Origin of the sequence: Pseudomonas sp. (assembly GCF_035497915.1) — a bacterium.
Taxonomy (GTDB): Bacteria; Pseudomonadota; Gammaproteobacteria; order Pseudomonadales; family Pseudomonadaceae; genus Serpens.
Window position 1 is genome coordinate 1 of record NZ_DATJCS010000034.1, and the last position, 46,744, is coordinate 46,744.

General features: G+C 66.9%; 41 protein-coding genes, 1 tRNA gene and 1 riboswitch. Of the genes, 22 read left to right on the forward strand and 20 right to left on the reverse strand.

Features of this window, described 5'->3' with window-relative positions; translation table 11 throughout:
• From mutL to VL129_RS09935, 4 genes are all read right to left on the reverse strand, one after another.
• The coding region (gene mutL / locus VL129_RS09920; RefSeq protein ID WP_325412605.1) for a DNA mismatch repair endonuclease MutL at positions 1 to 1,006 on the reverse strand (1,006 nt) is incomplete at its 3' end.
• The gene (locus VL129_RS09925) at positions 1,003 to 2,394 is read right to left on the reverse strand and encodes an N-acetylmuramoyl-L-alanine amidase (RefSeq protein ID WP_414705186.1); all 1,392 of its coding nucleotides are present in this window, start codon (positions 2,392 to 2,394) and stop codon (positions 1,003 to 1,005) included. The genes mutL and VL129_RS09925, both read right to left, overlap by 4 nt.
• A gap of 20 nt (positions 2,395 to 2,414) precedes the next feature.
• Positions 2,415 to 2,882: a tRNA (adenosine(37)-N6)-threonylcarbamoyltransferase complex ATPase subunit type 1 TsaE gene (tsaE, locus tag VL129_RS09930; protein WP_325412607.1), complete on the reverse strand. Its 468-nt coding sequence runs from the start codon at positions 2,880 to 2,882 to the stop codon at positions 2,415 to 2,417.
• Positions 2,870 to 4,369 (reverse strand): NAD(P)H-hydrate dehydratase, encoded by a 1,500-nt coding sequence (locus VL129_RS09935; RefSeq protein WP_325412609.1) that lies wholly within the window; start codon positions 4,367 to 4,369, stop codon positions 2,870 to 2,872. The genes tsaE and VL129_RS09935 overlap by 13 nt, the downstream gene beginning before the upstream one ends.
• 57 nt (positions 4,370 to 4,426) lie before the next feature.
• Between VL129_RS09935 and queG the strand changes: the two genes are divergently transcribed.
• Positions 4,427 to 5,497, forward strand: coding sequence for a tRNA epoxyqueuosine(34) reductase QueG (queG, locus tag VL129_RS09940; RefSeq protein WP_325412611.1), 1,071 nt, complete (start codon positions 4,427 to 4,429; stop codon positions 5,495 to 5,497).
• Between the two features lie 105 nt (positions 5,498 to 5,602).
• Here the strand turns inward: queG and orn are convergent, their stop codons facing one another.
• Complete coding sequence (orn, locus tag VL129_RS09945) at positions 5,603 to 6,145, reverse strand: oligoribonuclease (RefSeq protein ID WP_325412613.1); 543 nt, start codon at positions 6,143 to 6,145, stop codon at positions 5,603 to 5,605.
• A gap of 159 nt (positions 6,146 to 6,304) precedes the next feature.
• On the opposite strand from orn, the gene rsgA reads away from it, so the two are divergent.
• Positions 6,305 to 7,324, forward strand: a complete 1,020-nt coding sequence (rsgA, locus tag VL129_RS09950; RefSeq protein WP_325412615.1) for a small ribosomal subunit biogenesis GTPase RsgA — start codon at positions 6,305 to 6,307, stop codon at positions 7,322 to 7,324.
• A 135-nt stretch (positions 7,325 to 7,459) separates the two neighbouring features.
• On the opposite strand, the gene motB is transcribed toward rsgA, so the two are convergent.
• Together motB and motA are read right to left on the reverse strand one after the other, a co-directional pair.
• Positions 7,460 to 8,443, reverse strand: a complete 984-nt coding sequence (gene motB / locus VL129_RS09955) for a flagellar motor protein MotB (RefSeq protein ID WP_325412617.1) — start codon at positions 8,441 to 8,443, stop codon at positions 7,460 to 7,462.
• 9 nt (positions 8,444 to 8,452) lie between these two features.
• On the reverse strand, positions 8,453 to 9,304 hold the full coding sequence (gene motA / locus VL129_RS09960) for a flagellar motor stator protein MotA (protein ID WP_325412619.1): 852 nt from the start codon (positions 9,302 to 9,304) through the stop codon (positions 8,453 to 8,455).
• Between the two features lie 105 nt (positions 9,305 to 9,409).
• Here motA and VL129_RS09965 point away from each other — a divergent pair, with 105 nt between their 5' ends.
• The 5 genes from VL129_RS09965 (at position 9,410) to VL129_RS09985 (ending at position 16,351) form a co-directional block, all read left to right on the forward strand.
• Positions 9,410 to 10,969, forward strand: coding sequence for an HDOD domain-containing protein (locus tag VL129_RS09965; protein ID WP_325412620.1), 1,560 nt, complete (start codon positions 9,410 to 9,412; stop codon positions 10,967 to 10,969).
• Positions 10,970 to 11,043: 74 nt separating this feature from the next.
• On the forward strand, positions 11,044 to 11,862 hold the full coding sequence (locus VL129_RS09970; RefSeq protein WP_325412622.1) for a rhodanese-like domain-containing protein: 819 nt from the start codon (positions 11,044 to 11,046) through the stop codon (positions 11,860 to 11,862).
• 22 nt (positions 11,863 to 11,884) lie between these two features.
• Positions 11,885 to 12,760, forward strand: a complete 876-nt coding sequence (gene asd, locus VL129_RS09975; RefSeq protein WP_325412624.1) for an archaetidylserine decarboxylase — start codon at positions 11,885 to 11,887, stop codon at positions 12,758 to 12,760.
• 344 nt (positions 12,761 to 13,104) lie between these two features.
• Positions 13,105 to 15,189 (forward strand): EAL domain-containing response regulator, encoded by a 2,085-nt coding sequence (locus VL129_RS09980; protein WP_325412626.1) that lies wholly within the window; start codon positions 13,105 to 13,107, stop codon positions 15,187 to 15,189.
• A gap of 88 nt (positions 15,190 to 15,277) precedes the next feature.
• On the forward strand, positions 15,278 to 16,351 hold the full coding sequence (locus VL129_RS09985; protein WP_325412628.1) for an NAD(P)-dependent alcohol dehydrogenase: 1,074 nt from the start codon (positions 15,278 to 15,280) through the stop codon (positions 16,349 to 16,351).
• A 278-nt stretch (positions 16,352 to 16,629) separates the two neighbouring features.
• On the opposite strand, the gene VL129_RS09990 is transcribed toward VL129_RS09985, so the two are convergent.
• On the reverse strand, positions 16,630 to 17,598 hold the full coding sequence (locus VL129_RS09990; RefSeq protein ID WP_325412630.1) for a polyprenyl synthetase family protein: 969 nt from the start codon (positions 17,596 to 17,598) through the stop codon (positions 16,630 to 16,632).
• 242 nt (positions 17,599 to 17,840) lie between these two features.
• Here VL129_RS09990 and rplU point away from each other — a divergent pair, with 242 nt between their 5' ends.
• The 5 genes from rplU to VL129_RS10015 all read left to right on the forward strand — a co-directional run bounded on the left by rplU (position 17,841) and on the right by VL129_RS10015 (position 21,458).
• Complete coding sequence (gene rplU, locus VL129_RS09995) at positions 17,841 to 18,152, forward strand: 50S ribosomal protein L21 (RefSeq protein ID WP_325412632.1); 312 nt, start codon at positions 17,841 to 17,843, stop codon at positions 18,150 to 18,152.
• Positions 18,153 to 18,174: 22 nt separating this feature from the next.
• The gene (rpmA, locus tag VL129_RS10000) at positions 18,175 to 18,432 is read left to right on the forward strand and encodes a 50S ribosomal protein L27 (protein WP_027589020.1); all 258 of its coding nucleotides are present in this window, start codon (positions 18,175 to 18,177) and stop codon (positions 18,430 to 18,432) included.
• A gap of 156 nt (positions 18,433 to 18,588) precedes the next feature.
• Positions 18,589 to 19,809 carry an Obg family GTPase CgtA gene (cgtA, locus tag VL129_RS10005; RefSeq protein WP_325412635.1) on the forward strand — a complete coding sequence of 407 codons (1,221 nt, stop codon included), beginning with the start codon at positions 18,589 to 18,591 and terminating at the stop codon, positions 19,807 to 19,809.
• A gap of 75 nt (positions 19,810 to 19,884) precedes the next feature.
• Positions 19,885 to 21,003: a glutamate 5-kinase gene (gene proB, locus VL129_RS10010; RefSeq protein ID WP_325412637.1), complete on the forward strand. Its 1,119-nt coding sequence runs from the start codon at positions 19,885 to 19,887 to the stop codon at positions 21,001 to 21,003.
• Positions 21,004 to 21,014: 11 nt separating this feature from the next.
• Positions 21,015 to 21,458: a CreA family protein gene (locus VL129_RS10015; protein ID WP_325412639.1), complete on the forward strand. Its 444-nt coding sequence runs from the start codon at positions 21,015 to 21,017 to the stop codon at positions 21,456 to 21,458.
• A gap of 171 nt (positions 21,459 to 21,629) precedes the next feature.
• Here the strand turns inward: VL129_RS10015 and rpsT are convergent, their stop codons facing one another.
• A complete protein-coding gene (gene rpsT, locus VL129_RS10020; protein WP_027589024.1) occupies positions 21,630 to 21,896 on the reverse strand; it encodes a 30S ribosomal protein S20 in 267 nt (88 codons plus the stop codon).
• A 199-nt stretch (positions 21,897 to 22,095) separates the two neighbouring features.
• Between rpsT and murJ the strand changes: the two genes are divergently transcribed.
• From murJ to ispH, 6 genes are all read left to right on the forward strand, one after another.
• Positions 22,096 to 23,637: a murein biosynthesis integral membrane protein MurJ gene (gene murJ, locus VL129_RS10025; RefSeq protein WP_325412641.1), complete on the forward strand. Its 1,542-nt coding sequence runs from the start codon at positions 22,096 to 22,098 to the stop codon at positions 23,635 to 23,637.
• 75 nt (positions 23,638 to 23,712) lie between these two features.
• Positions 23,713 to 24,651: a bifunctional riboflavin kinase/FAD synthetase gene (gene ribF / locus VL129_RS10030; protein ID WP_325412643.1), complete on the forward strand. Its 939-nt coding sequence runs from the start codon at positions 23,713 to 23,715 to the stop codon at positions 24,649 to 24,651.
• A 15-nt stretch (positions 24,652 to 24,666) separates the two neighbouring features.
• A complete protein-coding gene (ileS, locus tag VL129_RS10035) occupies positions 24,667 to 27,498 on the forward strand; it encodes an isoleucine--tRNA ligase (RefSeq protein ID WP_325412645.1) in 2,832 nt (943 codons plus the stop codon).
• Positions 27,499 to 27,522: 24 nt separating this feature from the next.
• Positions 27,523 to 28,020: a signal peptidase II gene (lspA, locus tag VL129_RS10040; RefSeq protein WP_325412647.1), complete on the forward strand. Its 498-nt coding sequence runs from the start codon at positions 27,523 to 27,525 to the stop codon at positions 28,018 to 28,020.
• On the forward strand, positions 28,017 to 28,454 hold the full coding sequence (locus tag VL129_RS10045; protein ID WP_325412649.1) for an FKBP-type peptidyl-prolyl cis-trans isomerase: 438 nt from the start codon (positions 28,017 to 28,019) through the stop codon (positions 28,452 to 28,454). Before lspA ends, VL129_RS10045 begins: the two co-directional genes overlap by 4 nt.
• 153 nt (positions 28,455 to 28,607) lie before the next feature.
• Entirely contained in the window at positions 28,608 to 29,552 is a 945-nt protein-coding gene (gene ispH / locus VL129_RS10050; RefSeq protein ID WP_325412651.1) for a 4-hydroxy-3-methylbut-2-enyl diphosphate reductase, read from the forward strand.
• A gap of 128 nt (positions 29,553 to 29,680) precedes the next feature.
• Here the strand turns inward: ispH and VL129_RS10055 are convergent, their stop codons facing one another.
• The 8 genes from VL129_RS10055 to VL129_RS10090 form a co-directional block, all read right to left on the reverse strand.
• A complete protein-coding gene (locus tag VL129_RS10055) occupies positions 29,681 to 30,133 on the reverse strand; it encodes a type IV pilin protein (protein WP_325412653.1) in 453 nt (150 codons plus the stop codon).
• Positions 30,133 to 34,137 (reverse strand): PilC/PilY family type IV pilus protein, encoded by a 4,005-nt coding sequence (locus VL129_RS10060; protein ID WP_325412655.1) that lies wholly within the window; start codon positions 34,135 to 34,137, stop codon positions 30,133 to 30,135. Before VL129_RS10060 ends, VL129_RS10055 begins: the two co-directional genes overlap by 1 nt.
• 13 nt (positions 34,138 to 34,150) lie before the next feature.
• Entirely contained in the window at positions 34,151 to 34,486 is a 336-nt protein-coding gene (locus VL129_RS10065) for a hypothetical protein (protein WP_325412657.1), read from the reverse strand.
• Between the two features lie 7 nt (positions 34,487 to 34,493).
• Positions 34,494 to 35,006, reverse strand: coding sequence for a pilus assembly PilX family protein (locus VL129_RS10070; protein ID WP_325412659.1), 513 nt, complete (start codon positions 35,004 to 35,006; stop codon positions 34,494 to 34,496).
• Between the two features lie 7 nt (positions 35,007 to 35,013).
• Positions 35,014 to 35,784, reverse strand: coding sequence for a PilW family protein (locus VL129_RS10075; RefSeq protein ID WP_325412661.1), 771 nt, complete (start codon positions 35,782 to 35,784; stop codon positions 35,014 to 35,016).
• Positions 35,781 to 36,359 carry a type IV pilus modification protein PilV gene (gene pilV / locus VL129_RS10080; protein ID WP_325412663.1) on the reverse strand — a complete coding sequence of 193 codons (579 nt, stop codon included), beginning with the start codon at positions 36,357 to 36,359 and terminating at the stop codon, positions 35,781 to 35,783. The genes VL129_RS10075 and pilV overlap by 4 nt, the downstream gene beginning before the upstream one ends.
• A 17-nt stretch (positions 36,360 to 36,376) precedes the next feature.
• The gene (locus tag VL129_RS10085; protein ID WP_325412665.1) at positions 36,377 to 36,898 is read right to left on the reverse strand and encodes a GspH/FimT family pseudopilin; all 522 of its coding nucleotides are present in this window, start codon (positions 36,896 to 36,898) and stop codon (positions 36,377 to 36,379) included.
• 165 nt (positions 36,899 to 37,063) lie between these two features.
• Positions 37,064 to 37,591, reverse strand: a complete 528-nt coding sequence (locus tag VL129_RS10090; protein ID WP_325412667.1) for a GspH/FimT family pseudopilin — start codon at positions 37,589 to 37,591, stop codon at positions 37,064 to 37,066.
• Positions 37,592 to 37,708: 117 nt separating this feature from the next.
• On the opposite strand from VL129_RS10090, the gene thiO reads away from it, so the two are divergent.
• Complete coding sequence (gene thiO / locus VL129_RS10095; RefSeq protein WP_325412669.1) at positions 37,709 to 38,803, forward strand: glycine oxidase ThiO; 1,095 nt, start codon at positions 37,709 to 37,711, stop codon at positions 38,801 to 38,803.
• A gap of 89 nt (positions 38,804 to 38,892) precedes the next feature.
• On the opposite strand, the gene serB is transcribed toward thiO, so the two are convergent.
• Complete coding sequence (gene serB, locus VL129_RS10100) at positions 38,893 to 40,107, reverse strand: phosphoserine phosphatase SerB (protein ID WP_325412671.1); 1,215 nt, start codon at positions 40,105 to 40,107, stop codon at positions 38,893 to 38,895.
• A 205-nt stretch (positions 40,108 to 40,312) separates the two neighbouring features.
• On the opposite strand from serB, the gene VL129_RS10105 reads away from it, so the two are divergent.
• Entirely contained in the window at positions 40,313 to 41,788 is a 1,476-nt protein-coding gene (locus VL129_RS10105) for a histidine kinase (protein WP_325412673.1), read from the forward strand.
• Positions 41,789 to 42,004: 216 nt separating this feature from the next.
• On the opposite strand, the gene VL129_RS10110 is transcribed toward VL129_RS10105, so the two are convergent.
• Positions 42,005 to 43,435 carry a TolC family outer membrane protein gene (locus VL129_RS10110; RefSeq protein WP_325412675.1) on the reverse strand — a complete coding sequence of 477 codons (1,431 nt, stop codon included), beginning with the start codon at positions 43,433 to 43,435 and terminating at the stop codon, positions 42,005 to 42,007.
• A 114-nt stretch (positions 43,436 to 43,549) separates the two neighbouring features.
• A riboswitch (TPP riboswitch) is annotated at positions 43,550 to 43,656 on the forward strand.
• A gap of 94 nt (positions 43,657 to 43,750) precedes the next feature.
• On the opposite strand from VL129_RS10110, the gene thiC reads away from it, so the two are divergent.
• Positions 43,751 to 45,631, forward strand: coding sequence for a phosphomethylpyrimidine synthase ThiC (gene thiC, locus VL129_RS10115; RefSeq protein ID WP_325412677.1), 1,881 nt, complete (start codon positions 43,751 to 43,753; stop codon positions 45,629 to 45,631).
• A gap of 164 nt (positions 45,632 to 45,795) precedes the next feature.
• Positions 45,796 to 45,870: transfer RNA gene (locus VL129_RS10120), tRNA-Thr, on the forward strand.
• A gap of 192 nt (positions 45,871 to 46,062) precedes the next feature.
• Here the strand turns inward: VL129_RS10120 and VL129_RS10125 are convergent.
• The coding region (locus VL129_RS10125; RefSeq protein ID WP_325412680.1) for a peptidylprolyl isomerase at positions 46,063 to 46,744 on the reverse strand (682 nt) is incomplete at its 5' end.

The following is a 46,744-nucleotide window of genomic DNA, read 5'->3' on the forward strand; positions in this document are numbered from 1 at the left end:
CCTCGCCCAGGGCACGGTGCAGGGTGCCGTAGAGGAAGTCGTGAATCGTGCGACTGTCGCGAAAGCGCACCTCGTGCTTGGTCGGGTGCACGTTGACATCGACCGTCGCCGGATCGAGTTCCAGGAACAGCACGAACGTCGGGTGCCGACCGTTGTAGAGCACGTCGCGATAGGCCTGGCGCACCGCGTGGGCGACCAGCTTGTCGCGCACCATGCGGCCGTTGACATAGAAGTACTGCAGGTCGGCCTGGCTGCGCGAGAAGGTCGGCAGCCCGACCCAGCCCCACAGGCGCAGACCGTTACGCTCGATCTCCACCGGCAGCGCCTGCTCCAGGAAGGCCGGCCCGCAGACCGCCGCCACCCGTCGCGCACGGGTCTGCGCATCGGGCGCCTCGTGCAGCGCCAGCACGCTCTTGCCGTTGTGGCGCAGGTGGAACGCCACGTCGAAACGCGCCAGCGCCAGGCGCTTGATGACTTCCTGCAGATGCTCGAATTCGGTCTTCTCGGTACGCAGGAACTTGCGCCGGGCCGGGGTGTTGAAGAACAGGTCGCGCACTTCCACGGTGGTACCGACCGGATGGGCCGCCGGCTGCACGCGCGATTCCATGTCGCGGCCTTCGGTTTCCACCTGCCAGGCTTCACCCGCCTCGGCGGTGCGCGAGGTCAGGGTCAGACGGGAAACCGAGCTGATCGAAGCCAGCGCTTCGCCGCGAAAGCCCAGGCTGACAACCGCCTCCAGATCGTCCAGCTCGCGGATCTTGCTGGTGGCATGGCGGGCCAGGGCCAGCGGCAGGTCGTCGGCCGGAATGCCGCCGCCGTCGTCACGCACGCGCAACAGCTTGATGCCGCCCTGCTCGACGTCCACATCGATACGCCGGGCGCCGGCGTCCAGGCAGTTCTCCAGCAGTTCCTTGATCACCGAGGCCGGCCGTTCGACCACCTCGCCGGCAGCGATCTGGTTGGCCAGCCGCGGACTGAGCAGCTGGATGCGCCGCGCTTCACTCATGGCTGCACCGCCAGGCTGGTACCAGGAATGCGCAGGGATTGGCCGATGCGGATCATGTCGTTGTTCAGGTTGTTGGCCCGACGCAGGCTCGCCAGGCTGATCTGGTAGCGCTGGGCGATCTGCAGCAGGTTCTCGCCGGCGCTGACCTTGTGGGTGCGGGCGATCGGCGCGGCCTCGGCGATCAGCTTGGCGTCGCGCTCCCAGGCCAGCAGCGTGCCCGGCGGCGGGCTGGTGTGGAAGAACTGGCGGATGCCCTGCTGGATCGAGCGGGCCAGCGCCTGCTGGTGCGCGGCCTTCTGCAGCTTGCCGGCCTCGCCGGGGTTGGTGATGAAGCCGGTCTCCACCAGGATCGAGGGGATGTCCGGGGACTTGAGCACCATGAAGCCCGCCTGTTCCACCCGACTCTTGTGCAGCGGGGTGATACGGCCCATCTGGGTCAGCACCTTCTGGCCGACATCCAGGCTGGAAGACAGCGAAGCGGTCATCGACAGGTCGAGCAGCACACCGGCCAGCATGGGGTTCTTGTCGTCGAGGCTGACGCCGCCGTCACCGCCGATCAGGTCGGAACGGTTTTCCGTGTCGGCCAGCCAGCGCGCGGTTTCCGAGGTCGCGCCCCGGTCGGACAGGGCGAACACCGAGGCGCCGGACGCCGAGGTGCGCGGCGCCGCATCGGCATGCACGGAAACGAACAGGTCGGCGCCCATCTTGCGGGCGATCTCGGTGCGCTTGCGCAACGGGATGAAATAGTCGCCGGTGCGCACCAGCTGGGCCTTGAAGCCCTTCTCGGCGTTGATCTGGCGCTGCAGCTCGCGGGCGATGGCCAGCACCACGTCCTTCTCGCGCACCCCGCGCGGCCCCAGCGCGCCGGGATCTTCCCCGCCATGGCCGGCGTCGATGGCAATCAGCACGTCACGCTTGGCGCTCGGCGACGGCGCCACGCGAACCGGCGGCACCGCGGCGGCGGTGGCCGCCACGTTGGGCGCATCCGGCGCGGCACCCTCGTCATACAGGTCAACCACCAGGCGATGGCCGTACTGCTGGTTGGGCGGCAGGCTGAAGCTGCGCGGCGTCACCCGCGCAGAAAGATCGATGACGATGCGCAGCTCCGTGGGCGTACGCAGCGCTGAGCGCAGGCCCTTGATCGGGGTGTTTTCCACGGACAGCTGTTCCAGCGCGGCCTTCATCTGGCCGGCCGGAATGTCGATCACCAGGCGGTCCGGCGCGCTGAGCGTGAACACGCTGTGCTCGACCGGCCCGGCGAGGTCGAAGACCAGGCGGGTGTTGTCCGGCGCGCGCCACAGGCGCACACCCTGCACCTCGGCGGCCATGGCCTGCGCCGTCATCCCGAGGAGCATCGCAATCCCGACGAACGCAGCGGCGACTCGCATAAGTTTTTCCATCCGCTTGCTCATTCCGGCAGCGCCAGCGCCTGACACCAGGCCTCGCCGCGCGGGCTGCGCGGACTCAGCCGCAGCGCGCGACCAGCTTCATGGGAGGTAATGGTAATGTCCAGGTCCGCCCTTGGCAAAACGCCGGCGCCGCGCTGCGGCCATTCCACCAGACACAGGGCATCGCCGGCGAAGTAGTCGCGAATGCCGAGGAACTCCAGCTCCTCGGGGTCGACCAGCCGGTACAGGTCGAAGTGATAGATGCGCGCCATGCCCAGCTCGTAGGGCTCGACCAGGGTAAAGGTCGGGCTCTTGACCGCCCCCGCATGACCGAAGCCACGCACGATGCCGCGCGACAGCGTGGTCTTGCCGGCGCCCAGGTCGCCATGCAGGTAGATCACGCCCCGCCCTTCGCTGACGGTCGCCAGGCGCGCACCCAGCGCCAACATGGCCGCTTCGTCGTCGGCGTACAGGGTCAGTTCAGACATGGGGCATGCTCCTCCAGCAATTCTCGTATGACAGCAATCAGGTCACTGGCCACCAGCCCGCGTCCGCCGGCACCCAGCCGCACACCGGCCCGGGCATGCAGCCACACGCCCAGGCAGGCGGCCTCGAAGGCCTCCAGTCCCTGGGCGCGCAGCGCGCCCAGCAGCCCGGCCAGTACATCGCCGAGCCCGGCGCTGGCCATGGCCGGATGTCCCTGGTCGCAGAGCATCAGCCGACCGTCCGGCGCGGCGACCAGGCTGCCGGCGCCCTTGAGCACCACCACGGCGCCATAGCGCCGGGCCAGATCCAGCGCCGCGCCGCGGCGATCGGCCTGCACCTCCCGCGTGTCGATGCCCAGCAAGCGCGCCGCCTCGCCGGGGTGCGGCGTCAGCAACGCGCCGGCCGGCAGGCGCACGGTGCCGGCAGCCAGCAGATTCAGCGCATCGGCGTCCCACACCTGCGGTTTGCCGCAGGCCGCCACGGCGGACAACAGGCTGCGCGCCCAGGCGCCCTGCCCCAGCCCCGGGCCAACCACCAGATGACTGGCGCGCGCCAGCAGCGGCAGCAACTGGTTGGCCGAGGACAGGCCGGCGGCCATGATTTCCGGGCAACGCGCCAGGGCGGCGGCGGTATTTTCCGGGCGGGTCGCCAGCGAAACCAGGCCCGCGCCGCCGCGCAAGGCCATTTGTGCCGCGAGCAGGCCGGCGCCGCCGGTGCCGCGTTCACCACCGACCACCAGCACATGACCGAAGTGGCCCTTGTGAGCGGTGGGTCGGCGCGGCGCCAGGCGCGGCACCACCTGCCCAGCGAGACGCTGCGCCAGCCACGGCGTGGCCGCAACCAATGTCGCATCCGCCTGCAGATCATCAAAAATCAGCTCGCCGACCACATCCGCCCCGACACCGCTGAACAACCCGAACTTCAGACCGATAAAGGTCACCGTCAGTTGCGCGCGCACCACGCAGCCCAGCACCCGACCGCTGTCGGCGCACAGGCCCGAGGGAATATCCACGGCGAGGATCGGCAGGCCGCTGGCGTTCATGGCGGCGATGGCGGCGGCGTAGGGCTCGCGCACCTCGCCCTGCAGGCCGGTGCCCAACAGCGCATCGACCAGCACGCCGGTCAGCGCCGCGCCGGCGCGCCAGGGTTCGACCGGCACGCCGCTCTGCCGGGCCTCGGCGCAGGCCTGCGCGGCATCGCCCTGCAGCTGCGCGGGATCGCCGACCGCCAGCACGTGCACCGACCACCCGGCGCGCATGGCCAGCGTCGCCAGGAGATAACCATCGCCGGCGTTGTTGCCGCGTCCGGCCAGCACGGTCAGCTGCCGCGCGTCCGGCCAGCGCTGGCGCAGGGCGCGCCAGGCGGCATGGGCGGCGCGCTGCATCAGCTCGAAACCGGGCGTGCCGGCGGCGATCAGCCGGGCGTCGAGGTCACGCACCTGGGCCGCGGAATACAGGGCGGTGGGCAGTTCGTCGCAAGAGCGTGCCATGGGTCACTCCAATGTCTGGCAGAATTATACGCATCTTCATCAGCCCGCCGTCCCGCCATGCCCGCCACCCTTCCCGACCCCGCGCAACTGGCGCAGTCCATCAAGGACTGGGGCCGCGAGCTGGGTTTCCAGCAGGTGGGCATCGCCGACGTCGAGCTGGACGAGCACGAACGGCGCCTGCACGAATGGCTGGCCGCCGGCTATCAGGGCGAAATGGACTACATGGCCGCCCACGGCCACAAGCGCTCGCGGCCAGCCGAACTGGTGGAAGGCACCCTGCGGGTGATTTCCGTGCGCATGGATTACCTGCCCGGCGACACCGAGATGACCCGGCGCCTGGCCGATCCCGAACAGGCCTACGTGTCGCGCTACGCGCTGGGCCGCGACTATCACAAGCTGGTGCGCAAGCGTCTGCAACAGCTGGCCGAGCGCATTCAGGCGGTGGTCGGTCCGTTCGGCCATCGCGCCTTTGTCGACAGCGCGCCGGTGCTGGAAAAGGCGTTGGCCCAGCAGGCGGGACTCGGCTGGATCGGCAAGAACACCCTGCTGCTCAACCGCAAGGCCGGCAGCTGGTTCTTCCTCGGCGAGCTGTTCGTCGACCTGCCGCTGCCGATGGACGAACCCGTCACGCGCGACCACTGCGGCTCCTGCCGGGCCTGCCTGGATATCTGCCCGACCGGCGCGTTCGCCGGAGAACGGTTGCTGGATGCGCGACGCTGCATCTCCTACCTGACCATCGAGCTCAAGGGCGCGATTCCGCCGGAGTTGCGCCCGCTGATCGGCAACCGGGTGTTCGGCTGCGACGACTGCCAGCTGGTCTGCCCGTGGAACCGCTTCGCGCGGCCCACCGGGGAAAGCGATTTCCTGCCGCGTCACGGCCTGGACAGCAGCCAGCTGGCCGCGCTGTTTCGCTGGAGCGAGGAGGAATTCCTGCAGCGCACCGAAGGCTCGCCGCTGCGCCGCGCCGGCTATCAGCGCTGGCTGCGCAACCTGGCGGTGGGGCTGGGCAATGCGCCGAGCACCATCGCGGTGATCGAGGCGCTGGAGCTGCGTCGCGACGACCCGTCCGAACTGGTGCGCGAGCATGTCGCCTGGGCGCTGGAGCGGCACGGACGGGGCCAGGAATAGCTGGCGGCAGGGAAGTGCCGGCCACCCCACGGCGCTGAGAGCCGGAACCGCCGTAGGGTGGACAACGCTTTTCCTTGTCCACCCTCGCCACGGCACGGTATTCCATCACGCCTTGATGAAATGCTCGCGGTAGTGGCGCAGTTCGGCGATGGATTCGCGGATGTCGTCCAGCGCCAGGTGGCTGCCCTTCTTCTGGAAGCTCTCCTTCACCGCCGGCGCCCACAGGTCGGCGAGGATCTTCAGGGTGGAAACGTCCAGGTTGCGGTAGTGGAAATAGGCTTCCAGGGTCGGCATGTAGCGATAGAGGAAGCGGCGGTCCTGGCAGATGCTGTTGCCGCAGATCGGCGAGGCGCCCTTGGGTACCCATTCCTCCAGGAAGGCCAGGGTCAGCGCTTCGGCTTCGGCAACTTCGATGCGGCTCTGGCGCACCCGCTCGGTCAGCCCGGACTGGCCGTGCTGGCGGGTGTTCCACTCGTCCATGCCGGCGAGAATCGCGTCGCTCTGGTGGATGGCGATCACCGGCCCTTCGGCCAGCACGTTGAGCTGGCTGTCGGTGACGATGGTGGCCATTTCGATGATCTGGTCCTTGTCCGGATCCAGACCGGTCATTTCCAGGTCGATCCAGATCAGGTTCTGGGCGTTCAGCATGGCAGGGCTCCTTGGGTCGGGGCGGCGCAGTCTAGTGGTCCGACCGGCCGAGTCAAATACTCCGCTTCCTGGCGGCGCTTTGCCAGAACGAATCGTCGCACCCCGGGCGTCACGGTACGCCGTGATAGAATGCCCGCCCTCCCCCGACCAGGCTCCAGCATGTCCAAACGCCAACTCTCCCGCCGGCAAAACTGGCGCATCGGCAAGATCCAGGAAGAGCGCGCCGCCCGCGCCGCCAAGCGCGAGGAGCGCATGCTTGACGAGCTGGAAGGCGGCGACCTGGGTCCGGAACAGCATGGCCTGGTGATCGCCCATTTCGGCGTGCAGGTGGATGTCGAGGACGGCGACGGACAGATCTGCCGCTGCCATCTGCGCGCCAACCTGCCCACGCTGGTCACCGGCGACCGGGTCGTCTGGCGTGCCGGCAATCAGGGCCAGGGGGTGATCGTCGCGCAGCTGCCCCGCGCCAGCGAACTGTGCCGGCCGGACACGCGCGGCCAGCTCAAGCCGGTGGCCGCCAACGTCGACCAGATCGTCATCGTCTTCGCGCCGCTGCCGCAGCCACATGCCAACCTGATCGACCGCTACCTGATCGCCGCCGAGCACGCCAGCATCCGCCCGCTGCTGCTGCTCAACAAGGCCGACCTGCTCGACGAGGATAACGCGGCGTTCATCGACAGCCTGCTCGCCACCTACCGTCAGCTCGGCTATCCGCTGCTGGAAGTTTCCGCCCACGACGGCGCCGGCATGGCTGAATTGCGCGCGGCGCTGGATAACCGCATCAGCGTGTTCGTCGGCCAGTCGGGGGTGGGCAAGTCGTCGCTGGTCAACAGCCTGCTGCCGGGGGTCGATCTGCGGGTCGGCGCGCTCTCGGAGCTGACCGGCAAGGGCACGCACACCACCACCACGGCACGGCTGTTCCATTTCCCGGAGGGCGGTGACCTGATCGATTCGCCCGGCATCCGCGAGTTCGGCCTGGGCCATGTCAGCCGCGACGATGTGGAAGCCGGCTTCATCGAGTTTCGCGAACTGCTCGGCCGCTGCCGCTTCCGCGATTGTCGCCACGACCGGGAGCCGGGCTGTGCCCTGCTCCTGGCTCTCGAAGAAGGCCGCATCCAGCCGCAGCGGCTGGCCAGCTACCGGCACATCATCGCCAGCCTGCCGGAACGCGAGTATTGAGCAATCGGGTGACGTAGGGTGGTCAACGCCTGCGTTGGCCACCACGCGCCGGCTCAGGGGCAGGCCGCATCGACACACGGCACAGAACCGCAACCCCGTCGGCCGGCGTGAAGCCGGCCCCACAGGTGCGCGGCCTTATTGCCGCTTCAGCTCATCCATCTTCAGCGGACCGTCGCGGAACAGGTCCATGCGCTGCTTCACCTCCTCGGCCGGCACCGGCGGCGGTGGCGCCTCCTGCGGCGGAGGCAGGCGGCCGCCCGAGCCGTCCGGTTCGCCTTCCATCGCCTGCTGCGCCTTGCGGGTCAGCACCACGATATCGATGCGACGGTTGGCCGGGTTATACGGCTCGGCGCGGTTGTACAGCGCCGAAGAGGCGTAACCGACCACCTGGGCGACGTTCTCTTCCGGATAGCCACCGGCCACCAGCGCGCGGCGGGCGGCGTTGGCGCGCTTGGTGGACAGTTCCCAGTTGCCTTCGAAACCGCGCGCCGCCGAGTACTGGCGAGCGTCGGTGTGACCGCTGAGGGTGATCTTGTTGGGCACGGTGATCAGGGTGTCGCCCAGGGCCAGCAGGATGTCCTCGAAGTACTGCTCCATGCGGTCGCTGCCCAGCGCGAACATGGGGCGATTCTCGGAATCCATGATCTGGATGCGCAGGCCGTCGCGGGTGCTTTCGATCAGGATCTGATCCTTGAAGCGCTGCAGTTCGGGGCTTTCCTCGATGACGTTCTGCAGCTCCAGGCGCAGCATTTCCAGACGCTCGAAATCCAGCTCGGCGGACAGGTTGCTGATCTCGTCGACGTCCACCGGATTGCTCAGCCCCTCGGTGAGCGGGCCGTTCAGCTCGACGTTCTGGGTGCGATCCGGCGCCGGGTGCGGCGAGCCGCCCAGGTCGATGACGTGCTGGCTGGTCGAACCGCTGAAGCCGATCGGATCCTTGAAGTAGCCGGCAATGATCGCCCGCTGCAGCGGCGTGGACACCGACATCAGCCAGAGCACCAGGAAGAACGCCATCATGGCGGTCATGAAGTCGGCCAGGGCGATCTTCCAGGAGCCACCGTGATGGCCGCTGTCATAGCGCTTGATGCGCTTGATGATGATGGGCTGGTTGTTTTCCATCGCCTGTCATCAGCTCCCGCGCATGGCCTGTTCCAGCTCCTGGAAGCTGGGACGATGCCCCGGCAGCAACACCTTGCGCCCGAACTCCACCGCCAGGGTCGGCGGCAGGCCGGAGGCGGAGGCGATCAGGCTGGCCTTGATCGCCTCGTAGACGTTCAGTTCCTCGCGGGCATCCTGCTCCAGGCACACCGCCAACGGGCCGATGAAGCCGTAGGCGGCGAGAATGCCGAGGAAGGTACCCACCAGCGCCGCGGCCACGCTTTCACCGATGCGCGCCTGCTCGGCTTCGCCGAGCAGGGCCATGGTCATCACGATACCCAGCACCGCGGCGACGATACCGAAGCCCGGCAACGCATCGGCCACCTTGCTCACCGAGTGGCCGGGGTGATGCAGCTCTTCCTTGAGGCTGGCCAGCTCCATTTCGAAGAGGTTTTCCAGCTCGTGGGCGGCCATGTTGCCGCTGGTCATGATGCGCAGGTAGTCGCAGATATACGCCACCATGCGCTCGTCGTTCAGCACGCTGGGGTACTTGGCGAAGATGGGACTTTCGTGGGGTTCCTCGATGTCGCCCTCGATGGCCATCATGCCTTCGCGACGACTCTTGGTGAGGATGTCGTAGACCAGCCGCAGCACTTCCAGGTAATAGGCCCGGTTGTAGCGCGAGCTGAACATGCGCAGCGATTTCTTGATGATGCGCCACGAGTTGTGGCCACGGTTCGACTGGATGAACGCACCCAGCGCCGCACCGCCGATGATGATCAGCTCGAACGGATGGATCAGCGCCATGATCTTGCCGCCCGCAAGCGCGAAGCCGCCCAGCACGCTACTGAATACGACGAGAATACCGATGATTTTTGCCATGACTGAAGACTACGAATCCTGGAGGAAGCGGACGACCGGTTATGCCCTAGTGGTTATCGGCGCCCTTCAGGCAAACTGAAGGCGAATTTTTCAGGGATGCGCCAAATGCCCATGCCAGACAGCTCCGCACCGCCCCGCAGCCTCGATGCCTGGCTGGAACGCCTGGATGGCGCCCAACTGCCCGTGTCCGCCCGCCAGCGCGAGCAGTTGCGCCGCGAACTGCAGCGCGCTGACCGCCCGCTGCACACCATTGCCCAGCGCCTGCAGACCTGCCCGGCGCTGACCCTGGCGCTGCTGCGCGAAGCCAACCGCCACGGAACCGGGCCGCTGGGCGGCACCACCGAGCATCTGGAAAGCGCCCTGGTGCGCCTGGGGGTGAACCGCGCCGAGGCGATCCTGCTGGGGCTACCGGAGCGCTCCGCCAGCACCTTGCCACCTGCGCTGATCCAGTTATTGCAGATCAGCCAGCACGCCCAGCATCAGGCCGCCGGCCTGTTCGCCAGCCGCATGGCGCGCCTGGAGGGCGAGATTCTCTGCGCCAGCCAGCTGTTCCTGGCGCCCCTCTGGGCGCTGACCCAGGCCTTTCCCGATCTGCTGCAGCGTTGGGAGGCCCGCGTGCTCGGCGAGCACCAGCCGGCCCGCGCGGTGGAACAGGATCTGTTCGGCGTGCCGCTGGTCGAGCTGGGCCTGGCGCTGGCCCGGCGCTGGCGGCTGCCCGAGGCGGTGATCCTCGGTTACCAGGCGCTGTGCCGCGAGCGCGACACGCTGATCCAGTGCCTGCGCCTGGCGCGGCGCCCCGGCGCGAATCCCCTGCAGCACCTGCAGGACGACAATCCCGAGCTGCTGCGCTGGCTGACCCGTCCGACCCTCAGCGCGCTGCTGGCCAACGCCTTGGCGCTGGCCGCCCAGCATGCCTGGGACGATGCACGCAGCCTGCGCTGGCAGCGCCTGACCGCGCTGTACCTGGACCTGCCGCTGGAGCGCCTGCAGACGCGCGTCCACTGCCTGGCGGTGGACAGCGCCCGCCTGCTGCCGGCCGGCCCGGCCTGGCACCCGGCCCTGGCGCTGCTCTGGCCGACCGGCAGCCGCAGACCGCCCGCCGCCGAGCCGCCCTCGCTGCTCTCCAGCTTCTTCCGCCCGGAGGAATGGCGACACCTGTGCGAGCGTTTCAGCCAGCAGCCAAGCGCGTTCCTCAACCTGCCGCACCTGCTGGCCAGCGCCGCACAGGTGCTGGAACTGTGCGGACTGCAACGCTTCGCCCTGCTGTTCAGCGATCGTCAGGGCCAGTTGATCGCCCTGCATCAGCACGGCCTGCCGCCCCGCACGCCGCGCCTGCAGGCCGACCCGGGGCGCTGGCCGCTGCTGCCGCAACTGGTTGCCCAGTCGGTGCTGGTGCATGTCTCGCCGCAGCGCAACGCCGGGCTGTGCCGCAAGCTGTCACCGGACATCCGCGAGCAGTTCGATGAGCGGCACATGATCATGCGCGGCTTCGACCTGGGCGGGCGCAACAGCCTGGTGCTGTTCGGCGACCAGCACGGCATGCCGTTCTCGGATCGCCAGCTGGAGCTGCTGGAGAAGACCGCACGGGTCATCGAACGCGGCACGCTGACCTTCGGCCGGCGCGCCATGCAGGCCAGCGTGGCGGACAGCCCGTCCCCCTCCTGACTATCGGCGGCGGGCCCACTACCCTGCGCACGGCTTTTCGCTACAATCGCCCGCCCTTTCCCTGGAGAGCCGCCGTGAGCGACGTCTTTTCCGAACTGCCGCTGGTGATCGAAGCCACGGATCTGCTGCCGCGCCTCTCGGCGCCCGAGCTGATTCTCGTCGACCTGACCAGCAGCGGCCGCTATGCCGAAGGACATATTCCCGGCGCCCGCTATGTCGACCCCAAGCGCACCCAGCTGGGTCAACCGCCGGCACCCGGCCTGCTGCCGTCCCGCGAGCATCTGGAGGCGCTGTTCGGCGAACTGGGGCATCGCGCCAACGCCGTCTATGTGGTGTACGACGACGAAGGCGGTGGCTGGGCCGGGCGCTTCATCTGGCTGCTGGATGTCATCGGTCACCGGCGCTACCACTACCTGAACGGCGGCCTGCATGCCTGGCTGGCGGCCGACCTGCCGCTCAGCCATGACGTCCCGCCGCGCGCCGGCGGCCCCGTGCAGTTGCGCCTCGACGAGGCGCCCATTGCCAGCCGCGACTACCTGCAGAGTCGCCTGGGCGCCGACGACCTGGTGATCTGGGACGCCCGTTCGCCGGCCGAGTACCGGGGCGAGAAGGTACTGGCCGCCAAGGGCGGGCACATCCCCGGAGCAATCAATTACGAATGGACCGCCGGGATGGACGGCGCGCGTGCCCTGCGTATCCGTGCGAACATCGCCGAACAGCTGCAGGCCCTGGGCATCACGCCCGACAAGGAAATCATCACCCACTGCCAGACCCATCACCGCTCGGGCTTCACCTATCTGGTGGCCAAGGCGCTCGGCTACCCGCGCGTCAAGGGCTATGCCGGCTCCTGGTCGGAATGGGGCAACCATCCCGACACACCTGTAGAAAATTAAGGTTCAAACCCAAGGAAACCCCATGTCCTTCAAAGACCGCCTGTTCATCCTCAGTCAGTACCTGACGCCCCATCATCTGCTGTCGCGCCTGGCTGGCTGCGTCGCGGAATGCCGGGTGCGCTGGTTCAAGAACGCCTTCATCCGCCGCTTCGCCGAGCACTTCCAGGTGGACATGAGCCAGGCCCAGGTCGAGGACCTGAGTGCCTACGAACACTTCAACGCCTTCTTCACCCGTGCTCTGAAGGACGGCGCGCGTCCGCTGGACCCCACGCCCGGCGCGATCCTCTGCCCGGCTGACGGCACCGTCAGCCAGCTCGGCGCGATCACCGACGGGCGCATCTTCCAGGCCAAGGGCCACAGCTTCAGCGCCCTGGAACTGCTGGGCGGCGACGCCGAGCGCGCCGCGCCGTTCATGGGCGGCCAGTTCGCCACCGTGTACCTGTCGCCGCGCGACTATCACCGCGTGCACATGCCGCTGGGCGGCACCCTGCGCGAGATGGTCTACGTGCCCGGCCGCCTGTTCTCGGTGAACCAGACCACCGCCGAAAACGTGCCCGAGCTGTTCGCCCGCAACGAGCGGGTGGTCTGCCTGTTCGACACCGAGCACGGCCCGATGGCCGTGGTGCTGGTCGGCGCGATGATCGTCGCCAGTATCGAGACCGTGTGGGCCGGGCTGGTCACGCCGCCCAAGCGCGCGCTGAAGACCTTCCGCTACGACGAGGCCGCCCGCGCGCCGATCGCGCTGGAGAAGGGCGCGGAAATGGGCCGCTTCAAGCTCGGCTCCACCGCCATCGTGCTGTTCGGACCCGGCCAGGTGGATTGGGACGAGCAACTCGCCGCCCTCAGCCCGGTGGTCATGGGCCAGCGCCTGGGCATGGCGCGCAGCAGCGCCGAGTAACCCGGCGCGGCCGGGTTGATCCCGGCCCGCCCGGCACCACAAGCACCCCGCCTCCGTCCGGCCGGCGTAAAGCCGGCCCCACAAAAAGCCCTCCAGCCCCGACGCAACCTGTAGGGCCGGGTTTATCCCGGCCGACATTGCCCAAACCTGGCACCGCTGCCCGCCCCACCTTCGTCCGGCCAGCGTAAAGCCGGCCCCACAAAAAAGCCCTCCGCCCCGCCCGCCTCACCCCAAGCGACCCACGTCACAGCTTCGGCCGGGCGTTTTGACGCGCCGCGCGCCGCGCCGCAAGATTCCGGGCACACCTTCCAGCGTTATTCGCCCGCTCGGGCTGCGTCCCCGCCATGACCATCGACAAGAAAACCGTTCGCCTGCTGCTGCTCGAAGACTCGCAAAATGAGGCCGAGCGCCTGGTCAGCCTGTTCCGTAACGCCGGTCGCGCGACCCGCGTGCAGCGCCTGACCTCGGCCGAGGATCTGCAAGGCGCCCTGCAACAGACCTGGGACCTGCTGATCTGCGCGCCCAGCAGCCAGCTGCTGCCGCCCGAGGAGGTGATCCTCGCCATTCGCCGCCAGGCCAAGGACCTGCCGATCATCCAGCTGGTGCCCGCCGGCATGCCGACCCGCGACATCAGCGACGCGATTGTCGAGGCCATGAGCCTGGGCGCCCAGGATGCCCTGCCGCAGGGCGAGGACGAGCGCCTGATGCGCATCGCCCAGCGCGAGCTGGCCAACCTGGAAGAGCGCCGCGCCCGCCGCGCCGCCGAAGTGGCGCTGCACGAGGCGGAGAAGCGCTGCCAGTTGCTGCTCGACAGCTCGGTGGACGCCATCGCCTACGTGCACGACGGCATGCACATCTACGCCAACCGCGCCTATCTGGAACTGTTCGGCTACGCCGATGCCGACGAACTGGAAGGCATGCCGATGATCGACCTGATCGGCACCGGCGATCAGGGCGCCTTCAAGGAATTCCTCAAGGGCTACCAGAGCGGCAACGGGCGCAGCGAGCTGAACTGCGGCGGGGTACGCGAGGATGGCGAAGGTTTCCGCGCCCGCATGCATTTTTCCCCGGCCACCTACGACGGCGAGCCCTGCATCCAGGTGGTGATCCGTCGCGATGCGGACAACACCGAGCTGGAGGAGCGGCTGCGCGAGGCGAGCACCCTCGACCCGCTCACCGGTCTGTACAACCGTCCGCATTTCCTGGAGCTGATGGACGCCGCTGCCGAGCGTGCGGTGAATGCCGGCCAGCCCTCCGCGCTCGCCTACCTGCAACTCAATCACTATGCCCAGCTGCTCGCCGAGCTTGGCGTCAGCGACATCGGCCTGCTGCTGACCGAGCTGGCTCGCTGGCTGCCCGGCCAACTGCCCGCCGAGGCGCGCCTGGCGCGCTTCAGCGATGACGTGTTCACCATCCTGCACCCCGGCCAGACCCCGGAGCAGTTGCAGGCGCCGCTGGAGACGCTGCTCAAGCGTCTGGAAGGCCAGTTGTTCGACATCCAGGGCCGCAGCGTGCAGGTCAGCCTGGCCATCGGCCTCGCCGGGCTCAGCGAGAAGACCGCCCGCGCCCAGGACGTCATCGACCGCGCCCACCGCTGCGCCGACAGCCTGGAGGGTCGCGCCGGCCTCAAGCGACACGATCCAACCGAGGAACTGGCTGCCGAAGCCAGTCGCGGCAACCTGGAAGCCATGGTGCGCCAGGCGCTGGAAACCAACGGTTTCCGACTGCTGTTCCAGCCGATCATCAGCCTGCGCGGCGACACCCAGGAACATTACGAAGCGCTGCTGCGGCTGGTCTCGCCCCAGGGCGCCGAGTTGTCGCCGACGGAATTTCTGGACGCCGCCCGCCAGGCCGGGCTGGCCGTGAAGATCGATCGCTGGGTGCTGCTCGCCGCCATCAAGCAGCTGGTCGAGCACCTGGGCCAGGGGCACAGCACCCGCCTGTTCATTCACCTGACGGACGCCAGCCTGCAGGACACCGGCCTGCTGCCCTGGCTGACCACGGTGCTCAAGGCCGCGCGCCTGCCCGCCGACAGCCTGGTGCTGCAGCTGCGCGAAACCGATGCCGTCAGTTACCTCAAGCAGGCCAAGGCGCTCGCCGAAGGGCTGCACGCGCTGCACTGCAAGGTTGCGCTGGTACAGTTCGGCTGCACGCTCAATCCGCTCAATACCCTGCGCCACCTGGATGCCGATTACGTCAGGCTGGACGCCTCCTTCACGCGGGAACTGGGCCAGCCGGAACAACTGGAAGGCATCAAGACGCTGCTGGCCAGCCTGCACGCTCAGAACCGGCTGAGCATCATGCCCGCCGTGGAGACCGCCAGCGCGCTGTCCAGCCTGTGGCAGGCCGGCGTGAACTACATCCAGGGCCACTACCTGCAGAGCCCGACCACCGCCATGAACTACGACTTCGCCGCCGGCGAGGAGTGACCACCCGGCGCGCGACAAGTCGCCACCGCGACCGGCGCCACGCCGAGGGCTAGAGTGTCCTGACACTCTTCCCACATAGGAGCGTGACATGGCCATGATGAAAGCCGCCGTGTTCGTCGAACCCGGCCGCATCGAACTGCAGGACAAGCCCATCCCCGAGGTGGGGCCCAATGACGCGCTGCTGCGCATCACCACCACCACCATCTGCGGCACCGATATTCACATCCTCAAGGGCGAATACCCGGTGGCGCGCGGCCTGACCATCGGCCACGAACCGGTCGGCATCATCGAGAAGCTGGGCAGTAACGTGAAGGGCTACCAGGAAGGCCAGCGGGTGATTGCCGGCGCAATCTGCCCGAGCTTCACCTCCTACGCCTGCCAGGACGGCGTGCCGAGCCAGGACGGCGGCTGCAGCTGCCATGGCTACAAGCCGATGGGCGGCTGGCGCTTCGGCAACAGCATCGACGGCGTGCAGGCCGAATTCGCGCTGGTGCCCGACGCCCAGGCCAACTTGGCACCGGTGCCGGACGGCCTCAGCGACGAGCAGGTGCTGATGTGCCCGGATATCATGTCCACCGGTTTCGCCGGCGCCGAGGCGGCGAACATTCGCATCGGCGACATCGTCGTGGTGTTCGCCCAGGGACCGATCGGCCTGTGCGCCACCGCCGGTGCACGCTTGCGTGGCGCCAGCACCATCATCGTGGTGGATGGCGTGGACCAGCGTCTGGAAGTCGCCCGCCGCATGGGCGCCGACGTGGCGCTGAACTTCCGCAACGTCGACGTGGTGGACGAGATCCTGAAACTCACCGGCGGGCGCGGCGTGGACGCCTCGATCGAGGCGCTGGGCACCCAGACCACCTTCGAGCAGGCCCTGCGGGTGCTCAAGCCGGGCGGCACCCTGTCCAGCCTGGGCGTCTACTCGCAGGACCTGAGCATTCCGCTGGGCGCCTTTCATGCCGGGCTGGGTGATCACAAGATCATCACGTCGCTGTGCCCGGGCGGCAAGGAACGCATGCGCCGCCTGCTCAACGTGGTGGCCTCCGGCCGGGCGGATTTCGGCGCGCTGGTCACCCACCATTACCGGCTGGACGACATCGTCGAGGCCTACGACCTGTTCTCCCACCAGCGCGACGGGGTGTTGAAGGTGGCGATCAAGCCCTGAACCCACGCGGCGGCGAAGGGTCGCGTAGGGCGGTCAGCGCTTTTCTGGCCGCCAACGGTGCACGGAACGGCGGCCAAGAAAGACGTTGTCCGCCCTACGGAGTTACCCTGCTGCCCGATCCCAAAAGCTCGCGGACAAGTCCGCTCCCACGCGTTCTGGCAGGGCACAGCCTTCGTGCACGTCCCTGTGTAGGAGCGGCTTTAGCCGCGATGCTTTCACCCGGCCCAAACAAAAAAACCGGAGCCTGGGCTCCGGTTTGTTCTCACGGCCGCGCGGTATCAGAAGGTACGCGCCACCGCGAAGCGGGTCAGCTCTTCCAGCGCCTGGCGATGCTCGGAATCGGGCAGCACATTCAGGCAGGCAATCGCCCGATCGGCGTATTCGCGGGCCAGGCGGGCCGTATAGTCGAGCGCGCCGGCGGCCTCCACAGCCTCACGGATGCGTTCGAGGTCCTCGATGCCGCCCTTCTGGATCGCCTGGCGCACCAGCGCCGCCTGCTCGGCGTTGCCTTCGCGCATGGTGTAGATCAGCGGCAGGGTCGGCTTGCCTTCGGCCAGGTCGTCGCCGACATTCTTGCCCAGGGTTTCGGCGTCGCCCTTGTAGTCCAGCAGGTCGTCGACCAGTTGGAAGGCGATGCCCAGGTTGTCGCCGAACTGGCGCAGCGCTTCAGCCACGTCCGCCGGGGTCTGGGTCAGCACCGCCGCGCTGTGGGTCGAGGCCTCGAAGAGCATCGCGGTCTTGCCGCGGATGACTTCCATGTAGGTTTCTTCGGTGGTGCTGGCGTCGCGCACCTTGGACAGCTGCAGCACTTCGCCTTCGGCGATCACCCGGGTGGCCTGGGAGATGATGCGCATCACCGGCATGGAGCCCAGCGTGACCATCATTTCGAACGAGCGCGCATACAGGAAGTCGCCGACCAGCACGCTGGGCGCGTTGCCCCACAGCGCATTGGCGGTGGAACGGCCACGGCGCATGCCGGACATGTCCACCACATCGTCATGCAGCAGGGTCGACGTATGCAGGAACTCGATGATCGCGGCCAGCAGGCGCAGATCGTCCTGGCGGTAGCCCAGGGCGCGTCCGGCAAGCAGGACCAGCAGCGGACGCAGGCGCTTGCCGCCGGCGGAGATGATGTAGTCGCCGATCTTTTCCACCAGGGGAACGCGCGAGCTGAGCTGCTGGCGGATGATCTCGTCGACGGCGGCGAAATCGTCCGCTACCACGCGATGGAAAAGTTGCGGTTGCACGGCGTATCTCACACTTGCAGGATTGCGCGGCATGCTAGGGGCCGCCCCAGACACTGTCAAGGCGAGGCCCCACGCCGCTTGCGCCGCCTGGGTGCCTTGCGTACAATCGCGCACCCTGAACTTTCCTGGGCAATTTCCCTGCCTTACGCAAATGCTCGGCGACCCTTCGAACCCGAGCAGCCATGCCAGCCAATACCTCCTCCTATAAAGCGCTGGGTGAGCAGGATCAACGGAGATACTCCATGTACGCTGTAATCGTTACCGGTGGCAAACAATACAAGGTCGCCGAAGGTGAATTCCTGAAGGTCGAGAAGCTGGAAGTCGCCACCGGCGAATCCATCAGCTTCGACCGCGTGCTGCTGGTTGGCAACGGCGACGACGTCAAGATCGGTGCTCCGGTTGTGGCCGGCGCCAAGGTCACTGCAGAAGTGATCGGCCAGGGCCGCCATGACAAGGTGACCATCATCAAGTTCCGTCGCCGCAAGCACCACATGAAGCGCCAAGGCCACCGTCAGTGGTTCACCGAAATCAAGATCACTGGCATTCAGGCCTGATCCCTTTAGGAGGATTTGACTCATGGCACACAAAAAAGCTGGCGGTTCTACCCGCAACGGCCGCGACTCAGAAAGCAAACGCCTTGGCGTGAAGCTGTTCGGCGGCCAGGCTGTCAAGGCCGGCAACATCATCGTGCGTCAGCGCGGCACCCAATACCACGCTGGCTACGGCGTGGGCATCGGCAAGGATCACACCCTGTTCGCGAAAGTGGACGGTGCGATCAAGTTCGAAGTGAAGGGCGCCTTCGGCCGTCGCTACGTGAGCGTCGTGACTGCCTAAGTCCGCGCTTGCTGAAAAAGCCCCGTCCGTGCGACGGGGCTTTTTTGTTTCTGTATCCTAGTGGCCGCCGGGAGTCTGTCGGACGTTCGACAGACCCTCAGGCCCTGGGCTGATTCACCCGATTCATACTGCCCGCCCACGGGCGGGAGGCGCTCCATGAAATTCGTCGATGAAGTATCGATCTCTGTAAAGGCCGGCGACGGCGGCAATGGCATGATGAGCTTCCGCCGCGAGAAGTTCATCGAAAAGGGTGGCCCCAACGGCGGTGACGGTGGCGACGGCGGCTCCGTGTACCTGGAAGCCGTGGAAAACTTCAACACCCTGGTGGACTACCGCTACACCCGCCGCTTCCAGGCCCAGAATGGCGAAAAGGGCGGCAGCACCGACTGTACCGGCGCCAAGGGCGAAGACCTGATCCTGCCGGTACCGATCGGCACCACGGTGATCGACGCCAACACCCAGGAAATCATTGGCGACCTGGTCAAGGCCGGGCAACGCCTGCTGGTCGCCCAGGGCGGCTGGCACGGGCTGGGCAACACCCGCTTCAAGTCGAGTACCAACCGCGCGCCGCGCCAGACCACTCCCGGCAAGCCCGGCGAGTCCCGCGACCTCAAGCTGGAGCTCAAGGTACTGGCCGACGTCGGCCTGCTCGGCCTGCCCAACGCCGGCAAGAGCACCTTCATCCGCGCCGTATCGGCCGCCAAGCCGAAGGTTGCCGACTACCCCTTCACCACCCTGATCCCCAACCTGGGCGTGGTCAGCGTGGCCCGCTACAAGAGCTTCGTGGTCGCCGACATTCCCGGCCTGATCGAAGGCGCGGCGGAAGGCGCCGGCCTGGGCATCCGTTTCCTCAAGCACCTGGCGCGCACTCGCCTGCTGCTGCACTTGGTGGATATCGCCCCGCTGGACGAGAGCGATCCGGCCGAAGCCGCCGAGACGATCCTCAACGAGCTGGGCAAGTTCAGCCCGGCGCTACTGGAGCGTGAACGCTGGCTGGTGCTGAACAAGGCCGACCAGATCCTCGACGAAGAGCGCGAGGAGCGCCTGAAGCACATCGTCGAGCACCTGGACTGGAAGGGCCCGGTCTACGTCATCTCCGCACTGGAGAGCGAAGGCACCGATGCGCTGAGCAAGGACATCATGCGTTACCTGGACGAACGCGATCTGCGCATCGCCGAGGATCCGGAGTACGCCCAGGCGCTGGAGGAGCTCAACCAGCGCATCGAGGACGAGGCCCGTGCCCGACTGCAGGCGCTGGACGACCGCCGCGCCCTGCGCCGCGCCGGCCTGAAGAGCATCGACGATCTGGACGATGACGATTTCGACGATTACAAGGACGACGAGGACGGTCCGGAAATCATCTACGTCAGGGACTGACGAGCAACCCACGGCGCCGCTTACCAAGCGGCGCCGTGCTGATCGACTCATGTTTTGCGAAGGCAGAAATACGACATGCGCGACAAGGTGACCGGCGCCAGGCGCTGGGTAGTGAAGATCGGCAGCGCCCTGCTGACCGCCGATGGCAAGGGCCTGGACCGGGCCGCAATGGATGTCTGGGTGAAGCAGATGGTCGCCCTGCGCCAGGCCGGCGCGGAACTGGTGCTGGTGTCCTCCGGCGCGGTGGCCGCCGGCATGAATCGCCTGGGCTGGTCCGAGCGCCCCAAGGCCATGCACGAACTGCAGGCCGCCGCAGCGGTGGGCCAGATGAGCCTGATCCGCGCCTGGGAAAGCAGCTTCGCCGAACACGGCCTGCAGACCGCGCAGATCCTGGTCACCCATGACGACCTGTCGGACCGCAAGCGCTACCTGAACGCGCGCACCACCCTGCGCACTCTGGTGGACCTGGGCGTGATTCCGGTGATCAACGAGAACGACACGGTGGTCACCGACGAGATCCGCTTCGGCGACAACGACACCCTGGCCGCGCTGGTCGCCAACCTGGTGGAGGCCGACCTGCTGGTGATTCTCACCGACCGCGACGGCATGTTCGACGCCGATCCGCGCAACAACCCCGACGCCAAGCTGATTTACGAAGCCCGCGCGGACGATCCGCAACTCGACACCATGGCCGGCGGCAGCGCCGGCGCCCTGGGCCGCGGCGGCATGCAGACCAAGCTGCGCGCAGCCCGCGTGGCGGCACGCTCCGGCGCCTACACGGTGATCATCGGCGGACGCATCGAAGGCGTGCTGGATCGCCTCAAGGCCGGCGAGCGCCTGGGCACCCTGCTCAGCCCCGAGCAGAGCCGTCATGCGGCACGCAAGCAATGGCTGGCCGGCCACCTGCAGATGCGCGGCAGCCTGACCCTGGATGCCGGCGCCGTGCGCGCACTGCGCGACGGGCACAAGAGCCTGCTGCCGGTCGGCGTCAAGGCCGCGTCCGGCAACTTCCGACGCGGCGAAATGGTGGTCTGCCTCGGACCGCAGGGCGAGGAAGTGGCCCGCGGGCTGGTGAACTACAGCGCGGCGGAAACCCAGAAGATCATCGGCCACCCGACCACCGACATCGAGGAACTGCTCGGCTACATCGACGGCCCCGAGCTGATCCACCGCGACAACCTGATCCTGGCCTGAGGACAAAATCCATGCGCACACTGGCTCTGGCTGCCCTGCTCTGCTCACCCGCCGTTCTGGCCGAAACCATCGGCGAGGTCTCCACGGTGTTCAAGTGGCTGGGGCCCAACGACAAGGTCGTGGTCGAGGCCTTCGATGACCCCAAGGTCGAAGGCGTGACCTGCTACCTGTCGCGCGCCAAGACCGGCGGCGTCAGCGGCGGCCTGGGCCTGGCGGAGGATCGCTCCGACGCCTCGCTCGAATGCCTGCAGACCGGCGCGATCCACTTCAAGGGCGAGCTGAAGGACGGCGAGGAAGTGTTCAAGGAACGCACCTCGCTGGTGTTCAAAAGCATGCAGGTGGTGCGCTTCCATGACCAGAAGCGCAACACGCTGGTGTACCTGGTCTACAGCGACCGGATCATCGAAGGCAGCCCGCAGAACTCGGTGACCGCGGTACCGATCCGGGCCTGGTAGCCGCCATCCGACCGTCTTTGTAGGGCCGGGTTTATCCCGGCCTGCGGAGCCGGCCCGGAGCCGCGTCGGCCGGGATAAACCCGGCCCCACAGATACAAGCCACCCCTTCGCGCAATAATCCCAGGCAACAAAAAACCGGCCCTTAGGCCGGTTTCTTGTGGAACGCTTCGCTTAGGCAACCAGGGCCTTGATGCGGGCGTTCAGGCGGCTCTTGTGACGAGCGGCCTTGTTCTTGTGGATGATGCCCTTGTCGGCCATACGGTCGATCACCGGCACTGCAGCCACGTAAGCGGTCTTGGCCTTGTCCAGGTCCTTGGCGTCGATAGCCTTGACCACGTTCTTGATGTAGGTACGAACCATGGAACGCAGGCTGGCATTGTGGCTGCGACGCTTCTCAGCCTGGCGGGCGCGTTTCTTGGCGGAAGGGCTGTTGGCCACCGTCGAACTCCTCGAAAACTGGGGATGCAGGTAAATAAGGCCGCGAATGATGCCGACGCGCCTTGGGCTTGTCAAGCGTGCGAACGCCGGTGCGCGATGCTCGGCCAGCCACGCCTGCTCCCCTGCGCAAGCGGTTTGCCGCTACACTCGCCGCCTGGTTTCCAGGCCCACCGGGCCGACTCTCTCGCATCGGTCGTCCATGAACCTACTCAAATCCCTGGCCGCGGTCAGCTCCATCACCCTGCTTTCCCGCGTGCTCGGCTTCGTGCGTGACACCATCATCGCCCGGGTGTTCGGCGCCGGCGTGGCCTCCGACGCCTTCTTCGTCGCCTTCAAGCTGCCCAACCTGCTGCGCCGCATCTTCGCCGAAGGTGCCTTCTCCCAGGCCTTCGTGCCGATCCTGGCCGAGTACAAGACCCAGCAGGGCGAGGAAGCCACGCGCACCTTCGTCGCCTACGTTTCCGGCATGCTGACGCTGGCCTTGGCCGTGGTCAGCCTGCTCGGCGTCCTGGCCGCCCCCTGGATTGTCTGGGCGACCGCTCCGGGTTTTGCCGACGAGGCCGACCGCTTCGCCCTGACCACCGACCTGTTGCGGGTCACCTTCCCCTATATCCTGCTGATCTCGCTGTCTTCGCTGGCCGGTGCGGTGCTCAACACCTGGAACCGCTTCGCCGTACCGGCGTTCGTGCCGACGCTGCTCAATGTGTGCATGATCGGCTTCGCGCTGTTCCTCACCCCCTATTTCGACCCGCCGATCATGGTGCTCGGCTGGGCGGTGCTGGCCGGCGGCCTGGCGCAGCTGCTCTATCAGCTGCCGCACCTGAAGAAGATCGGCATGCTGGTACTGCCGCGCCTGAACCTGCGCGACACCGGCGTGTGGCGCGTGATGAAGCTGATGGGCCCGGCGATCCTCGGCGTCTCGGCGGCGCAGCTGTCGCTGATCATCAACACCATCTTCGCCTCCTTCCTGGTGGCCGGCTCGGTGTCCTGGATGTACTACGCCGACCGCCTGATGGAACTGCCCACCGGCGTGCTCGGCGTGGCGCTGGGGACCATCCTGCTGCCGTCACTCTCCAAGTCGGTGGCCGGCGGCAACCGCGAGGACTACTCGCGCCTGCTCGACTGGGGCCTGCGCTTGTGCTTCCTGCTGGTGCTGCCCTGCGCGGTGGCGCTGGCGCTGCTGGCCGAGCCGCTGACCGTCTCGCTGTTCCAGTACGGCCAGTTCACCGCCCACGACGCCGAGATGACCCAGCGCGCACTGATCGCCTATTCGGTGGGGCTGCTCGGCCTGATCCTCATCAAGGTGCTGGCGCCGGGCTTCTACGCCCGCCAGAACGTGCGCACGCCGGTACGCATCGCGCTGTTCACCCTGGCCATGACCCAGGTGATGAACGTGCTGTTCGTCTTCGTCATCCCGCTGGCCCACGCCGGCCTGGCTCTGGCCATCGGCCTGGCCGCCTGCCTGAACGCCGCGCTGCTGTTCTGGAAACTGCGCGCCCACGAGCTGTATCAGCCGCAACCCGGCTGGGCCTCCTTCCTCTTCCGGCTGCTGCTTGGGCTGCTGGCGATGGTCGGCGCGCTGCTGGCGGTCATGCACTACCTGCCGGCCTGGTCCGACGGCGGCATGCCGATGCGCTTCGCCCGTCTGGGCGTGCTGATCGGCGCCGGGGTGATCGCCTACTTCGGCGTGCTGGCGCTGCTCGGCTTCCGGCCCCGCCAGTTCGCCCGGCGCGCGCTGTAGCCGCGCGCCGCTGCGCCCTACCCGCATACCGGCGCTGTGCGTATAATCGGCCACTTTTCAATCAAGACATCCGCTATGCAGCTGGTTCGAGGCCTCCACAATCTGCGCCCCCAGCATCGGGGCTGCGTGGTCACCATCGGCAACTTCGATGGCGTGCACCGCGGCCATCAGGCCATTCTCAAGCGTCTGCGCGAACGCGCGGCGGAGCTGTGCCTGCCCAGCTGCGTGGTGATCTTCGAGCCGCAGCCACGCGAGTTCTTCACCCCGGACAAGGCCCCGGCACGCCTGGCGCGCCTGCGCGACAAGCTGGAGCTGCTGGCCGCCGAGGGCGTGGACCGCGTGCTGTGCCTGGCCTTCAACCGCCGCCTGCGTGAGCTGTCCGCCCAGGACTTCGTCCAGCAGGTGCTGGTCGACGGCCTGGACGTGGCGCACCTGGAGATCGGCGACGACTTCCGCTTCGGCTGCGACCGCGCCGGCGATTTCGCCTTCCTGCAGCAGGCCGGCGAGCGCCACGGCTTCTCGGTGGAGGCCGCCAGCACCATCGAGCTGGACGGCGAACGGGTCAGCAGCACGCGGGTGCGCCAGGCCCTGGCCGCCGCCGACTTCGTCCTCGCCGAACGCCTGCTGGGCCGGCCGTATGCGATTGCCGGGCGGGTGATGCACGGCCAGAAGCTCGGCCGCCAGCTGGGCACACCGACCGCCAACGTGCAGCTCAAGCGCACCCGCGTGCCGCTGCAGGGCGTCTACCTGGTCAGCGTGCTGCTCGACGGCCAGCGCCGCCCGGGCGTGGCCAACATCGGCATGCGCCCCACCGTCCAGGGCGACGGCCGCGCCCATCTGGAAGTGCATCTGCTGGATTACGCCGGCGACCTGTATGGCAAACGCCTCAGCGTGGCGTTCCACCACAAGCTGCGCGACGAACAACGCTTCGCCTCGCTGGACGATCTGAAAACCGCTATCGACGCCGATATCGCTGCCGCCCGAGCCTACTGGCTGGGCCAACCGCTTCAATAACGAGCCTGAACGACGATGACCGACTACAAAGCGACCCTCAATCTGCCGGAAACGGCATTTCCGATGAAGGCCGGCCTGCCGCAGCGCGAGCCGGAGATGCTGCAGCGCTGGAACAGCATTGACCTGTACGGCAAGCTGCGCGCGATCGGAGAGGGCCGCCCGAAGTTCATCCTCCACGACGGCCCGCCCTACGCCAACGGCGTGATCCATATCGGCCATGCGCTGAACAAGATCCTCAAGGACATGATTGTCCGCTCCAAGACCCTGGCCGGTTTCGATGCCCCCTACGTGCCCGGCTGGGACTGCCACGGCCTGCCCATCGAGCACAAGGTGGAAACCACCCACGGCAAGAACCTGCCCGCGGACAAGGTGCGCGAGCTGTGCCGTACCTACGCGGCCGAGCAGATCGAACTGCAGAAGGCCGACTTCATCCGCCTGGGCGTGCTCGGCGACTGGGATAACCCCTACAAGACCATGGCGTTCGCCAACGAGGCCGGCGAGATCCGCGCCCTGGCGGAGCTGGTCAAGGGTGGCTTCGTGTTCAAGGGCCTCAAGCCGGTGAACTGGTGCTTCGACTGCGGCTCGGCGCTGGCCGAGGCGGAAGTCGAATACCAGGATAAGAAGTCCGACGCCATCGACGTGGCCTTCGCGGTGGAAGACGCCGACCAGCTCGCCGCCGCCTTCGGCCTGGCCAGCCTGGCCAAGCCGGCCAGCATCGTGATCTGGACCACCACCCCGTGGACCATCCCGGCCAACCAGGCACTGAACGTTCACCCCGATTTCATCTATGCCCTGGTCGACACCGGCGACAAGCTGCTGGTGCTGGCCGAAGAACTGGTCGAGTCCTGCCTGCAACGCTATGAGCTGGACGGCACCATCATCGCCCGCACCGAAGGCGCCAAGCTGGAGCTGATCCGCTTCCGCCATCCGTTCTACGAGCGCTTCGCCCCGGTGTACCTGGCCGATTACGTGGAAACCGGCGCCGGTACCGGCATCGTGCACTCCGCGCCAGCCTACGGCGAGGACGACTTCCGTTCCTGCAAGCACTACGGCATGTCGAATGACGACATCCTCAGCCCGGTGCAGAGCAACGGCGTGTACGTGGCCGATCTGCCATTCTTCGGCGGCCAGTTCATCTGGAAGGCCAACCCGGCGATCGTCGACAAGCTGCGTGAAGTCGGCGCGCTGCTCAAGCACACCGCGATCCAGCACAGCTACATGCACTGCTGGCGCCACAAGACCCCGCTGATCTACCGCGCCACCGCGCAGTGGTTCGTCGGCATGGACAAGGTGGTGGCCGACGGCAGCAGCCTGCGCGCCCGCGCGCTGGATGCCATCGAGCAGACCCAGTTCGTCCCGGCCTGGGGCCAGGCGCGCCTGCACGGCATGATCGCCGGCCGTCCGGACTGGTGCATCTCGCGCCAGCGCAACTGGGGCGTGCCGATCCCGTTCTTCCTGCACAAGGAAAGCGGCGAGCTGCACCCGCGCACCGTCGAGCTGATGGAACAGGTCGCCCAGCGCGTCGAGCAGCAGGGCATCGAGGCCTGGTTCAAGCTGGAGCCGGCCGAGCTGCTGGGCGCCGAGGCCGACCAGTACGAGAAGATCAACGACACCCTGGACGTGTGGTTCGACTCCGGCACCACCCACTGGCACGTGATGCGCGGCTCGCACCCCATGGGCCACGAGCAGGGTCCGCGCGCCGACCTGTATCTGGAAGGCTCCGACCAGCACCGCGGCTGGTTCCACTCCTCGCTGTTGACCGGCAGCGCCATCGACGGCCACGCGCCCTACAAGGGCCTGCTGACCCACGGCTTCACGGTGGACGAGAGCGGCCGCAAGATGTCCAAGTCGCTGGGCAACACCATTGCCCCGCAGAAGGTCAACGACAGCCTGGGCGCCGACATCCTGCGCCTGTGGGTCGCCGCCACCGACTACTCCGGCGAGATGGCGGTCTCCGAACAGATCCTCCAGCGCAGCGCCGACGCCTACCGGCGCATCCGTAACACCGCGCGCTTCATGCTGGCCAACCTGAACGGTTTCGACCCGGCCCGCGACCTGCTGCGACCCGAGCAGATGCTCGACCTGGACCGCTGGGCGCTGGACGCCGCCGCGCGCCTGCAGGCGGAGATCGTCGAGGCCTACACCGAGTACCGCTTCTGGAACGTCTATTCCAAGCTGCACAACTTCTGCGTGCAGGAGCTGGGCGGCTTCTATCTGGACATCATCAAGGATCGCCAGTACACCACCCGCGCCGACAGCGTGGCCCGGCGCTCGTGCCAGACCGCGCTGTTCCACATCACCGAGGCGCTGGTGCGCTGGATCGCGCCGATCCTGGCCTTCACCGCCGAGGAGATCTGGCAGTTCCTGCCCGGCGAGCGCAACGAATCGGTGATGCTCAACACCTGGTACGACCAGTTGGCCACCCTGCCGCAAGGCGTCGCGCTGGATCGCGCCTACTGGGAGCAGATCCAGGCCGTGAAGGGCGCGGTGAACAAGGAACTGGAAAACCTGCGTGCCGCCAAGGCCATCGGTGGCAGCCTGCAGGCCGAAGTCACCCTGTACGGCGAGCCGGCGCTGATCGAGCAGCTGACCAAGCTGGGCGACGAGCTGCGCTTCGCGCTGATCACCTCCACCGCCTCCCTGGCGCCGCTGGCCGATGCGCCGGCCGATGCCGTGGCGACCGAAGTGGCGGGCCTGAAACTGAAGATCGCCAAGTCCGAGCACGCCAAGTGCACCCGCTGCTGGCACCACCGCGAGGATGTCGGCCAGCACGCCGAGCATCCGGAGCTGTGCGGCCGCTGCGTGGACAACATCGAAGGTGCAGGCGAGGAGCGCCACTATGCGTAACCCGAAGCTGAACGGAGCGTCGCGATGAGCGCGCGCTTCGGCAAGCTGCCCTGGCTGTGGCTCACCGTGCTGGTGTTCGTGCTCGACCAGGCCAGCAAGTTCTACTTCGAGGGCGCCCTGAACCTGTACCAGCAGATCGTGGTCATTCCCGACCTGTTCAGCTGGACGCTGGCCTACAACACCGGCGCGGCCTTCAGCTTCCTGGCCGGCCAGTCCGGCTGGCAGCGCTGGCTGTTCGCGCTGATCGCGATTGTGGTCAGCGTGGTGCTGGTGGTCTGGCTCAAGCGCCTGAAGCCCAGCGAAACCTGGCTGGCCATCGCCCTGGCCCTGGTGCTCGGCGGCGCGCTGGGCAACCTGGTGGACCGCGTGCTGTTCGGCCACGTCATCGACTTCATCCTCGTGCACTGGCAGAACCGCTGGTACTTCCCGGCCTTCAACCTGGCGGACAGCGCCATCACGGTCGGCGCCATCATGCTGGTCATCGACATGTTCATATCCAAGCAGTCCGGAGAATCCCAATGACTGACATCCGCATCGGCCCGGACAAGGAAGTTACCCTGCACTTCGCCCTCAAGCTGGAAAACGGCGACGTGGTCGACAGCACCTTCGACAAGCAGCCCGCCACCTTCACGTTCGGCGACGGCAACCTGCTGCCCGGCTTCGAGCTGGCCCTGCAGGGCCTGAAGGCCGGCGACAAGCGCAGCCTGCGCATCGAGCCCGAGCACGGTTTTGGCCAGCCCAACCCGCAGAACCTGCAGGTCATGCCGCGCAGCCAGTTCGAGGGCATGGAACTGTCCGAAGGCCTGATGGTGATCTTCCAGGATGCCGCCAAGGGCGAGCTCCCGGGCGTGGTCAGCCGCTTCGATGCCCAGCAGGTGACCATCGACTTCAACCACCCGCTGGCCGGCAAGCCGCTGACCTTCGAGGTGGAGATCCTGGACGTCAAGGCTGTCTGACGGCACCGCCCCCCCGTGGGGCCGGGTTTATCCCGGCCGACGGGGGTGGTCCGACCCGATGGTGCGTAGCCGAAACACCGCCGGCCGGCGTAAAGCCGGCCCCACACATAGCGCCGAGTACACTTGCTCCCAGGCTCACGACGAGACACCGCCATGCACATCAAACTCGCCAATCCCCGTGGCTTCTGCGCCGGTGTCGACCGCGCCATCGAGATCGTCAACCGCGCCCTGGAAGTCTTCGGCCCGCCGATCTACGTGCGTCACGAAGTGGTGCACAACAAGTTCGTGGTCGAGGACCTGCGCGCCCGTGGCGCCATCTTCGTCGAGGAGCTCGACCAGGTACCGGACAACTACATCGTCATCTTCAGCGCCCACGGCGTCTCCAAGGCCGTGCGCGACGAAGCTGACCGGCGCGGCCTGAAAGTCTTCGACGCCACCTGCCCGCTGGTCACCAAGGTGCATATGGAAGTGGTGCGCTACAGCCGCGAAGGCCGCGAGTGCGTGCTGATCGGCCACGCCGGACACCCGGAAGTGGAAGGCACCATGGGCCAGTACGACAGCAGCAACGGCGGCAGCATCTACCTGGTGGAAAACGAGGAAGACGTGGCCCGCCTGCAGGTGCGCCAGCCGGAATCGCTGGCCTTCGTCACCCAGACCACCCTCTCCATGGACGACACCAGCAAGGTCATCGACGCCCTGCGCCAGCGCTTCCCCAACGTCGGCGGTCCGCGCAAGGACGACATCTGCTACGCCACCCAGAACCGCCAGGATGCAGTCAAGCAACTGGCCGTGGAATGCGACCTGGTGCTGGTGGTCGGCAGCCCGAACAGCTCCAACTCCAACCGCCTGCGCGAGCTGGCCGAACGCATCGGCACGCCGGCCTACCTGATCGACGGCGCCGAGGACCTCAAGCGAGAGTGGTTCGAAGGCATCAACAAGATCGGCATCACCGCCGGCGCCTCCGCCCCGGAAGTGCTGGTGCGCGGCGTGATCCAGCAGTTGCGCGAATGGGGCGCCACCGGCGCCGAGGAACTGGAAGGCCGGCCGGAGAACATTACCTTCTCCATGCCGAAGGAACTGCGGGTGAAGGCGCTGTAAGCCGCCCCTCCGCCCACACCTATTTTGTAGGAGCGGCTTCAGCCGCGATGCTTTGGCGCGGGCCGCAGCTGATCGCGGCTGAGGCCCCACGGGGAGGTCGGCGCCTTTCCCGGCCGCCAAGCGGCCGCTTACCAGCAGGCGTCGAGATTGCCGTTGCCGCTGCGCCCCCGCTCGCCCCGGCTGTTCAGGGTCAGGTTACCGCACGCGGCATCATTGACCTGCGCGCCACGCGGGGTTGCCGTGAGGATCACGCAACTGGCGATGCCCTGCCCGGCGCCGTTGCCGCAGGCCGCCGCGGCAATGCTGTAGCGTCCCTCGTCGGAAATCACCGGATCGGCGGCGTAGCCGAGCCCAGTGGGCGGCGCGGCGGAGGGATCGCCGTCCAGGTCTGCGATATAGCGCTGATTCTGCGAGTAGAAGCGCTCCTGGGCCTGCAGGATCTCCATCAGCTTGGCCTTGCCGTCCGCCCGCCCGGCCCGCAGGGTGTGTTCCTGGTAGCTCGGGTAGGCGATGGCCGCCAGGATGCCGATGATCGCCACGACGATCATCACTTCGATCAGGGTGAAGCCTTTCTGGTCCATCAGTTTTCTCTCCAGTAGGTCGGGGTCACCGGGTTGCCTTCGCAGTAGCGTTTGCCGGGGCCGGGGCCGCAGCGCGTTGGCGGGCATTCCGTAGCGGTGCATGTGCTGGGGCCAGTGTCATCACTGACATCCTCCCCATCTTCTCCCGGACCCGGATCATCCCCCAGGATCACCGAAGGGCTCGGCGGAATCCCGCTGCGATTCAGGTCGAAGCCGCGCACCACCACATCATCCTTGAGGAACACGCCGCTGGCGTCGCTGAGGTTGAGGGCGTAGTAGCGGCCCCGTCCGACATCCGGCCCGCAGGTGCTGACCGCCTGGCCGCGCGGACTGAAGGTGCTGAACAGCACCACGCCCTTGTAGGAGGTCGAGGCCGACAGCACCTTCTCGCCATGGGGCAGGCGCATGAACCAGCCCTGGCTCTGGCCGAGCAGGGTCTGGTTGGGCGTGTAGTTGTCGCCCGGCTGCAGCTGGGCGTAGAGGCCATTGATCTCGGTGCGCAGGCCCGGCAGGCGCTCGCTGGCGGTGGCGATCGCCTGGTCCAGCAGGAACTGATAGGCCTCAAGGATGGTGAGGTCGTCGCCATACTGCTCCCGCGCCGCCGCCAGTTGCTCATCGCTTAGCGCGGGTGAATCGACGTAGGGCTGTGCCTGCAGCGCTTCGATTTCAAGCAGCAAGGCGGCGGCCCGGGCCAAATGCGTCAGACGCTCGGCCTCATGCTCGGCCAACAGATCGACATCATTGGCCTGACTGTCGGCCAGGTTCTGCAAGTCCTGCAGCTTGCCCTGTTCGTCGCGCGCCAGCAGTTCGCTTTCCAGTTGGCCGGCGCCATCATCCCAGGCGCCAGCGTCAGCGATAGCGGACTCCAAGGCCTCCAGGGTTGCCTGATGATCCGTCGTAGCGGCCCGGGCGGCGGCGATCAGATCAGGCAGTGTGGTATTCAGGCGATCGCGCCCGGCGGCGGCATCTGCGTACCCCTGACGCAGGTCGCCTAGCTCCTGCTCCAGTCGATCCACATCCGCGTTGTCGGGGTCATTGCGAGCCGCCACCAGCTCCGTTTCCTTGGCCGTTACAGTGGCCTGATAGGCCTCCAGGGAGGCCTGCCACTGCAGCAGATTGCCGTAGATCGTGGTCAGCTGGCTGCGGTAGCCAATCAACTCGGTGTTGCCCGGATCCGCCGCTACCCAACCATCGAGCAATGCCTGCACATCGGCGATCTGGGCCTGGAATTCCTGCCGCTGCTTCGACTCCGGCGCATGCTGCTCGACAAAGGGATCCTGATCGAGGATCTGCTCCATCTGCTGCTGGCGATACAGCGCCTCGGCCTGTTCCTGCTGCCACTGCTGATACTTGCCGGTCAGGCCGCTGGAGGCCCGATAGTCCGTGAGGGCCAACTGGGCCGACACTACCGTCGCATTCAGCGCGTTGATCTGCGCTTCCTTGGCGGCCAGCTGCGTGCGGATCGCCTCAGCCGCCTCACCACTGACACTCACGCTGGAAACATCCGTCAGATCGGCCTCGGTCAGCGTCGTATAACTCGTCGGTGCCGAGTAGACGTTGTAGTCACGCAGCACGTAGAAGCGGTCTTCGGTGTCCTCGTTGAGCGGATGGGCGCGATAGCCCGAGCCGATGGCGATGGTGAAGTGCGGCTGGCTACCGCGCTCGCGGTGCAGGGCGATGTCCGGCGTGCTGTAGAAGCGGCGGTTGTCGGCCGCCGTGGCGCCGCCCAGGGCAGCGATCCGTCCGCCGGTGGCGGCGCTGCTGGTGCCGCTGTGGTCGAAATCGATGCGGAAGATCTGCCCACGGGTATCCGCGGCATACAGAACGTCGACCAGTCCGTTGCCATCCACGTCGACCAGCGCGGGCTCGGCCGGAATACTGTTGGTCATGCTGGTGATCTGCAGGTCGGCCGCCTGATCGCTGCCGGCCCGCCACAACAGCTTCCCTGTGTCGGCATCGACGATGAACAAGGCATTGCCGCGTGTGTCGTCCGACGGGGTATTCGGCTCGTCATTGTCCTGATTGGTGTCGTAACCACCGGACAGGATCAGCACCTTGGTCGGCGTGCCGTTGATCTTCAACTGGCCCAGCAGCGGCGCCGCCCAGCTTTGCCCGAGGGCGTCGAAGCCCGGTGTCACCCCGCCCTTGATCACCCACTTGAGCTTGGGCGCATCGAGGTTGGCGACATCCAGCGCGTAGTAGTTGCGCCCGCCCCGGCGCATGCCGGCATACAGGAACGCCTTGGACAGGCTGCGGGTCTGGTTGTCCGTATCCAGTTGGCCGTACTCGACCCACAGCTTGATCTGCCCGTCCATGCCATAGGTCTTGGATCCGCCCTTGGCATCCTTGTAGTAGGCACCCAGGTTGGGCAGCAACTCCTGGGGAATGAAGGCGAACTTCTCCACCCCGGTGCTGGCATCGACGGCATGAATGAAGCCTTCGTTGCTGCTGAAGAACAGGTACAGCTGCTCCAGGGACGAGCCCAGCTCCGGATCGTACGTGGGGTCATCGGGGGACTTTTCGGCATTGGTGACCCGCGCCAGGTTCTCGTCGGTGCGGTAGGCCACCAGTTTCGGTTCGTTGTGCAGGACGTCGGCCACCTGCTGGCGGCGGGCATTGGTCTGCGGATCGAGCCCCTGACCCCATTTGATGAAGTTGCCACGCTCGGTGTTATTGGCCGCGCCGAGCATGGCGTTGGTCAGGCTCTGGGTATCCGTCAGACCTGGCAGCGTGGCCGCGCCGGTTACGCCTGTATTGGCGGTCGGGGTCCGGTCGGTTCCGGTCCAGGTGTATACCGTGCGCGCAGCCGGCAGGTTTTCGGCCACGCCGCCCTTGGCCACATCCTTGCCGTCGGCGGTCGATGACCAGAAGCTGCGGGCGGTGTCGCGGAAGAAGCCGGACTGCGGATCCACGGCCGCATTGCCGTCGCGATCGACGATCAGGCTGTCGCCGTTGCCATCGCGAGTCAGCTTGTAGCGCTTGACGTTGCCCACCCAGCGGTCGCCTTCGGCGGGCCGGAACAGCGCGTAATAGAGGTCGTTGCGGTAGCCGAGGTTGTTGTAGGCGCTCACCGCCACGCTGGGCGCGGCGAAGCTGGTGTTCTCGGCGAGGATCTCGACGATGATCGACTTCATCGCCTCGGTGAGACCGGAAACGTTGCTGGTGGTGAAGTACTTGCCACCGCCGGCCTCGGCAGTGTTCTTCAGCAGTTGCTGATTGGTGGCGAAGCCGATGGTGTAGGTGTTGATGGTCTGCTTGCCTGCCGGGCCACTGGCCATGTCCTGGTTGGCCATGTACTCGGCCAGGTGCGGCAGACACTGGCCGTTGCGACTATCGGAGTCGTTTTCCTTGCTTCCGGTCCAGCCCTGGCAGCTGGCCTGCTTCCAGATCGCGTTGTCCGCCGCCAGCGGACGGATCAGGCTGTTCGCCTTCAGGTCGTAGGTCGGCTCGCCATCGGTGAGAAAAATGATGTTGGTGCGCTGGCAGGAATGCTCGATGGGGCTGATGTAACTGCCGCCCGACTTCGACTCGGACACGCTCCAGCCACCATAGACCGGACTCTGTCCCGTCAGGTAGCGGTAGGCCTCGTAGAGGGTTTCGGACAGCGGCGTCCAGTCGCTGGTGTCGACCTTGTCGATGGCGGACTTTAGCGTTGTGGCATTGTTGGACGTCAGACGCTGGACCGGGTAGAGAACCCGGCCACCATCCGTGCTGTTGAAGCGCATCAGACCGACATTGACGTCGCCGGACACCTTCAGGTCGTCAACCAGTTCCTTGGTCACCTCGCGCACCACCTGGTTGCGAGATTTTCTGGTGCCGGAAACCGTGGTTCGCATCGACCCCGACGAGTCGAGAATGAACAGGATATTCGGCCTCACCCGCTGATCGGCCGGCAGGTCGCGGGTCACGTAGATTTCGATGTCGTCGGCCAGCGCCGTGTGCGTCGCGGACAGGCTGTAGGCGAAGGCGCCCGCGGCCAGGGCCAGTTGTCTGAGCGTGATCATCCCGGGCTCCTGCCTATTCGAAGATCGCGATATCCAGGGCCCGTCCGGGCGCCTGGCTGGAAATCGTCACATGACCGGACCAGTCGGCCTTTTTCGCCAGCGTGGCGATATCCAGCGACTGTCCATGACGGGTCAAGCGGGTGTCCTGATCGATACGCAGACGCAGGATCTCGCAGTCGCCGCAGCGGTATACCAGCAGCGTGCCCAGCTGATGCCCGCGGGGACTCCAGCCGACGATCAGACGGGGGGCTTCGATGGTCTCGAACAGGATTTCGTCGTTACGCTCCTCGGCCTGAACCCCGGCGAACGACGCCAGACAACAGGCCAGAAACATCAGATAGGTCTTCATAGGGCGCTCACTGGTTACTCATGAATACGATGCCCTGGGTCTGCGACGACTCGGCGCCGCCATCCATCCGGGCGGTGGTGGCCACTTCGTAATAGGTGCAGGAGAACTTGTCCCCGCTGCTGCCGTCCTCGCAGATCCGCTGACTCAGGAACCGCACGCTGTGCTGGGAGAACTCGGCGTCGGCAGGGTCGATCTCCGCATCGAGTGCCACAGGCAACCGGCTGGTGTCCGGCAGCGCCAGGTTGGTCAGCTGGTCGGCGGTCAGGCCATGGGCTGCGGCGTTCTGCGCATTCAGTAACGACGCACGCCCCGCTGCGCTGGTATTGAAGCGGCGCAGTTGCGCGCGCATCTCGCTCTGCGTCAGCTGGTGGGCCATGCCGCGAAACTGGGTGTTGCTGGCCATGCGCTCCTCCAGGGTGGCGAAACGCACCGCAGTCAGGCCGGCGGCGGTCAGCACCAGGAGAAAGATCAGGGCGACGATCAGGCTGGCCCCGCGTTGATGGAGAGGTACTCGGAGCATGGTGGCCTCAGTCGATGTTCTTCAGCTGGATCGTGGAGGTGAAGATCTGTCGAGCCAGCCGGTCATCGAAGCTCACCGGCGTGGCATCCAGCAGGATGTAGGGCCGCGCGGGCGGCGCCGGCGACACGGGAGAAAGCGAGTTGGCCAGCACCGCCACCCGCACGGCGCGCACCTGCCCCCAGTCGGCGACTCGATCCGCCGAGACATACTGATTGGCGCTGTCGAGATCGCCCTGGGTATTGATGCCGTACAGCACCTGCAGGCGGTCGATGCCGCTGACCAGCTCGACGTTCTGACTGAGCAGCTGGTAGGGCGTGTGCTGGTAGGAAGAACAACGCAGACTGCCGTTCTGCACGCGGAACACGTTGACCAGGATGCGCTGGTCCGCCACGGTCATACCGCCACAGTCCTGGCGCGTGCCGGTGGCCGGGTCCCGGGGCGGCTGGAAGGCGATCGCCAGCTGGTCCGAGGCATTACCAGTGCCATTTTCCGTACACAGCCCCGTGCAGTCCGAGCCCTGCACGGCGAGTGGCGGCCCCAAGCTCAGCGCGGTTGGCTCCACATAGCCGCCCATCCGGACACTGCGCGCGATGAACTCCAAGGCGAAGCGGCCGTTTTCCTGCAGCACCGACATGGACTCGTTGGTGGCGTAGGTCTGCTTGCTGGCCAGGAATACCTGGATGATGCCAGTCAGTAGCAACAGGCTGAGCACCAGGGCGACCAGCAGCTCGACCACGGTCAGGCCGAGCTGCCGAGCCGGAGAGATCATGTATTTCATCGACGAATCTCCTCGAGCCGGGAGGACAACACCTTCTCTCCACGCTGCTGCTTGCCACGCTCCTGCGGCTCGTTGCCCTTGCTCAGCCAGGTGGCCGTCAGCGACAGCACGCCATTGGCGTTGGCGATCGCCACCACCGGCGCAGCGGCGCTGGCCGTGAGGAAGTCGCGACTGGAGAAGCGCGCATCGTCCGCATTGAAGTTGGCCAGCGCGGCGTAACTGCAGCGCGCTTCCCAGCTGTCGAACGCGGCCATCTGCGCGGCGCTGCAACTGGCGGCATTGACCTTGGCGCCGGTGGCCGGATTGGCGTGGTCCGCACAGCGCACTGCCGGCAGGGCCGCACAGTTCACGGCCGCCGCGTAATCGGCGGCACTCCCCTGGGGATTGGCGCGGATCCGCTCGGCCAGATCCTGCAGCACCGCGGTGGCCTGCGAGCGCTGCGCGCTGTCGGAGGTCCCTTGCAGCGCATTCAGCTGCAGGGCGGCCAGACCGAGCAGCCCCACGGTGAACACCAACAGAGTGACCAGCACCTCGATCATCGAGAAGCCGCCCTGCCTGTTTCCTGTACCTGACATTCCTTATCCCTCGTACCTTATTGCGGGCAGTTGGCGTCTCGGGTGGCGGCCGACACCTCGGTGCGGCCTTGCTGGGTGAGCAGCACGCAGCGGGCGTCCTGGCCGGCGGCCGGCAGTTGCGGGGAAGACACCTTGAAACGCGGACGGCCGCTGCTGACACCGCGCGTGCCATCGCGCAGGAACAGGATCCTGTAAGGGCTGGCCAGGGCAGCGCTGGTGATGGTCACGTTGCTGCGGTCGGAGAACCGGCGCAGCACCGCAGCGTCATCGCAGTTCGCCACAGTCGCCGGGGCAACGCACCAGCCATCCGCCCAGCCATTCGGGCTGGCCGTCTCCGGAATCACCGCGATGCTGGTCGCGCCCTTGATCGCTTCGGAGCGCGCCAGCGCCATGGCCAGGGCCAGATCGCCTGCCTGGCTGACAACCCGCTGGCGAACAATGAAGTCACCCATCGCCGGCGCAGCCAAAGCGGCCAATACCGCCAGCAAGCTGATGGCCACCATGAGTTCGATGAGGGTGAAGCCTTGGTTGAATCGCATGACCCGCCTCGCCTGAAGAATCGAGCGCAGTGTCTGCAAGCCCTCCCGGCGTGACAATCGGGGTACCGATGGCTGGTGTGAAATCGTGGGCAAACGGTCGAGCAAATACATGAATTTGCAGACAACGTCGCAAAACGCACAAAGCAGGGCTACCGCCCCAGCCGGCTAGCCCAGCGGGCAACTCTGCTCGTGTCGCTCCGCACGCACCCGCCCCTGGCGACTGATGACCAGCTTGCCGTAACGGTTCAAACCCGCCTGGTGACACAGGGTGAACGTGCCGTTGCTGAGGTAGGTAGTGCCCTGCCCGCTGAAGTGCAGCGAATGCATGGGCTTTGCCCCCACCCAGTCCGCCTGCACATCGCTCGGAATGGCCAGGGTCTGCAGCAGCGCCTCGCCAGCGTCCAGCACCCGATTGCCGTTGCCGTCGACAAAACTGCTCAGCACGCCGGCCTTCATGCTGACGCAGCGCCCCTGGCTGTCGAGGGCGCACAGGGTGACCCGGCGCTGGTTGATCAGCGCATCCTGGCGAGCCTGAATGATCAGGCGCATCAGTTCAGCCTGATACGTGTCGAGCCGGTGCTTGCGGTACAACTGTGTCATCGAGGGTGCAGCCAGACTGATGGCGACCACCAGGATCGCCAGCGCGATCATCAGTTCCACCAGCGTGAAGGCACGCTGCCGTTCATAGTCCATGAGCGAATCCTTGCTAATCCCAATATCATGTCGGCTTCCTGACCGACCCGTCCTTGTTAGACCATGGCTCCGGCCAGTCAAGCAGATCACTTCGCTGAATCGCCCAAGGAGAGAAATGTGCAACACGTTCTGGTAATCGGCGCCGGCATCATCGGCCTGTTGACTGCCTACAAGCTGGTCGGCGCGGGCCTGCGCGTCACCCTGCTGGAATCCGGCGAACCGGGGCGCGAAGCGTCCTGGGCGGGTGGCGGTATCGTCTCGCCGCTGTATCCGTGGCGTTATCCGCCGGCGGTGCAGGCGCTGGCCCTGCAGGCGCAGGATGCCTATCCGGCGCTGGCCGCCCAGTTGCTGCAGGACAGCGGGGTCGACCCCGAGCTGCATGTCACCGGCCTGTACTGGCTGGATGTCGAGGACGAGGAACAGGCGCTGGCCTGGGCGGCACGCTTCGAGCGCAGCCTGGCGCGGGTGCCGGTCGATGAGGTGCGGCTGCGCATTCCGGCGCTCGCCGATCGCTTCCAGCGCGCGCTGTACATGCCGGGGGTGGCCAACATTCGCAATCCGCGTCTGCTCAAGGCGTTGCGCGGCGCGCTGGCGCGGCTGGCCAATGTGGAGATTCACAGCCAGCAGCCGGTACAGGGCTTCGTGCAGGAAGGCGGGCGGGTGGTCGGCGTGCGCACGGCGACGCGGGAGTTTCGCGCCGACCAGGTGGTGCTGGCCGCCGGCGCCTGGAGCGGCGAGCTGCTCGGCACCCTGGGCCTGCAATTGCCGGTCGAGCCGGTGCGCGGACAGATGATTCTGTTCAAGTGTGCCGCCGACTTCCTGCCGAGCATGGTGCTGGCGGGCCGCCGTTACGCCATCCCGCGCCGTGACGGGCACATCCTGGTGGGCAGCACGCTGGAATACTGCGGCTTCGACAAGTCCACCACCGAGGAGGCCCTGGACAGCCTGCGCGCCACCGCCGCCAAGCTGCTGCCCGAATTGGCGAACGCGCCGGTGGTCGGCCACTGGGCCGGCCTGCGTCCCGGCTCGCCGGACGGTATTCCGTACATCGGTGAACTGCACAGCCATCCGGGGCTGTGGCTGAACTGCGGGCACTTCCGCAACGGCCTGGTGCTGGCGCCGGCGTCCTGCCGGCTGCTGGCGGACCTGATGCTGGGGCGCGAGCCTTCGATCGATCCGACGCCGTATGCGCCGGATCAGCGGCTGGGTTGATGCAGCCGTGGGAGCGGACTTGTCCGCGAGCTTTTCGTGCAGGCCACACCTAGAAACTCGCGAATGAATTCGCTCCCACCGGGTCCGTACTACTCCTGACCGTCGCGGTCGCGGAAGCCGAGCAGATAGAGGATGCCGTCGAGGCCCAGGGTGGAAATCGCCTGCTTGGCCGACTGCTTGACCAGCGGCTTGGCGCGGAACGCCACGCCGAGACCGGCCAGGCCGAGCATCGGCAGGTCGTTGGCGCCGTCGCCCACGGCAATCGTCTGCTCCAGGCTCAGGCCTTCCTTCTCCGCCAGCTGGCGCAGCAGGTCGGCCTTGCGCTGGGCGTCGACGATCGGCTCGATGGCCACGCCGGTCAGCTTGCCGTCGACGATTTCCAGTTCGTTGGCGAACACGTAGTCGATGCCCAGCTTGGCCTGCAGCTGCTTGGCGAAGTAGCTGAAGCCGCCTGACAGGATCGCGGTCTTGTAGCCCAGGCGCTTGAGTTCGGCGAACAGCACCTCGGCGCCCTCGGTCAGGCGCAGGCCGGCGCCGATCTCGACCAGCACGTCCTCGGACAAGCCCTTGAGCAGCCCCAGGCGCTCCTTGAAGCTGGCGCGGAAGTCCAGCTCGCCGCGCATGGCGCGCTCGGTGATCTCCGCCACCTGCTCGCCGACGCCGGCGGCCTTGGCCAGCTCGTCGATCACCTCGGCTTCGATCAGCGTGGAGTCCATGTCGAACACCGCTAGGCGGCGGTTGCGGCGGAACAGCGAGTCGCGCTGGAAGGCGATGTCGACATTCAGCTCCTGGGCCACGCTGAGGAACTCGGCGCGCAGCGCATCGGGATCGGCCGGCTCGCCGCGCACCGAGAACTCGATGCAGCCCTTGCCGCGCTCGGCCGGCATGTCCAGCGGCATGCGCCCGGACAGGCGATCGATATGGTCGATGTTCAGGTCGTACTTGGCGGTGATGGCGCTGACCCGGTGCAGCTGCTCGGCGGTCACCTGGCGGGTCAGCAGGGTGACGATGTGGCGCGGCTTGCCCTGGCCGTTCACCCAATGCTGGTAATCGGCTTCGGAGACCGGCGTGAAGCGCACCTGCTGGTCCAGCTTGTAGGCGGTGAACAGCACGTCCTTGAGCGCCGCGGAGGCGCGCTCGTTATCCGGCATCTCCACCAGGATGCCGAACGACAGGGTGTCGTGGATCACGGCCTGGCCGATGTCGAGGATGTTCACGCCGCCCTGGGCCAGCACTCCGGTGATGGCGGCGGTCAGCCCGGGGCGGTCTTCCCCGGTGATGTTGATCAGGACGATTTCGCGCAAGGCGCAGCTCCCATGACGAAGGGCAACGGAAAGGCGCGCATTCTACCCCAAGCGCCGGCAAGGTATGCCCTGTCCCGGCGCGCCGCCTTGCTCGATCCGCGAAAATACTGGCATTTGGCCTTGACACATTTCACGCCGGGATGCTTTGGCTGCCTCCGGGCATTCCGTATACTCCCGCGACCTTCATCGCCGAGACGCGCGGCCCGTGAGACCCGACAACCTGTTCCTGCGACTGTTCGACGCCCTGCGCGGCCGTACCCTGTCCGTCCCCCTGCGCATCACCGGCCTGTGCCTGGGCATGGTGGCCCTGGTGCTGCTGCTGTACGCCTGGGTGATCGGCAACCAGTTGCGCCAGACCACCCAGCAGCAGGCCAGCGTGGTCGGCCAGACCCTGAGCACCCAGACCGCCGCCGCGGCCACCAGCCTGCTGGTGGCCAACGACATCCTCAGCCTCAACGTGCTGCTGGGCAATCTGGTGAAGAACCCGCTGGTGGCCCACGCCGCCGTGTACAGCACGGACAACCGCATCCTCGCCGAGGCCGGCAGCCGCCCCGCCGATGCCGAAGACGGCCTGTTCGCCACGCCGATCACCTTCCAGGAAGTGCTCGCCGGTCAGCTGCGCATCAGCCTGGACATGCAGTATTTCCGCCAGCCGCTGAGCGTCAGCCTGCAGAGCATGGCGCTGCTCAGCCTGATCCTGCTCGCCGCCGCGCTCTGGCTGTCGTTGCTGGTGGGGCGCAACCTGGCCAGTCCGCTGACCGCGCTCGGCCACTGGGTGCACGATCCGCAAGGCTTGGCGCCCGGCGCGCGGCGCCAGGACGAGATCGGCGAGCTGGCGCGTTCGCTGCAAGCACGCCTGGCCCCGCTCCCCGAGCCCGAGCCCGAGCCCGAACAGGACCTGGACCCGGAAACGGACCCGGAGCTGATCCTGGATGACGAGCCTGAACTCGAACCGGCCTGGCAACCCGAACCCGGCAGCGCACCACCGCGCCGCGCCATGGCCCACAGCCTGGACGAGGACGATCCGTTCCTTGATCTGGACGAGGTGGCGTTCGACGCGGCGCCCACCGTGCCCGCCCCCTTCGCCGCTGCCGAGACGGGCACCGGCGCCTGCGCCGTGCTGGCCGTGCAACTCGGCCAGCAGGATCAGCTGCGCCGCCTGCCCCGCCAGCGCCTGGTCGATCTGCTGGACCGCTATCGGCACTGTCTGGAACAGGCCAGCAGCCTCTATCAGGGTGAACTGCACATCCTGCGCGACGGCAGCAGCCTGGTGCTGTTTCACGAGCGCCACGACGAGGACTACCTGGGCCATGCGCTGTGCTGCGGCGAGTTGCTGCGCGCGCTCGGCCATTCGCTGCAGCTGCAGATGGCCGATACCGGGCAGGTTCCGCAATTGCAGCTCAGCCTGTGCGGCGGGGCCTTGCCGGAGCGCATCGGCCAGGGTGACCTGCTGCTCAGCGAGCCGGCCCAGCACGCCCTGGCCCTGGCCCAGCACAGCCGCACGCTGCTGCTCACCGACGCCCAGCTGGGGCTCGCCGCGCCGATTCGCGAACGCGCGCGCCTGCGCCCGACCAGCAATCCGCCAGGCGCCTACTGCGTGGAAAGTCTGCTGCCGCCCTACCCGGCGCTGATCGAGCGCCAGCTCGGCCGCTTCAGCGAGTTGCGCGAAGGACAGGCGTAGGGCGCTTGCCGTTTTGCCACAGACACAGGATTCGTAGGAGCGGCTTCAGCCGCGAGGGAGACCCTGCCAACAGCATCGCGGCTGAAGCCGCGCCTACAGGGGTGCCATTCCGCCAGGCGGCAAATTGTAGGAGGGGCTTCAGCCGCGACGGCAGCCCCACCAAAGCATCGCGGCTGAAGCCGCTCCCACAGGGAATCCCGATTTCTCGCTCGCCGGCTACAGCTGCGCCGGGCCCTGCCGCTTGGGCGCCAGGTCCGGTGGCAGGAAGTCGCGATCCGGCGTGTAGTCCGGCTGCAGGTAGGCGGACAGCGCCCGCAGATCGGCGGGGCTGAGGGTGCCGGCGACCTGCTTGAGGCGCAGGTTGTCGAGGATGTAGTCGTAGCGGGCGTTGTTGTAGTCGCGCACCGTGGCGTACAGCAGGCGCTGGGCATCCAGCACGTCGACGATGTTGCGCGTGCCCACCTGGTAGCCGATCTCGGTGGCTTCCAGCGCGCTCTGGCTGGAGATGATCGCCTGGCGACGCGCCTGCACCTGCTCGACGTCGGTGTTCACCGCGCGGAACAGGTTGCGGGTGTTCTGCACCACCTGGCGGCGCAGGCCTTCGCGTTGTTGCTCGGCCTGGCCCAGCAGTTGCTGCGCCTCGCGACCCTGCGCGGTGGTCAGGCCGCCGCTGAACAAGGGAATGTTCAGCTGCAGGCCGATGCTGGTGCGCGAGGCGTCACCGGTGTAGCGCGCCAGGCCCTCGCCCGGAATATTGCTGAAACCCAGCCCATCGTTGTCGCCGGTCTGGTACTGCGCCACCGCATCCAGGGTCGGCGCATGTCCGGCGCGGCGCTGGCGCAGGCTTTCCTCGGCGGCGAGGACGGCGAACTGACTGGCCTGCAGGTTGAGGTTCTGGCGGGCGGCGGTCTCCACCCATTGGCTGGCCTCGTTGGGCACCGGCGCCAGCACCGGCAGGCTGTGGCGAATGCCGTCCAGGCGCTGGTAGGGACGCGCCGTCAGCGCCTCCAGATTTTCGAAGGCATCCCGCACCTGGCGCTCGACCAGCAGGCGACCGGCGCGCGCCGAGTCGTAGCCGGCCTGCGCCTGCAGCACATCGGTGCGATCGGACAGGCCGACCTCGAAGCGCTCGTTGGCCTGATCCAGCTGCCGCTTGAGCGCGGCCTCCTCGGCCTTCACGGCGGCGAGACTGTCCTGGGCGCGCAACACGGCGAAATAGGCCTCGGCGCTCCGGAAAATCAGGTCCTGCTGGGTGGCGGAGAACTCCAGGGCGGCCTGCTCGCCACTGGCCTGCGCCGCCTGCAGCTGGAACCAGCGATCGGCACGGAACAACGGCTGGCTGAGGGTGGCCTGATACACCAGGGCACTGGCGCCCACTGATTGGCGGCCCCGCAAGGCGGTGTCCACCTCGGAGTCGGTGTCCGTATAGGAGGCTCCGGCCGACAACTGCGGCAGCAGCCCGGCGCGGGCCTGGGGAATGCGCTCCAGCACGGCCTGGTAGCGGGCGCGCGCCGCCGCCAGGTCGGCGTTGTTCTCCACGGCCTGCTGATAGACGTCCAGCAGATCGCTCCGGGAAGGCTCCTGGGCCATGACCAGCGCGGGCAAGCCGGCGGAGATGGCAAACGCGAGAGTGAGTCTGCGCAGCATGTTCGTTCCTGAATGCCTGAAGATCGGCAAGGCTATGTGGGTCGGTCGTCGGGGGTCAATGGCCATGACGCGCCGGCATTGGAGTTTATGCCGGCGCTTGCGTAGACTCCCCGGCAGTTCTTGTCGGGGTGCCCAGAATCGTGGGCTGAGATCGGAGAGTTCCGGATCCCGTTGAACCTGATCAGGTTAGCGCCTGCGTAGGGAACAAGATGTGTCCGCCTCAGCGGACCTCTGGACACCGCTCCCGGTGTTCACCCCGCCGGATCTCCGCGCCGCTCGTCAGGTTCACTCCGACATCCAGCCGAGGAACCGCCGATGAGCAGCACCACCCAGCACCTGAGCGAAAGCGCCCGCGTCGATCAGCAATCCGTCCAGCCCTTCCCGCGTTCGCGCAAGGTCTATGTCCAGGGCACACGTGCGGACATCCGCGTGCCGATGCGCGAGATCAGCCTGGATGTCACCCCCACCGCCTTCGGCGGCGAAAGCAATGCGCCGGTCACCGTCTACGACACCTCCGGCCCCTACACCGACCCGAGCGTGACCATCGACGTGCGCCAGGGCCTGGCGGATGTGCGCAGCGCCTGGATCGCGGATCGCGGCGACACCGAGAAGCTGCCGGGCCTGTCCTCCGAGTTCGGCCAGCGCCGCCTGAACGACGCCGAACTGACCGCCATGCGCTTCGCCCACGTGCGCAACCCGCGTCGCGCCAAGGCCGGCCACAACGTCAGCCAGATGCACTACGCGAAGAAGGGCATCATCACGCCCGAGATGGAATACGTCGCCATCCGCGAGAACATGAAGCTGGCCGAGGCCCGCGAAGCCGGTCTGCTGGACGCCCAGCACAAGGGCCAGAGCTTCGGCGCGGCGATTCCGAAGGAAATCACCCCCGAGTTCGTGCGCTCCGAAGTCGCCCGGGGCCGCGCCATCATCCCGGCCAACATCAACCACGTGGAGCTGGAGCCGATGATCATCGGCCGCAACTTCCTGGTGAAGATCAACGGCAACATCGGCAACTCGGCGCTGGGCTCCTCCATCGAAGAAGAAGTGGCCAAGCTGACCTGGGGCATCCGCTGGGGCTCGGACACCGTGATGGACCTGTCCACCGGCAAGCACATCCACGAAACCCGCGAATGGATCATCCGCAACTCGCCGGTGCCGATCGGTACCGTGCCGATCTACCAGGCGCTGGAGAAGGTCGGCGGCATCGCCGAGGACCTGACCTGGGAGCTGTTCCGCGACACCCTGATCGAACAGGCCGAGCAGGGTGTGGACTACTTCACCATCCACGCCGGCGTACTGCTGCGCTACGTGCCGCTGACCGCCAAGCGCGTCACCGGCATCGTCAGCCGGGGCGGCTCGATCATGGCCAAGTGGTGCCTGGCGCATCACCAGGAAAACTTCCTGTACACGCATTTCGAAGAGATCTGCGAAATCATGAAGGCCTACGACGTCAGCTTCTCGCTGGGCGACGGCCTGCGTCCGGGCTCGATCGCCGACGCCAACGACGCCGCACAGTTCGGTGAGCTGGAAACCCTCGGCGAGCTGACCAAGATCGCCTGGAAGCACGACGTGCAGACCATGATCGAAGGCCCGGGCCATGTGCCGATGCACATGATCAAGGAGAACATGGACAAGCAGCTGGAATGCTGCGACGAGGCGCCCTTCTACACCCTCGGCCCGCTGACCACCGACATCGCCCCCGGCTACGACCACATCACCAGCGGCATCGGCGCCGCAATGATCGGCTGGTTCGGCTGCGCCATGCTCTGCTACGTCACGCCCAAGGAGCACCTCGGCCTGCCGAACAAGGATGACGTGAAGACCGGCATCATCACCTACAAGATCGCCGCACACGCCGCCGACCTCGCCAAGGGCCACCCGGGCGCGCAGATCCGCGACAACGCTTTGTCCAAGGCGCGCTTCGAGTTCCGCTGGGAGGACCAGTTCAACCTGGGCCTGGACCCGGACACCGCGCGCGCCTTCCACGACGAGACGCTGCCGAAGGAATCGGCCAAGGTTGCGCACTTCTGCTCCATGTGCGGACCGAAGTTCTGCTCCATGAAGATCACCCAGGAAGTGCGCGACTATGCCGCCGAGCACGGCCTGACCGACGAGCAGAAGGCCATCGAGGCCGGCTTCGCCGAACAGGCCGGACGCTTCAGGGACGAGGGCTCGGTGATCTACAAGCAGGTGTGAAGCGCCTGGCGGACCTGTAGGAGCGACTTCAGTCGCGATGCTTCTGGCATAGACCCATACGAAAGCATCGCGGCTGAAGCCGCTCCCACGGCAAAGCGTTTTCCCAACCCTTTAATTTTTCTCTGGATTTCCCCGAACTACCTGAATAGAATGCGCGCCCATTCGCCCATGTAGCTCAGGGGTAGAGCACTCCCTTGGTAAGGGAGAGGTCGGCGGTTCAAATCCGCCCATGGGCTCCACGCTCCCCCGCAACACCTCCGCACGTCGCCCGGCCAGTCTTTAGCAGGCCTTGAACAACACGTCGCCACCCAAGCTCAACATCAGCACCCCGCAGGCCGTTATCGGAACCTGTGGGAGCGGCTTCAGCCGCGATGCTCTTGCCTCGGGGCCTCAAGCAAAAAGCATCGCGACTGAAGTCGCTCCCACAAGGTCTAGCGGTCACGCTCCTTATGGGCTTGGGCGCGTGGCTGCTTCGCCTCGCGCACCGGCGCCTCGATGCCGCACACGTCCAGCTTGCCCACGGGCGTGGGATAGAACGCGTTATGGCCGTGGCGTTTCGCATCGATCAGGGCGGCGAAGGTGGGGCTGTCGGTGCGCAGCACTTCGATGGGTACGCGCTCGGCGGCGGGCACGTCGGCGGCCAGCCGTACCGAGGTGATCGGCACGCGCTGCGCCGCTTGGGCATAGAAGCCCATCGGTTCGGCGCCACGCGGTAACGCGGAAAGCAGCGGCATGCCTTGCAGCACGCGGCCGGCGATGGCGAGATTGTGATCCAGCCGGCGTGGTGCCTGGCCGATCACCGCATACAGCGAACTGCCACTGCCGGTTTCCGGTGCCACGTCGCGCGCCACGCCGACCATGCCGTAGCAATGGATCAGCCATTCGCGTCCGCTGGCCGGATCGCGCCCCACCGGGAAGCCTTCGGAGAAACCCACTTCCGGTGCGTACACGTCGCCGTCGGTCAACGGCGTCCACGGCAAGGCCGGGTCGATCGGGCGGCTGAATTCCGGCGGCAGCGTGGCCTTCGCGCTGCCCAGCGAGCGCAGCTTGCTCTTGTCGCCCGCGTCGTCATCGTTGGGGTCGCCCCACTGGGTGACGAAGTTGTCCTGCACC

What these genes read in the sequence shown, in the direction of transcription:
- VL129_RS10015 (WP_325412639.1), top strand. Translation starts at nt 21,015, where the DNA reads ATGCGCACACTGGCTCTGGCTGCCCTGCTCTGCTCACCCGCCGTTCTG.
- queG (WP_325412611.1), top strand. Translation starts at nt 4,427, where the DNA reads ATGCCCGCCACCCTTCCCGACCCCGCGCAACTGGCGCAGTCCATCAAG.
- cgtA (WP_325412635.1), top strand. Translation starts at nt 18,589, where the DNA reads ATGAAATTCGTCGATGAAGTATCGATCTCTGTAAAGGCCGGCGACGGC.
- VL129_RS10060 (WP_325412655.1), bottom strand. Translation starts at nt 34,137, where the DNA reads ATGATCACGCTCAGACAACTGGCCCTGGCCGCGGGCGCCTTCGCCTAC.
- proB (WP_325412637.1), top strand. Translation starts at nt 19,885, where the DNA reads ATGCGCGACAAGGTGACCGGCGCCAGGCGCTGGGTAGTGAAGATCGGC.
- motB (WP_325412617.1), bottom strand. Translation starts at nt 8,443, where the DNA reads ATGGAAAACAACCAGCCCATCATCATCAAGCGCATCAAGCGCTATGAC.
- pilV (WP_325412663.1), bottom strand. Translation starts at nt 36,359, where the DNA reads ATGTCAGGTACAGGAAACAGGCAGGGCGGCTTCTCGATGATCGAGGTG.
- asd (WP_325412624.1), top strand. Translation starts at nt 11,885, where the DNA reads ATGTCCTTCAAAGACCGCCTGTTCATCCTCAGTCAGTACCTGACGCCC.
- VL129_RS09985 (WP_325412628.1), top strand. Translation starts at nt 15,278, where the DNA reads ATGGCCATGATGAAAGCCGCCGTGTTCGTCGAACCCGGCCGCATCGAA.
- orn (WP_325412613.1), bottom strand. Translation starts at nt 6,145, where the DNA reads ATGCTGAACGCCCAGAACCTGATCTGGATCGACCTGGAAATGACCGGT.
- rpmA (WP_027589020.1), top strand. Translation starts at nt 18,175, where the DNA reads ATGGCACACAAAAAAGCTGGCGGTTCTACCCGCAACGGCCGCGACTCA.
- motA (WP_325412619.1), bottom strand. Translation starts at nt 9,304, where the DNA reads ATGGCAAAAATCATCGGTATTCTCGTCGTATTCAGTAGCGTGCTGGGC.
- murJ (WP_325412641.1), top strand. Translation starts at nt 22,096, where the DNA reads ATGAACCTACTCAAATCCCTGGCCGCGGTCAGCTCCATCACCCTGCTT.
- VL129_RS09935 (WP_325412609.1), bottom strand. Translation starts at nt 4,369, where the DNA reads ATGGCACGCTCTTGCGACGAACTGCCCACCGCCCTGTATTCCGCGGCC.
- rsgA (WP_325412615.1), top strand. Translation starts at nt 6,305, where the DNA reads ATGTCCAAACGCCAACTCTCCCGCCGGCAAAACTGGCGCATCGGCAAG.
- thiC (WP_325412677.1), top strand. Translation starts at nt 43,751, where the DNA reads ATGAGCAGCACCACCCAGCACCTGAGCGAAAGCGCCCGCGTCGATCAG.
- VL129_RS10110 (WP_325412675.1), bottom strand. Translation starts at nt 43,435, where the DNA reads ATGCTGCGCAGACTCACTCTCGCGTTTGCCATCTCCGCCGGCTTGCCC.
- VL129_RS09965 (WP_325412620.1), top strand. Translation starts at nt 9,410, where the DNA reads ATGCCCATGCCAGACAGCTCCGCACCGCCCCGCAGCCTCGATGCCTGG.
- VL129_RS09980 (WP_325412626.1), top strand. Translation starts at nt 13,105, where the DNA reads ATGACCATCGACAAGAAAACCGTTCGCCTGCTGCTGCTCGAAGACTCG.
- VL129_RS10055 (WP_325412653.1), bottom strand. Translation starts at nt 30,133, where the DNA reads ATGGACCAGAAAGGCTTCACCCTGATCGAAGTGATGATCGTCGTGGCG.
- tsaE (WP_325412607.1), bottom strand. Translation starts at nt 2,882, where the DNA reads ATGTCTGAACTGACCCTGTACGCCGACGACGAAGCGGCCATGTTGGCG.
- ispH (WP_325412651.1), top strand. Translation starts at nt 28,608, where the DNA reads ATGCACATCAAACTCGCCAATCCCCGTGGCTTCTGCGCCGGTGTCGAC.
- VL129_RS10085 (WP_325412665.1), bottom strand. Translation starts at nt 36,898, where the DNA reads ATGCGATTCAACCAAGGCTTCACCCTCATCGAACTCATGGTGGCCATC.
- ribF (WP_325412643.1), top strand. Translation starts at nt 23,713, where the DNA reads ATGCAGCTGGTTCGAGGCCTCCACAATCTGCGCCCCCAGCATCGGGGC.
- VL129_RS09925 (WP_414705186.1), bottom strand. Translation starts at nt 2,394, where the DNA reads ATGCGAGTCGCCGCTGCGTTCGTCGGGATTGCGATGCTCCTCGGGATG.
- VL129_RS10045 (WP_325412649.1), top strand. Translation starts at nt 28,017, where the DNA reads ATGACTGACATCCGCATCGGCCCGGACAAGGAAGTTACCCTGCACTTC.
- rplU (WP_325412632.1), top strand. Translation starts at nt 17,841, where the DNA reads ATGTACGCTGTAATCGTTACCGGTGGCAAACAATACAAGGTCGCCGAA.
- VL129_RS10075 (WP_325412661.1), bottom strand. Translation starts at nt 35,784, where the DNA reads ATGAAATACATGATCTCTCCGGCTCGGCAGCTCGGCCTGACCGTGGTC.
- VL129_RS10090 (WP_325412667.1), bottom strand. Translation starts at nt 37,591, where the DNA reads ATGGACTATGAACGGCAGCGTGCCTTCACGCTGGTGGAACTGATGATC.
- ileS (WP_325412645.1), top strand. Translation starts at nt 24,667, where the DNA reads ATGACCGACTACAAAGCGACCCTCAATCTGCCGGAAACGGCATTTCCG.
- VL129_RS10065 (WP_325412657.1), bottom strand. Translation starts at nt 34,486, where the DNA reads ATGAAGACCTATCTGATGTTTCTGGCCTGTTGTCTGGCGTCGTTCGCC.
- VL129_RS10070 (WP_325412659.1), bottom strand. Translation starts at nt 35,006, where the DNA reads ATGCTCCGAGTACCTCTCCATCAACGCGGGGCCAGCCTGATCGTCGCC.
- lspA (WP_325412647.1), top strand. Translation starts at nt 27,523, where the DNA reads ATGAGCGCGCGCTTCGGCAAGCTGCCCTGGCTGTGGCTCACCGTGCTG.